Raw genomic sequence first — 55,094 nt, 5'->3', positions numbered from 1 at the left:
ATTTTCATAAGCAAAACTATGTGATTTCAAAATTTCGCCAACAATTTTTTTGAATTCTGTTTTGTTCATAATTTACCTCTTTATTAGTAAGTATCTAAGACACCCTTATCTTTCATAAATACAATTCACTCAACAAGACTTTAAAAATTGTGAGAAAGGCTCAGGAATTAAAATAGCTTCTGAAAACAAAACTGGAACATATTTTTCTGGATTTCTAAAAACCACTTCCTGATAAGTATTATCTTTTTTCCATTCAATACGGTCGTATTCAATTTGCTCATCGCTAGAATTAATAATAATAAGTATATTCTCTCTCAATCCAATTGAGATAATATCATTCAATAAAGCAATGTTATAATTTTTCTTTAGGCAAAAGTATGAAAATATTCTACTCACTATTGCATCTTCTTCTAAAAATGATTGTAGTAATTCAATTAAATCTATTTTATCCATCTTAATTTCCTTTATTTTTGTAATGGAATTCTAACAATTTCCCCATTATAGGTAGTCTTCAAATATGGCTTTCCATGTATATTATCTGTCGCATTCTCATATCCATAATTTAATTGCCATGAATTTCCTTTACCGTCATAATATCTCACTCCATCGCCCCTTTTCAAAGGCGCTTTCCTATAACCTTGAAGTTCATTGTCTAAAAAAGCTTCAACACTTTTAATATTCGCGTTATCAAAGCTATCTATATCATTCAAATTAAACTTCAAATTATTGGAAACTTCTACGCCTCCAGTGTTTATAGCAGGAGCATCAGTATTCCCTCCTGGATTAATCTCCGACACCATCGACTGACTTCCCATAATTGTCTTAGTTTCAACTTTCGGCAATTCTAGTGTCCAATTCTTTGATGGAAGTTGAGGACCAAAAACTGTCTGACTACTTACGATTGGATTCCTTAACTCACCTGCAAAATTTGTATCAATTCCATAAACAGGCTTCCCATTGTAGACTTGATGCCCCACATAAGATCCAACCATCATATCTGTCCAAGCAACCGTATCTGGAATAGCTTTGACCCATCCGTAGTTTTTTGCTGTGATGATTTCAGCTTCTGTAGCCGGTTCATTAGTACTTGGATTTTTTCCTGTTTCAAGAATATATTTATTCCGCTTTGCAGCGTAATCTGGATCACGCCAATCAATCGGTTCAGCGTTCATTAATTGGTTGAAGCGAACATAACTATAATCTTTCTTTGCTTTTTCCTCATCTGACATGAAGATATAGTCAAATTCGATACTTATTCTTCCACGTAAAAATTCTGGATACTTATCCGCTAGCTCAACTAACGACATACCATCTACTTCTTCTTTATCAGATGCTAGAAGATTTGCCTTCATTTTTTTTGAACTTTCACTTTCAATATATATCGCACCTCCCCCTTCTCTCAAATACTGATATCGAGAATAAATATAATTAATTTGTTCTGCAGTCAAATCGGCTCTTTGAGGAAAGTTATAACCAGTATTGAGATAGCTTTCGTACTCACTGATAAGTTTACCATATCGCTCTTCCATCTTGGAAAATGACAATTCGTCAATATATTTCACGAAAGACTGTTGACTCTTCGTCTCCTCTATTCTCTCCTGCCGCTTAGTCCATCCAGTATTGATGGTACCTTTCCAGCTGAGATCAGCATCTCGGCGAGGAGGAAGATAAGTCTGAGTAGATGCATCCCAGCTCTGTGCTGCCTGAGACAGGCCAGTAGATGCGGCTACTAAATAAGTCTCTGCTTCCGCGAAAATAGTTGGCGAACTCTCATTAAAAGTAAGCAAATTATCCAGAATTTCTTGGAAGACTTGCCTAGCACTTTCTGCAACAGCGATGGAAGCACTGAAATCCACAATAGACATACCCTTATTATTTGAATAGAGTTGCGATTTGCGTTCCAACTCTGCCAGTTGCTGTTCTGCAAAACGAATTTTCTCTTCCAGTTCTGATTGGCGCCAGCTCTTACCGTCTACTTCTGCCGTGTAGTTACTAACAAAATTTTGACAAGCTAAGGCTATCGCTTCCTGATAGAGAATGACTCCCTGAACAATCGGGATGACCGTTCCGACAACATGATTTTTGGCAGAATCATACGCTTTACCTTTTAGTTCATCCTCATTATGAAAAGCTGATAAAACGCTTATTAATTTAAGATTCTGCCCCAAACATTGTTCAACCGCTCTTCCAAGGCTTTCTGCCTGCGTTCGAGCAGCTTCTAAATACATATCAATACTCATCCTTACTCCTCGCCAGCTAAGGCACGCTTCTCTTTGTAGACTTCTTCTAGTTGATTTTCTGCGTTTTGATGAACTTTCCGCAGTTTTTGTATCTGATCCTCTATATCAAGCTTTAGCCGTCTACTTCGATGAGAAAAATCTAGCTGATAATCTGTTATCTTACTGTAATATCGACTTCCTTCGAAATCATAAGACAAATCATGAAACCACGTCCCCATAGAATCCAACTGACACAATACATCTTCTTCTTGAGTTTTTGCCTGTCCCAACTTTTGATAGAGTTCCCATTCATGATCAGCAAGCCTCCGCTCCTTGGCCAACAAGGCAGTCCATCGCTTATCTTCCTGCATTGATTATTCCTCCAAAGCAGTCAAGGTATTCAGACCTAAATCTTTTTTAGTGACTGTCGGTTCCTTTTTAGGCGGTAAATAGTTAGTAGTCAGACTTTGACGAATCATAGCATCCTTATCCTCAAACTCTGCTGCTACACTATGAACATTCTGAATAATACTTGTAATGTGTGCCCCGAGCTGCCCTTGTAGGTTCTCAACATTTGAAATCCCTGCATTTGCATTAGAATTTCCAGCAACGGTTGTCTGCGAATCTCGAGTAATAGCCATCATCTGCAGGAAATTTGCATCTCCGATTGCTGTTGCATGACGGGCTGCTGTTGATAGGTCGCTCTTAACTTGGTATTGATCCATCCGTCCTCTCCTCTACATTTTTTTCTTATTGTACCATAAAATAAAAAAAGAGCAAAAAATTTCCAAGAAATAATCTGCTCTTAAAGTATTTATTCTTTGTTTTCTTCTTTCTGCTCTAAGGTACGCTGATAGGCCTGAATCTGTCGTTCCAGTTCTTCTTTGATAGCTCCTTCGGGAGCGTATTTTTCTTCCCAATCATCTGGTTTGAGAATTTTATGGGTAACGGGGTCAAAGTGAGCTTTTCCATCTGGGAAAATTTTGCCCATATTAGCCCGATGGACAATATCGAACAGCTGCTCTGGATCCACTCCCATCAGGACAAAACTGCCATAAGTGAAGTATAGAGTATCAATCAAGGCATCCACCTGACCGACTAGAGAAACCTCAGCCTGACTCTTGGAGCGAACCTTGTCGGCAGCCTTGTCAAGGGCCTGATGGAGATAGGCTACAGAGCTATCAAAGTCTTCCTCTGAGTTACTAGCTGCTCGCAGAAACTCAACCAACTCTTCTAGCTTAAAACCTGCCCGATAGCGAGCGTCCTGAGGCGACCAAGCAATCGGCTCTTCCTGAGTGCTTTCATCCATGACACTATGGAACTCTTTAACCTTATTAAAGTGATGGTCACTGCTGGTAAAGACCTTTTCCCTCGCTAGGATACCAAAATGCTCCAAAGCCCTGTGAATCCCATCCTGACTATTGCTGCTAGTTGTATGCTTGGCCACTTCCTTGACCGAGCTGGTGCCATTTCCCATAGCAATGGAGAGACCAACTCCTGATAACATTTCCAAGTCATTGTCGGAGTCACCGAAGGCCATGACCTGATGAATGTCAAAGCCATATTCCTTGCCTACTCGGCGAATCCCCTCTAGCTTAGACGTGTCTTTATTGATAATATCGACCGCATAGGGGCTACTGCGGGTAAATTTCAAATCAGGAAAGTCTGCTTCAATCTTACGGCTTTCTTCCGGGCTGGCCAAAATCAATGCTTGGTAAATCGGCTCTTGTATCAGCTGTAGAAGATCCTTTTCATGCTGGGGCAAGGCCTTGCTGATGACCTTATTAAATCCATGACTGACTGTTCGCGCCATTCGCTTAGGGATGAAGCGGCTAGTCCACTGGGAGAAAGGGCTCATGCCGAAGGACATAATCTTGGAGCCCAGCATAGCCTCAGCCGTCCCCAAGGAAATTTCTTTCCGATGCTTCTTAGCATAGGCGATTAAATTCCGCAAACTCTGCTTGTCAATAGGACTGGCAGAAATTACCCTGTCTCTTGAAAAAATGTATTGGCCATTATAGGTCACAGCAAAGTCTAAGTCCAATTGCTCCATAAAAGGTTTGACAAAGAAAGGACCGCGGCCGGTTGCCAAACCGACTAATATTCCTTGCTCCTTTAAACTCTGAATAGCCTTTTCTGTAGATTTCAAAACCGTTCGACTGTCATTGACCAGTGTCCCATCAATATCAAAAAAGACGGCCTTTACTTCCATTGATTTTCTCATTCTTTCCTTTTATGATACAATAAATTATAACACAAAAATGACATACAATCACATGAATTGCAGAAAAGAAAAGCTGGAGTAATACCTATGCAACAGGATTGAAAACTCTATGAAAACAGAATGTAAGTTTTCGAATCTGCATCATGACTACAAGGAGAAAAAGGATTTATGACAAAGAAAATCTTGGTCCTGCACACAGGAGGAACCATTTCCATGCAGGCTGACGGCTCTGGGGCTGTCGTTACCAATGCTGATAACCCCATGAACCATGTGACAGTTCCGCTTGAAGGGATTGAGACAGAAGTCATTGACTTTTTTAACATTCCCAGTCCCCATATCACGCCCCAGCATATGCTCAAGCTCTACCAGAAAATCAAAGCCAGTGCTAACCAATTTGACGGAGTGGTCATTACTCATGGGACGGACACTTTAGAAGAGACGGCTTACTTTCTGGATACTATGCAGCTGCCGAAGATTCCGGTCGTTCTGACCGGGGCTATGCGCAGTTCCAATGAGCTGGGGAGCGACGGAGTCTATAACTACCTGACAGCCCTGCGGGTGGCTAGTGATGAAAAAGCCTGTGATAAAGGCGTGCTTGTCGTTATGAATGACGAGGCACATGCTGCCAAGTATGTAACCAAGACCCATACGACCAATGTCAGCACCTTCCAGACACCGACTCACGGACCGCTCGGCTTGATTATGAAGCAGGAGATTCTCTATTTTAAGACAGCGGAGCCTCGAGTCCGCTTTGACTTGAACAGCATTTCTGGTCTGGTGCCCATCATTCCAGCTTATGCAGGTATGAAGACAGAGTTGCTAGACATGCTGGATTTAGACAAAATAGACGGCCTCATCATAGAAGCATTCGGTGCTGGCAACCTCCCCAAGGAAGTAGCTGACAAGCTGGCTGATATGATAGCAGCCGGACTGCCAATCGCTCTGGTCTCTCGCTGCTTCAACGGAATCGCTGAGCCAGTCTATGCTTATGAAGGAGGCGGTGTCCAGCTGCACCAGGCTGGTATCTTCTTCGTCAAAGAGCTCAATGCCCAAAAAGCCAGAATCAAACTGCTCATCGCCCTGAACGCTGAACTCAAAGGCCAAGAACTCCGGGATTATATGGAAGGCTGAGAGAAAAAGTCCCTATTTATTTTCTTTAAATCAAAAATTGCTAAGGTTGCTTAGCACTTTTTTGATTCTTTCATATTCTAATACTGGGAAAACTTCATTGGATCGCTGGTCTTAGAAGATAACCTCAAACAGAGACTCTAGAATTTCAAAAATATAATCACTTACCATAAGTCACCTCCATTTTCTGAGCTTGCTTAAATGTCTTCGGATAGCGGACTTTGATTGTAACTTTCATAGCTTTTACCTCGCTTATCATTCATTCTTTAAGAGCAAAAACGAATCTCTTGGAGTGTTTGACCTCAAGTTTGGTCCCTAATCTTTTTGTTCTTACTTGGATATAAGGATACAGCCCTAAACTTAAGAATCTCTTATAGATTTCTTAGGGAAAGCTTATAGTCAAAGAAATCCGGCAGCAATCCCTATCTACTATTTGAAACGAACAAGTCTTTTCAACCACATACAAAAAAAACTTCACCGATTGGGTGAAGTTTGTGATTTGTTAGGAGATTTATGATGAAAAAATTCTAAATTATTCTTATTCTTTGAGTGGCTCATACCTCGCAAGTCTTCTTGTCTTCAAGCTTTGGTTATAGGATTTTAAGGGATGTTTACTTTGTCATTAGTCCTACCTCTTTCTTTGATTTGACAATAGTATAATCCCTCAAACTTAAAGCCTACTTATAAATATCTTGCAGGAAACTTAATTCAAAGAACCTTTAATCTAGGTAATCTCGCTTGTCCAAATGAAGAGCAATCAAGTGCCAATTAGAATCTGTCCGCCAGTTCGGATCAGCTGTAATCTGACTGGCAACCTTTCTGGCTTCTTCTAAAATCGGATAATCTTCCACGATGTCTGCCACTTGAAACTCAGGAATACCAGACTGCCGAGTGCCAAAGATTTCTCCAGAGCCTCGCATTTTCAGATCCTCCTCAGCCAGCAGGAAACCGTCGGTCGTCTCAGTCATGATTTTCATGCGGCGCTTGCCCGACTCCGTCTTTGGATTGGCAACAAGGACGGCATAAGACTGCTTGCTGCCTCGGCCGACACGGCCTCTCAGCTGATGAAGCTGGCTGAGTCCGAAGCGGTCCGCATCCATGATGACCATCACCGTAGCATTAGGGACGTTGACTCCGACCTCAATGACCGTGGTAGAGACCAGAATATCAGTCTGTCCTTCCTTGAAGTCCTGCATAATCGCCTCTTTTTCCTCACTCTTCATCTTGCCATGAAGCAGAGCCACTTTGGCCTGCTGTTCAAAATAGGCTGTCAGTTCTTCTTCTAAGGCAATGGCATTCTTAAGATCCAGCGCTTCTGATTCCTCAATCAAAGGAGAAATAAAGTAGACCTGAGCGCCCTTGTGGAGCTCTTTTTTCAGCCAGTCCAGGACGACTTCCAGCTGCTCATGCTTGACCCAGCGGGTGATAATAGGCTTGCGTCCCGCAGGCATCTGGTCAATAATAGATACATCCATATCACCAAATGCTGTAATTGCAAGGGTTCTGGGAATAGGCGTCGCCGTCATCATGAGGACATCAGGATTGTCTCCCTTTTCCCGTAAAATCCGACGTTGTTCCACCCCAAAGCGATGCTGCTCGTCAATAATGACCAAGCCCAATGCATGGTAACGGACTCCTTCCTGAATCAGGGCATGGGTTCCGACAATCATGTCCACCTGACCGTTTTCAATCGCTGCCAAGGTTTCTCTGCGTTCTGTTGCTTTCATCCCACCAGTTAGCAGGGCCAGATTCAATTCTGGAAATAGCTGAGCTAGGCTGTCAAAATGCTGCTCAGCCAAAATTTCTGTTGGAACCATCAGAGCTGACTGAAAGCCAGCTGTATAAACAGCATACATAGCCAGACCAGCGACTACTGTCTTTCCGCTTCCCACATCGCCCTGCAGCAGGCGATTCATGTGGCCAGGCGATCGCAAATCCTGCAAAATCTCTGTCAGACTGCGCTCCTGAGCTGAAGTCAGTTCAAAAGGTAAGCTCTTCTTTTTCTCGGCCACAGCATCCAACTGCCAATCAATCTTCAATCCATTGCTGACAGCCTTGGTTTCTCTCTTTAAGACCTGCAGCTGCATTTGGAAATAAAAGAGTTCTTCAAATTTGACCCGCCTCAAAGCCTGCTTGTAGTCCGCCAAATCCTTTGGAAAATGCATAGCCCGCACAGCCTCAACTCTGCTCACTAGCTGGTAGCGTTCCAACAGGGGCTGGGGCAGATTTTCCTCTAAGAGCAAGTCCAGTCCTTGGTCAAAGGCAGTCTTAATCAGCTTGACCAGACTGGCCTGACTAATTCCCTGAGCCAGCCGATAGACAGGCTGCAAGTCGTCCTCTACCTGAGCCAGCAGTTTCATGCCAGTCAGACTGGCCTTGGCTTTGTCCCACTTGCCAAAGACGGCTATATTCGCTCCTACTTCAATCTTGTCCGCCAGATAAGGCTGGTTAAAGAAATTAACTGCCAGAGCGACTTCTCCCTGCTTGATGGTAAAGCGCAGGCGGTTGCGTTTGTAGCCGTAATACTGGACATTGGCCGGGGTTACGACCTGACCAGAAACAACCGCCTTTTCTCCATCCTCCAAGTCTAGGACATTCTTACTCTTAAAATCCTCATAACGAAAAGGAAAATAAAGCAGTAAATCCTGCAAGGTCTCTAGACCCAGCTTAGCAAATTTTTCTGCTGATTTCGGTCCCACACCAGGCAGAACCGTCAAAGGTTGGTGTAAATTCATAATTCCTCTTTCAGTTCTGATACTGCTGCGATGCTGGCATCACAGACAGGGTGACCAAGCTAGAGCATTATCAAATACTTCAAGCGGTTCCCTGCATTAATCTTCTTAGTCTTTATATACCCTCGGTACACGGTCGCTAATCAAGCAAACTACCTCATAGTTAATGGTGCCACGCTTTTCTGCCACATCTGTCACCGTAATGGTCTCCGCTCCGCTATTTCCAATCAACACAACCGGCGTGCCAAGGGGATAAGCCTGAGGCAGGCGCACTGTAATTTGGTCCATGGAAACGCGGCCGACAATCGGACAACGCTGACCATCAATCAAGATATCAAAGCCCTGCATATCGCGCGTCCAGCCATCTGCATAACCCAAAGGAATAGTGCCAATCCACTCTTGAGACTTACTGGTGTAGGTGGCTCCATAGCCAACATCTGCTCCAGCCTCAACTTCCTTGACATGCACCAATTCTGAGACCAGCGACAGAGCTGGCTTGAATTCATAAGGAAGTTCTAAAACAGTTCCGCTAGGGTTGAGGCCATAAATGATGTCACCCAGCCGGACGGCATTTAGAACAGTCTCACTGTGCCAGAGAGAGGTAGCAGAATTACTAGCGTGAACGAGAGGAGGAACACTGTCCAGCTCAGATAAGATCTGATGAAAACGAGTCAGCTGGGCTTCAAACTTATGGTGCTCCGCTTCATCTGCCGTTGCAAAGTGGGTAAAAATTCCCTCCGCGACAGCCCCAGCAGCCTGCAAGCGATGGATTGCCTCCTGAGCTTCCTGACTATCTCGAAAACCAATCCGCCCCATACCAGAGTCAATCTTGATATGAAACTTCAATCCTGTTAAGTCTTTTTCCGCAGCTAAAGCTAAATCCAACCACTCCAGACTGGCTACAGTCAGAGAGACCTTTCCCTTTCTAGCCAGCGGGAGCGCAGACAGATTTGATACTCCTAGCACCAGAATTTTTTTGCCAATGCCAGCTGAGCGCAGCTCCAAAGCTTCATCGATATTAGACACACAAAAGCCATCTACAAGGGGCTCAATGTGCCTAGAAACCTCAATAGCTCCGTGGCCATAAGCATTTGCCTTGGCGACAGCCCACTTCTCTGTCGTCTGAGGCAGATGGGTACTCAATTGTCTAATATTAAAAGCAATAGCAGCTAAATCAATCACTGCCTTGCTGGGTCTATGCAGACTAGCTTTCATCATTTTCCTCCAAAATAACGCTGGCTGTAACTAGGCCAGCAGCATGGCTGATCGAAATCCAAACCTTGCCAGCAAAAGGTGAACGGCTGAAAAAAGGTGCTCCCTGACGGTCGTTTAAAATCTCCAAGTCCTGAAACCTGAGCTTACCGATACCAGTTCCCCAAGCTTTAGAAAAAGCCTCCTTGGCAGCCCAACGGCCAGCTAGAAATTCGATTTTCCGCTTGCCGGATAACTCCTCAAAACGAGAAAGCTCCGCCTCGGTCAGCACCTTCTTTGCAAAACGGGCATTTTTCAGATAGGCTCGCTCAATGGCAGCCAGTTCTTCTATGTCAATTCCGTGTCCTTTTATCATATCATTCTCTGGAAAGGCGACAAAACTCAGCTGGGCCGCCAGCTGAGTTCGTCTTCACCCGACAGTTAGTCCTCTTTACAGGTCAAGACTGTCCCTTTCAATTTTCCTTATTTATCTAAAGTGTTGTAAATTTCTTCAATAAGCTGAACAGTATTGTCCCAGCCCAGGCAAGGGTCAGTGATAGATTTACCAAAGACTTCAGGCTCATTTTGCCGACCGTCTTCCAGATAAGATTCAATCATAAAACCACGAACCGCTCTCTTAATCTTTTCGTTCCAATCCCGATTAAGCAAGGTCTGACGCACAATCCTAATCTGATCCAGATACTGCTTGCCAGAGTTATCGTGATTGGTGTCAATGACGATGAAAGGATTCTCCAAGCCCATCTTTTCATAGTAGGAAATGGCATCCAGCATATTTTCATAGTAGAAATTTGGAATGTTCTTACCGTATTCATTGGTTGCCCCACGCAGAATAACATGAGCCAAAGGATTTCCAGAGGTTTCTACTTCCTGGCCATGAAAAAGGAAAGTCTGCTTATTTTGTGCCGCATAGACAGCGTTAAACATAACTCCCAGATTACCAGAAGTTGGATTCTTCATGCCGACTGGAGCGTCAATACCTGACGCCACAAAGCGGTGCTCCTGGTCTTCAACTGAGCGAGCACCCACAGCATGATAGCTTACCAAGTCGTCCACCAGCACAAGATTGGACGGATAGAGCATCTCATCAGCCGTCGTCAGACCAGTCTCTGTAATGACGCGGTAGTGCAGCTGACGAACTGCCTGCAAACCATTGATAAGACTAGGAGCTTTAGAAGTATCCGGCTGGTGAACCAAGCCCTTATAACCATCCCCATTGGTCCGCGGCTTAGCAGTATAGACCCGCATGACGATAAAAATCTTATCTGCGACCTTCTTCTGCAGCTCTGACAAACGGCGGGCATACTCCAGCACAGCCTCTTCATTGTCTGATGAGCAAGGACCAATCACCAAGAGAATACGCTCGTCTTCCCCACTGAGAATCTCAGCTAGTTCTTGATCTCGCTTATTTTTATGAGCCAAGGCCTGATCAGTCAGCCTGGTTCTGGACTTAATCTGCTCAATGTCAATCTTCTGACCTTTTTCAATAAATGCCATACTATTTTCCTAATGTATCATAAATTTCACGAACTAGCTGTTCTGTATTAGCCCAGCCCAGACAAGGGTCAGTAATGGACTTGCCAAAGACTTCCGGCTCGTCCTGACGACCGTCTTCCAGATAAGACTCAATCATAAAGCCACGTACTGTAGCCTTAATCTTTTCATTCCAGTCACGGTTAATCAGAGTCTGGCGAACGATACGGACCTGCTCCAGATACTGCTTACCAGAGTTATCATGATTGGCGTCAATGATGATAAAGGGATTTTCTAAGCCCATTTTTTCGTACTGGGCAATGGTATCCAGCAGATTATCATAATAGTAGTTGGGAATATTCTTACCGTATTCATTCAAGGCACCACGCAAGATAGCATGCGCCAAAGGATTGCCAGATGTTTCTACTTCCTTACCTGAAAAGAGGAAACTCTGCTTGTTCTGAGCTGCATAGATGCCGTTAAACATGACATTGAGATTCCCAGAAGTCGGGTTTTTCAAGCCGGTTGGCAGATCTGCCCCACTAGCTACAAAGCGGTGCTGCTGGTCTTCGACCGAGCGAGCTCCGACAGCCATGTAAGAAATCAAATCATCTACCAGAGGCAGATTTTCTGGATAGAGCATCTCATCAGCTGTGGTCATGCCTGTCTCAGAAATAACCCGATAGTGCAGATTGCGGACTGCCTTGATGCCGTTAATCAGACTAGGAGCGGCAGTCGCATTGGGCTGATGAATAAGCCCTTTGTAACCATCTCCGTTCGTCCGAGGCTTGGCAGTATAAACCCGCATGACCATGAAAATGCGGTCTTTTACTTCTTCTTGGAGAGCAGATAGACGCTTGGCATACTCTAGCACCGCTTCTTCGTTATCTGAAGAGCAGGGACCGATAACCAAGAGAATGCGGTCATCTTGACCACGCAGAATTGCTTCTAACTCTCGGTCACGCTTTTCCTTGCGAGCGAGCATGTCGCCTTCTAGCTTAGCAAGTTGGCGAACTTCTGCCACATCAATGGGTTGACTAGTTGCTTTAAAGGTCATCTATTCTCCTTCTTTTATGCTTACTTTTTACGGCCGTGACAGTTCTTGAACTTCTTGCCAGAACCACATGGACAAGGGTCATTTCTCTTTACATTGGACAGGTCTACATTCTCGGGCATATTTGGCGCCTTAGCAGAGATATTGCGGGTAGCTGTTGTACTGATAGCCCGCTCTGTCCGAGGACGCTCTTGCTCATGAATCTGTGCTTTCATCATCAGACGAGTCACATCAAACTCAATAGAACCAATCATGTCGTTGAACATACGGAAGCTTTCTGCTTGATATTCGACAACTGGGTTATTTTGTGCATAACCGCGCAGTCCAACAGCATTGCGCAGCTGGTCAAGGGCGTCGATATGGTCAGTCCACTTGCTGTCCACCACGCGCAGAATCAAGACCTTCTGGAATTCACGCACAGCTTCTTCGTCTCGCAGCTTAGCAATCTGACTGTCGTAGACTTCCAATGCACGTTCAAACAGATAATCTTTGATTTCTTGGTCAGACTTGCCTTCCAAATCGCTGTCTGAAATAGAATCTTCTGAAACTAAGTTATACTTAGCAAAGTTTAAAATCGCTTCAATCTTATCATCCTGATCAGAGTGGCTGCTACCATCAACGATACGGTTGATCGTCCGTTTAATCATAGCATGGATTTCAGGACTGAGGTCACGGTCAGCAGTAATGACATCGTGGCGCTCAGCATAGATAATTTCCCGTTGCTCACGCATCACATCATCATATTGCAGGACTTGTTTCCGCGTATCGTAGTTATTTCCTTCGACACGCTTCTGAGCTGCCTCTACCTGACGGGTCAGCATGCCAGACTTGATAACAGAATCTTCGTCACTAAGATTCATTCGATCCAAGAGGGCTTTAATGCGCTCTGAGCCAAAGCGACGCATAAGCTCATCTTCCAGTGACAGGTAGAATTGTGACTCACCTGGATCACCCTGACGGCCTGAACGTCCGCGCAGCTGATTGTCAATCCGGCGGCTTTCATGGCGCTCTGTACCGATAACACAGAGACCGCCCAGTTCGCGAACACCTTCACCCAACTTGATGTCGGTTCCCCGTCCGGCCATATTGGTCGCAATAGTAACCGCACCACGTTGGCCGGCGTTCATGATAATTTGTGCTTCTTTATAGTGGTTTTTCGCATTAAGAACTTCGTGAGGCACCCCAGCTTCTACCAATTTCTTAGAAATATAGTCACTGGTTTCAACCGCAACAGTACCAACCAGAACTGGCTGGCCTTTTTCATGACGCTCTTTAACATCCTGAACAACTGCCTTAAACTTAGAATCAATACTTGGGTAGAGCAGGTCAGAATGGTCAATACGTGCTACCGGACGGTTGGTTGGAATTGGAATAACACGAATGTTGTATGTTTCACGGAACTCTTCTTCCTCTGTCTTGGCTGTACCTGTCATACCGGACAGCTTCTTATACATACGGAAGAGGTTCTGATAAGTAATGGAAGCAGAGGTCTTTGTTTCTTCCTGAATCGGCACACCTTCTTTGGCTTCAATCGCTTGGTGGAGACCATCAGAGTAACGGCGGCCTTCCATTGTCCGACCAGTAAACTGATCGACAATCAGAATTTCCTGATCTTCACTGACCACATAGTCAATATCAAGGAGCATGATGTAATTAGCTCGCAGGGCATTGTCGATAAAGTGAGTCAGGGCAACATTTTCAATATCATAGAGATTGTCCAGCTTGAAGTAACTTTCTGCCTTGTCAATACCTGAGTCAGACAAACCAATCGTCTTAGACTGAACATCAATGATGTAGTCGTCCTTATCCAGAGATTTGACATAGTGGTCAGCCATATGATAGAGCTGGTTGGTATCTGAAGAAACCGGTCCGGATACAATCAATGGTGTCCGAGCTTCGTCAATCAGGATTGAGTCCACCTCATCGACCAAGGCATAATTGAGCGGGCGCTGTACCATGTTTTCAGCTCGAACTACCATGTTATCACGCAGGTAGTCAAAGCCGATTTCAGCATTGGTTGAATAGGTAATGTCGCAAGCATATGCTTCTTTCTTCTCAGATGGAGACTTAGCTGCCAGATTAATACCGACAGAAAGCCCCAGCCAAGAGTAAAGTTCACCCATTTCGGTCGCGTCACGTTCAGTCAGGTATTCATTGACTGTTACAACGTGCACACCTTTTCCTGCAAGGGCATTTAGGTAAACTGGCATTGTCGCTGTCAAGGTTTTTCCTTCACCGGTACGCATCTCTGGAACGTCACCATGATGGAGAACAATCCCTCCCATAACCTGAACCTTATAAGGGAAAAGACCCAACACTCGCTTAGCTCCTTCACGGACAACCGCAAAAGCTTCAAATAAGAGCTGATCTAAAGTTTCACCATCAGCATAGCGTTTCTTGAATTCTTCTGTTTTTGCCTGAAGTTCTTCATCAGACAAGGCCGCCATTTCGTCTTCATAAGCCAAGACTTTGTCAGCCATTTTTTCTAATTTTCTTAATTCACCTTTATCATTTTCAATGATAGTCTTTAAAATATTCGCCATTTTTTTCCTTACTATATAATAATCTTTCTGATTTTTAGAATGTTCTTTTCATTATAGCATGTTTTCCTATATCTTTCAAGAATGAAAAAAGCAAAAAAGCTTCATTAGACTGTACTTACAGAACTGGGAGATGGCAAGATATCTAAGCTAAAAAAGAAAAGGCAGAGGTCTTGCTCTGTCTTTTCGAGTCCAAACAATACAAAGATAAAAAGTGTTCTTTTTGCTAAAGAGACCTTTTTCCGATAGTGTCTAACACTCCTTGGACATTCTACCCCTCTTTTGGCTACTTAAAATCCAGCAAGCGCATGGTGTCTTGGGCAATCATCAATTCTTCATTGGTTGGAAGAATGAGAATTTTAGCCTGCGACTGGGAATTTTGGATAAAGAGCTGTCCTTGCTCGTTAGCTGCCTGATTTAAAGAAAGTCCTAAGCAATTGAGCTTTTGAACGACCAAGCTGCGGATCAAGGCTGAATTCTCCCCGATTCCAGCGGTAAAGACCAAGGCATCCAGACCATCTAAATCTGTGATGTAGCTTGCAATAGTCTGAGCGATACGGTTGACAAACATATTAACTGCTAGACTAGCTTTTTCATCGCCTCTGTCACAAGCCTCCAAAACATCTCTTAAATCATTGCTAAGCTGGGAGATCGCTAGCAGACCGGATTCTTTATTGAGGACATCACTTAATTGCTGAGCTGATAATTTTTCCTGTTCTAGCAGGAAAGGGAGAATCATAGGGTCAATATCACCTGAGCGGGAGCCCATCATCAGGCCAGCCAAGGGGGTGAATCCCATCGAAGTATTGACAGACTGACTATTTTTAATGGCGCAAATACTAGCACCATTGCCCAAATGGCAGTTGATAATCTTCAAATGCTCAGCAGCTTCTCCTTGCCCTTCCCAAATCTCCTTTACCTTTTGAGCAATATACTTGTGACTCGTTCCATGGAAACCATACTTTCTCAAACCGTATTTATGATAGTAATCCCAGGAAAGAGGATAGAGATAATAAGATTCTGAAAGGCTTTGATGAAAGGCCGTATCAAACACAGCCACTTGTCCTGTCTCCGGCAGCGCCTTTTGAAAAGCTCGAATCCCTACCAAGTTGACAGGGTTATGGCTAGGAGCCAAGAAAGACAGCTTCTCAATGATGGATAGCACTTGCTTGTCTATCAAAGCTGAATCATCAAAGGATTCTCCACCATGGGCTACGCGATGACCAACCCCATCTATCTCGTCCAGAGAAGCAATCAGCTTCCGCTCCAAAAGAAAGTTCAGCAGGTAATCCACTGCAAATTGATGCGAAGGAATAGCCAGCAGTTCCTTTTCTTTTTGACCTTCAAATTCAATCTTAAAAATGCCTTCCTTTAAGCCAATCTTTTCAAAAATTCCTTTCACCAAAAGGCTTTCATCAGGCATACTGAGCAGTTGAAATTTTAATGACGAACTGCCCGCATTAATCGCAAAAATTTTTTTAGACATATTTTTCTCCTGAGCAATGAAAACAGTGATTTTTTCAAATAACGTTTTTTGAAAACTGAAATTTTCCATTGCTACTTGTTAGATAAATAAGCTAGCTTCAACTGGTCGGCTAGCTTATTTACTATTTTATATATTACATAGCATTGACTGCCAAGACAGCCAAGACAGCGCCGATAGTCGGTCCTACAATTGGCACCCAAGCATAAGCCCAGTTTGCATCTCCTTTATTCGGAACTGGCAAGAGGGCATAAGCAAGGCGCGGACCGAAGTCCCGGGCTGGGTTGAGGGCAAAACCTGTCGTCGAACCCAAAGACAAGCCGACCGCCATAATGAGGAAGCCAACTAAGAGTGGAGTGAGTCCAGGCGTGATTTCGCCGTGCGTTATCATCAAAAGTGCAAAGATGAAGAAGAAAGTCGCAACGATTTCGCTAAGCAGATTAAATGCTGGATTCTGGATGGCTGGTCCAGTAGCAAATACGCCAACTGAGTTGCCTTCTTCTGCCTTGGTTTCTTTGAAATGGGGATAATAGAAGAGCACCACAATAGCCGCTCCGACAAAGGCCCCTAGAATCTGAGCGATGATATAGCCCACCACTTTCTCCCATGGGAAGATGCCACCCACCGCAAAAGCAATGGTGACAGCTGGGTTAAGGTGACCGCCAGTATTATAAAATCCTGCCGTATAGACACCCAAGGTCACTGCTAAGCCCCAACCAAATACAACGGTAAACCAATTGGGAGAGAAACCTTTTGCGATGCTTTTATTAAGACTGATAGACGCTCCGATTCCATTCCCAAAAACCATCAGAACCATGGTGCCTAAAAATTCACCTAGATATTTTTCCATACTCCATACTCCTTCATTTCGAAATACTTTATACTCTCTCCTCTATATTGCTTCTACAGCGCAATATAGATTCTAAGAAAGCATAAGAGAAATATGCTCGTAAAATAGGAGAAAATCCCTAGCTCCAAGCATGGATTGCAAGCGGTATTCTCTCCTCTGATATTATTTAATTAGCTAGCTTGCTTCTCTACAGTCCCACAGCATATTCAGCAATGGACTGGTCTTCTTCAGAACTTCCTCCACTGACGCCGATACCGCCAATCATTTCTGACTGGCAATAAATAGGAATGCCACCAGCTAAACTAACAACCTTATTGTCAGTCATCGTTTCCAGCTGATAGAGCCACTGACCAGGCTGAGTTAAAGGTGCTAAATCCTTGGACTGCATCCTCATGCCAACAGCTGTGTAAGCTTTCTTATAAGCCATATCGTTACTCACTAACAAGGCATTTTCCATACGATAGGTCATCACGACTTGTGCTGCTGAATCAACCACCGTTATCACGACAGCTAGTCCTAGCTCTTCAGCCTTGCATCTGGCCCTTGTTACCAATTCCCAGGCATCCTGATAGATATTTGTGAAAAGAACAGGCTCTTTATCCAGTAAGGTTTGGCATCTAGCAAGGACTTTTTGAATGATGATGTCTTGCAATTCTGGGTTTCCTTCCCAGCTTGATAGTTCTGGACTGCTGAGCTCGTCTTTCTCTCTATCTCTAGCCATCCATTTCACCTCTTTTCAGTAGTTGATACGGACATCTTTTTGAATCGATCGGAACAAGTCAAAAAGATGCTTCTAACAGGTCAGATTTTTTAAACGGGACTCCCTTGACCAAACGCGCTGCATTTGAACCAAATAGGCGCAAGACGTGGTCCGGTATAGCGGAATAATCTTTGATACGATAGATAAATTTTTCAAGCGGCAAGTTACGATAATGGAGGACTGCATCTCGCCCGTCACAGGCAATCCCTACTAACAGCTGGGATTGAGTTGCAGCCACATGCGCTAGTGATACAGGATCGCTAAGTTCATCTGGGCTGACCAGACTAAAAGGAATACCTTCCTCTTCGATACCGTAGCCGATTTGTGCCACCTTATCCGCAGGAGCATTGTCCGTAGCAATAAACCTAATGGTGGGCTTTCTAGTATAAGCTAATTCCATAGCCGGCCCCCCATTTCTCTCTGACATAGGTCAAAATCAGTCCGGTCGCTACTGCATTTCGAGGTCCCACCAAGCCACGCACATTGCCTCGACCAGCTACAATGGCATGCTGAGAGAGGGCTTCGGTCACTAGCTGAGGTATTTCAAAGTCCAAAGCTGAGCCACCTACGATGACAACGAAAGGAATGTCTCGAATATTCTGAGTGGGACTGACGCGCTTGAGAGCTCGAACCGCATTGGTAACAAAGACCCTTTCCTTGGCTGACTGCCGAACGAGTTTGATTTTTTCGATAGAGTAGTCTCCATCATCAATAGGAACAAATTCATCATTTTCCTTGACGATGACGACTCTGGCAAACAAATCTCCAGACAACGGCTTGTCAAAAAATTGAACAGTGCCGTCTTCATGCCGGATATGGAAAAGACTTTCTACCTTGGCCAGAGGATATCGTTTGATGTCCTCTGCCAGATGATGATTTTCCAGTCCCAACTCCGAATTGATCAGCATGGTTACCATATCACCGGCACCGGCTAGATGGACAGCCAAGATTTGACCCATGCTATCAATAATGGAAGCATCTGTCGAGCCTGCTCCTAAGTCCAAAATAGCCAAGGGGCGATCCGTCCCTGGTGTAGTCAGAGCCCCGAGGATAGCTGATTCAGCTTCTGCTCCACCGATTTCTACGGTAATACCCAGCTCTCGTTCGACTTCTTGGGCAATGATGGACATTTGCAGCTTGTCAGAATTTACCATAGAGGCAATGCCGACAGCCTGCTCCATAGAAAATTCTCCAGCCACACCACCGCGCACAGAAATCGGAGCAAAAGTATTGACTGCTAGTAAGTCACGGATATAAATGTCGGAAGGCTCTTTCTCGGTCAAGTCAGCCATGGTTTGGCGCACCTTCTCCAGCATGCCTCCAACATTGGTACCTGCCTCTCCGACAACATTGCTAATCTCGCCAGCATAGACGATTTTCTCCATAATCTCATCGGCACCCTTGGAAATATCCACCTTTAAGGTATGCTCCTTGCCGATAATTTGGATACTGCCTGCTGGAATTGTCCGAGCCTGAACGTCACCTGCCGGTGTCTTAATCACGACAGCCGAGCGGTTGCCAATGAGGGCACGGGCAATGGGAACAATGCTTTTCGTCTCTTCTGCACTCAAGCCGAAGACTGTCGCAATGCCATAGGGATTGGATAATTGAGAAATCACCTTCCCTTGCTCTACCACTTCAACAGCAGCTTGCATTCCCAAAGGAACCTTGTCAATAAAGAGAATCTCATCCACGATTGGAATCTTCTGGCTAATGCGGTTGTTGACTAGAACTCCATCATCCGCCTGAAGAATGGCAGCGGTAATCTGATAGCCCTTGGCTAGATAGGCATTGATCAGCTGGGCAACCAAGTCAAAATCAATGACTTTCGGCACTACCACGATGTATTTCCCATCAATCGGATGATGAACCAAGTCAAGAATATCTACCGTGAGTCCAATCCCCAGACCCAGACCGCCTGGAGTACGGGGATTATGACCAATCATGGTAGACTCAGTAATGACTGTCTCTGTGATGGTTTCCATGGCAACATCGCCGATGACAGGCGTCGCTTCATTGATCCGAATCAAATCAACCTGTCCTAGCTCAAAGGATGTTTGCTCCATCAATTTTCTCAGAGATTGATAAATCCCGTGGACATTTTCCTTGGTCCCTTTGATACCTGTTGTATCCGCAATGGCTGAGGCAAGAAAGTGAATGCTTCCATCATCTTGCACTTCAGCTAAGGCAGACTCGGTCGAAGAATTTCCTATGTCTACTCCAATGATTCGTTTCACATTTTCACCTCCACCAAGAGTAGGCTATTTTGAATAGTATTTATAAAAGTAGTGATAATAATCTTCTTCCAACCCAAAATAGCCTTGGTAAAACCGAATTAGTTGTCGCCTTTCAACTTCTTGCGGCGCTCATAATTTTCAGCGGCTTCTCTGACAAATCCCGCACAAATAACAGCTCGATATTGGTTTTCCAATTCATTGGCAATGTCCAATAATTCCTGCTTGGAAGACCGGTAAGGGCGCAGGGCATTGTAGATTTCCAGCACACGCGCATCTGGAACCTTGGTCAGTTCCGCAGCCCGAGAAAAGTTATACTGGATTGCTTCGCGGCCGGCATTCTTAGCAATTTCACCTTGCTTGATCAAAATCTCCGGCTTAATCCGCAAATCCTCTGCTTTTACATAGCCAGACAAGATATTTTCCAGAGTAATATCTTCGAATTTCTTATCCTGACCAACCTTTATCCAGTCTGGGTGTTTTTTAGAAATAGGATAATCAGCCGCTGTCGCTTCATCAGAACTGACAGGACGATTGGCTGCTCCTTGACTAGCTGAGCTGCTATCGCTTAGCTCGGCTAATATTTGTTTTACTAATGTTTCTACTGATTCACTCATTCTGATTTCTCCTTGTAGACATCATATGCATCAAATCACCTGACATTCATCAGCTGGTTTTCCTCTTTTAACCAGTTTCGTTTCCTTGATATGGAGCAAAGCTGAGTATGCTTGGTACTTAGGACGAGCCATTTGGTCGTTAAGGGTTGGCACCGGATTTGGTGTTTCACCCTTAGCATACTTAGCAGCATTTTTACCAATCAAACGATAGGTTTCAGGAGTTAACAAAGGTGCCTGCGGGAAGAGTTCCAGATTACTGAGCGGTGGCAAATCACGTTGGTGAATAACCGTTGTTCCCTTAGACTGAACACCGATAGAAATGCCTGAGCCAGACAAATGGTCTCCTTCTACCGCTACAAAGGCAACATCAGAAGAACGATAGACCTTGACAATGCGAGCCTTGAGCCCTTCTTCTTCGATACCAGCCACCAGCTGACGCAGTACTTCCGTATGAGGAATGTCCACCATCGTCTTCACCTGCTGTTCCCCAAAGGCAGGTCCAACTGCAATAACGACTTCATCCGTTGATTGGCTAGGCTTAGCTACACCAACTGTGCGGATGACCGCTTTTTCATTGGACACAGGCTTTGTAACAGGCTTTTCGCTTGTTTCAGCAACTGTTTCGTTGGTATTGGCGCTCATCTCTTTCATCACTTCTGCAATAATGGAGCGCAGTAAAGTTTCATTTATCTCTGTCATCTTAGCTCCTCCTATACATCACGCGGGTCAATCGCTTTAGGAATGTCTTTGACTTTTTCCCATTCTTCGCCGACCAGACGATGGCCTGTACCGACACCAACATAGTCATTCGGTGAATTCACCGCTGAAATAACATTCCAATCCCGATCAAAGATAGCAGATGTTTGCAGGAAATCTCCTGCTACACGTTGCTTGAACAAATTGAGCAGCTCATTGGCAACTTCAGGGAAGCCATTATTAGCCAAGGCTTTGATCAAATCAGCCCCTTGAACGCCGCGTTCCAGAATACCCTGAGCAGCCTTGATATCTTCAACCTTATCCCGCTCTGGCATATCTTTAGAGCCATGAGCATATGTCGCTGCTTCGACTTCTTCGTCGGTAATCGGCGGCAGGCCCAAGCCTTTGAAAAGAGCTTGCATAACGCGTGCTGCCTTGTTCCGAACCTTTACAACTTCCTCTTCACGTACAGGACGAAGACCACCGTCTACCCGCAGGTCACGCTGCAGGACATTGTAGTCGTCAAAGTCTTCCGCATCCCAGTTAGATCCGGCAAACATATTGTCATAGTTTGGCGTAGCAGAGTAGCCAGAGTTGATAAAGTCTGTACCTGGCGCAAACTGCATTAAAGTCCGAACGGAGCGACGTAAGTCTGAGTGAGTAAAGGTTTGGTCATTTGATGAAGCACATTCCAAGTCCAGCATGCTGGCAATTAAGTTTTCAGCAACGACCGCCCGAATACCACTCGGAACAGCTGCTGGAATACCGATACAGCTAACTGATCCATTCTGAGTTCCTTGAACCCCAGCCGCTTTCGTGACATAGAGACAGCGAGCTTCCAGATAGAGCATGGACTTGCCTTCGGCTTGTCCCATCTGTACTTCAGACCCTGTACCAGAAGTGAAGCGCATCTTGAGTCCCCGAGAAGCATAGGCTGAAGCCAGAAATGCTTTAGACCAAGGTGTATCATCTCCATCGGTGAAGACATCTTCTGTACCATAAACAGAGATGGTCTCAGCATAAGCTGTAAAGCCACGCATACCAAATTCTAGTTCTGTCGCTTCTTCCAAGGAGCACTGAGTCAATACTCCAGGACGGCCCACTTGTGAGCCAATCATCAGAGACAGGGCATTAAAAGGAGCGTAACGCACTACGGCAACCGTTGTTTCCTGCTCTGCAAAACCACGCAGAGCTCCTTCAGCTGCATCTGCTGCAATCTGCACTGGATTATCATTGACATTAGTGACATGGGCTTGAGTAGCTGTTTGCTTACGGGTCCGCATCTTTTGCAGACACATCATGATTTCCACGACATTCATCTGATTGACTACTTCAATGATTTTAGCCGGAGTCATGGCCTTGGTCAGCTTGATGATTTCTGTCCGAGGCACATTCGGTGTCAATATTTTATTGGCAATCTCTCGTGAGTCCATCTGAATAACTTCTTCAGCTCGGCTCAGGTCAATCCCATAATTGGCAATGAACTGGTCAATCAGGTCAAATTCTTCTTTTGGTTTGCCGTCTAACTCAACCACTTTTCCATTTTGAATCTTGATACTGGGTTTAGGGTCATTTGGGCTTTCCATAGCCACTAAACCTTCTTCAACCCATTCTTTTACAAACCCATCTTGGTTGATAGGGCGTTTGCTTAATACTTCAAAACGTTTGGATCTCATACCGTTTCCTCCCTCTCACTCTTAAATGTAAGATGGCTGTGAGTTGGTTGGCTCGTCACCCATACTGCCTAAAAGTGCCAGTCCAACTTCACGCGCTGAGATAACTGATTGTCTAACTGCTCCAGAATCTCCACTGATAAAGAGAATGGCTTCGTTTGAGTGGCTAGTGCCACCATTTCCTGGAGAAGCATAGCCGACAACAGTAACATTGGCAGCCTTGACAGCTGTATCCGCCATAACAACACCAATAGCTGCAGGTGCTCCGACAATCAAGCCAAAAGCACGGCCGTATTCAGCACCAAAGGCAGTCTGGCAAGCATAGCTAGCACGCGCAGTATATTGGAGTTCAATATGCCCTGCATCATTAGCATAAACATCGCCAAAGGTTCGATCCACTTCCTTCAAGGTTACTTCCACAGCTCGTCTGACATCTGATACATCTTCACCACCGAAGATAATCAAGCTTCCGTGTCCAGCACCGCCCTTAGTATCACGAGGCAGTTCGATTTTAACAATTTCTGTATTGGTTGCTTTGACTGCTTCATCTGCGGCCATGATATGAGGACCTGCACCAGTACGAGCACCGACTACACCAATTGAGCGATAGCTCTTTTCTAGCTTCATAGCATCCAGCACCTGCTGGTCCACATTGGCAATGACAAGTCCAATTGTATCGCCTATCGGATTAACACCGACAAATTCTGTAATATTGCATTTGTTTTCCATAAGACAGCTCCTTTCGCTGACATATATTTTGAAGCGCTTACAATTTTAGGAAATAAGGAAATCAGATAAGGGGAGCACCATAACTATACGCCTCTTTCTGATTCCATTTTTTTACTTTTTTCGGGTCAAAAGAATAGATTATTCTAAGGTTTTCTGTTAGAATGAGTATGGTTGTTTTTTAAAAAGGAAGATTTTTCCGCGTTCTCCAAAAAAGCCTAACCAACTTTTTTAAGAATGCCAAGCTAAGCCTACAAGAAATATACTTGACAGGCCTTTCCCTTCAGAAATAACAATCGCAGAGACAGATAACAGATGATAAACTTTTCGCAGGGTTGCTCATCTTTTATCTGTTTTTTTATTTTCTATCATTACAAAATAGCAGGACAGCAGGCCGCTGTCCTGCCATTCTATTAAATCTGATAGTTCAAATCTCCAACAAACTAGCCTTGCCAGTCAGCCGGATAGGTCACATAGATAAAGCGGGCCTTATCTCTGACAGAGAACTGAATGTCGCTGCCTTTAGGGATAAAGAGTACTTCGCCAGGGCCAGCTGTCATGACTTCGTCACCAACGATAATATCAAGACGCCCTTCAATAACATAGTCCACTTCATCATAGTCCAGATGCCAAGGGAAAGTTGTCTTTTCCATGGTCATCAGACCCAAGCCCAATCTTGGGCTTTCGTCTAAGGTCAGCAAGTCTCGTGTATAAACTTGATGGCTCGAATCACCTGTATCCAAGCGATCTTCTGGACGAACATCCAGACCAGGCAGGGCGATAGAAGCCACTCCTGCCTTGCTAACCTTCTTCCCACCATCTTTAGTGGCTAATTCTTCCAATAAAATCTTACGAACCAATGTTTCTAGGTCAGAACGATTAATATCTGCCATACTTCATACCTCCAAGTCTAAGCTTCCTTCTTCGTTAAGAAGAAAGCCAGTAATACCGCTGTGATACCGCCGACAAATTTACCAATCATCATCGGCACAATCATTTCCGGTTTTTGACCGGCTGTGAAGCCTAGGTGATCTCCGATAACAAAGGAAGCAGATACAGCAAAGGCTACGTTGATAATCTTACCGCGTTTGTCCATATCCTTCATCATCTGGAACATGGCAATGTTATTAGCCAGAGAAGCTACCAAACCAGCTGCACCAACTTCGTTCATTCCTAGGGATTTTCCGATAGCAGAAAGCGGTTTGTTGGCTACCTTGGTAAAGACAGCTACCAAACCAAAGGCTCCAGCCAAGGTTACGGCAATCGTTCCGACAACTTCAAAGGCTTCTTTCAGTGTCTCAGCACCTTTTGGATAGATGCTGATGAGCCATTCATTTCCAGTCAGAAGCTGCGCTGCACCAAAAGCCAAACCAAGCGTTGCCAAGATAACAATAATCTGACCAAACACTTCAAAACCTTTAATCATGGCATTAGGTGCCAAAAGCAATCCTATGAAAATCAGAGCAGATACAATGATAATCGGAATAAGATTGACAACCAAGGTTCCAAAAGGCAGACCTGGCACGAAAATTCCTCCGAGGAGACAGCCAATCGGAACAGTTACCAAACCGTATAGGATTCCGCGAGCCAAAAGCGGACGGTCATCTTTTTCAATAATACCCAAGGCAACTGGAATCGTAAAGACGATGGTTGGCCCCATCATAGAGCCCAGTACAAAGGCAGCGAAATTTCCTACTGCTGGATCCTGAGCCAGACTGAGAGCCAGAGGAGCTCCTCCCATATCATTGGCAATGAAGGTTGTCGCAAAGATAGACGGGTCAGCGCCCACCAAGCCATACAAAGGCACGACAATCGGTTTCAAGACATCCGCCAAGAGGGGAGCGATTACCATAATCCCAGCCATAGACAGAGCCAAAGCTCCCATAGCCATGATTCCTTCTTCAAATTTTTCACTTAGTCCTAGTTTGCCACCGATACATTTATCCACTGCACCGATCAGCATGAATAGCACCATGATATAAATGATAATTTCATTGATACTCATAACATTACCTTAGTTTCTAATATTCTTCATCACTGTGATAGTCAACCTTGTCAATGATAGCCACAACGACCATATCCACAGGGATATTCGTCTTATTTAGGCTCATCCGGGCAGAACTGCCAGTGGTTACCATTACTTGGTCTCCTTCGCCTGCACCGATGCAGTCGGCCACAATAAGCAGAGCTGGGTCACTTTGATGTTCATTTAGCTGCCGTTCGACCACTAAAAATTTCAAACCATTTAAATTTTCGTCTTTTCTAGTCGCCCAAAGGCTACCTTTTACTTTACCAACAAACATCTCTACCCACTCCTTTATTCTATGATTTCTATTTTTTGACGTTTTAGATAATCTCTCGCCAAGGCTGTCACAATCATTCCTTTTTCTATTTTAAAACTTCCATTTTCAGGTAAGCCCATCTCTCTCAGCCTCTTCTCTGTCAGCAAAACCGGCTTGCCCGGAGCCTTAGTCTTCGAGCTGACTTCTTCTGCCACCGCCCGTTTCACTTCCGGACGAGGCTCTTCAGCTTGATCACTTTCTAGGAGTGCTAAGAGTTGGCCTTCTTTATAAAATTGCAGACCGTAGCGAATCAGCTTTTCTCGCTGTCCCTGCAGTTCCTGATACAAGTACACTTTAGAAGATTGCTTGTACTGTTGAATAGCAAAGGCGTTGTCTGATACGAGGACTTTTTTGCCTTTCAAAAGACTCTTTAAAATGACTGCTTCCTCCACCGCTAAAGGGCAAAGGGATGAGAGTCTCAGAAAAGCATCAAAACCAAGTGTCTCAACAACAACAATCTCTGCTGTGCAAGAATCTTTTACGACTTGAAAGCCTTCCCCTTCTAATAAGTCAGGAATCTTATCGCCTCCAATGACGTATACTGAGGGTTTCTGAGGCTTTTGCTTCAACTTTTCCATCAGGCGGTCTGTAATCAAATCTACTAAATGATCTAGATTTTCCATTCTTTACCTACCTTTTATTTGCTCATACGACTTATTTCTTGATAATCCGTCCGCGTGTTCCTTTTTTGAAACCACAAGCATTGGCTTCATCGTAGTCGATATGCATATAGGTCGCAAACTTGGGACTAACACGGATAACCACATCATCAAAAATCAGCGGACGAGCACCTTCTACTCTGACTTGTACAATCTCGTGATTTTTTACATTCAGACGTTCAGCATCTTCCGGTGTCATATGAACATGACGCTTAGCTACTATCAGGCCCTTATCCAGACAAACTGCCTTGTCTCCATGAGCCAAGATGACACCTGGTGTTCCTTCGATATCGCCACTTTCGCGAATGGGTGCCTTGGTGCCCAGCTGCAAACAGTCTGTCAGGGAAACTTCTACCTGAGAATGTTTGCGAACAGGTCCTAGAATAACCACATTGTGAAAAGCGCCTTTTGGACCGACAACTGTCAGCCTTTCTTGACTAGCGAACTGGCCTGGCTGTGATAGGTCTTTTGCTTTTGTTAATTGATAGTTGGGACCAAACAAGGCTTCCAAATCTTCCTGACTCAAATGGACATGACGTCCGCTCGCTTCTACCTCAAATGACCCCTGCAATTCTTCCTGAACTTTATCAATTACTTTATTTACCAAATTTTCTAAAGTCATTGCTGTTCTTCTTTCTCTTGTTATTAGCTTGCTATCAACCAGAGCAAGACTTCAATTGATTTTAATAATTGAGAAACCTTACAAGCAAATTGATCTCTGTCACCATCAGCAGCCTGCTCCAATTCTTTGCGCAGGAGGGTCGTTTCGATATATGTTTCATAGCAATTCAGCTGCCAAGTCGGTTCTTGGTAACTCATCATGACCGTTTCTTGATCGAGCTGGCGACTGACCCGAATGGCCTGCAATTCTGCATTGCTAGGCAGGTCTGTCTGGTAATCAGAAATATCATCCAGAATATGATGGCCGACGATTTGTTCTACTATGTTCAATAGTTGGCCAACTTGCTCACACTTTTCATCCTGAAAAGCCTGATGCAATTCTCTCTGGTTCTTCAAAAAGCAAGTATAAAGTTTAGTCAGTCTAAATAGTCGTGGATACACAGCAGAGTCCTCAAGGTTTGTAATCGGCACCCTGATAGCATCAGCAGCTGAGGCTGTTTTCCCTTTGGTCTGACCTGAACAGATAATTCGAATATGGTGATCATTGAGAAAACCTCTGGCTGCTGGCGTCAGTTTTTCATCTTTGTTTAATTCAAAGACACCGTTATCAGCGAGAACGGATTCTCTATAAAGCTTTCTAATCTTAGCTTCTGTAAAAACTGACATGTATTCACATCCTTCTACTCCGTTGATACTCTGTGAAAATCAATCTGATACTCTCTGAAAATCAACATTTCTGTCTAGTATCGGGCTGCTGCCCATAAGCTTCATTTTCACTGAGTATTCTATTTGCCTCTGGGGCCTATATCAGTTCTAAACACTAGAATACAGGCCCTTTCAGCAAATATTTATCTGTCCCAGATTATTTGGGCAGAATGACTTCCACTTCAGCATGTGGACGTGGAATTACGTGAACTGAAATCAATTCACCAACATTTTCAGCTGCAGCTGCTCCAGCATCTGTCGCTGCTTTGACTGCGCCGACATCACCACGAACCATTACAGTTACCAAACCAGCACCGACTTGTTCTTTACCAATCAAAGTTACGTTAGCGGCTTTGACCATTGCATCAGCTGCTTCAATTGCGCCGACGAGTCCTTTTGTTTCTACCATTCCTAATGCATTTGCGTTTGCCATGTTTATTTCCTCCAATTATTTTCTTGTTTTTAATTTTATCCGAAAGTCTGTAATCTTATTCTTGATGAGGCAAGATTACTTCTACTTCAGCATGTGGACGTGGAATTACGTGAACTGAAATCAATTCACCAACGTTTTCAGCTGCAGCTGCTCCAGCATCTGTCGCTGCTTTGACTGCACCGACATCACCACGAACCAAGACTGTTACCAATCCAGCGCCGACTTGTTCTTTACCAACTAAAGTTACGTTAGCGGCTTTGACCATTGCATCAGCTGCTTCGATTGCGCCGACAAGTCCTCTTGTTTCTACCATTCCTAATGCATTTGCGTTTGCCATGATTGTATCCTCCAATTATAATGTTTAATATTGACTATTTTAGTTTTTCCAATACGCGTTGAACCAATAAGGTTACCAGTTCTTCTTCGTTTGATCCGTCAACTGCTACTGCTTTTGGTTCTTCCACTGCCATATTTTCTGCTTGTCGCAGGTCTGACAGTTCTGATGTACCGTAAGCTACACGACGGATATTGAAGAGATTGAGCGGGCTGACATTATCAGATGTCGCGCTGCCTCCCACAGCTCCACAACCCAAAGTAAAGGCTGGGAAGAGACCAGTCGTTGCACCGACACCACCTAGAGCTGCTGGCGTATTAATCAGCAGACGAGATACTGGTTTTTTCAGTGCAAATTCACGAATAATTTCTTCATTTTGACTGTGAATAGCAAGAGTGTGGCCTGCACCTTCGTGATGCAAAATCTTAATACTCAGCTCACAAGCTTCCAACCAGTCCTTGACAGTATAGAAGCCCAAGACTGGAGCCAGTTTTTCCATAGAATATGGATACTGCTTGCCGACGCCTGTTTCTTCTGCAATCAAGACCCGAGCATCTGCTGGAACTGAAATACCAGCTAACTCAGCAATCACTTGCGGTGTTTTACCAACCATTTTCGGATTCATCGCACCACTCGGCTGGATAATGAAGGAGCCTAGTTTCTTAGCATCTTCTGCTGGAACAAAGTAAGCACCTTGTTTCTTGAACTCTGCTACAACCTTTTCCTTCATATCTTCTTCGACGATGATAGACTGCTCAGATGCACAAATTACACCATTGTCAAAAGTTTTAGAATCCAAAATCTGACGAACTGCTTTTGGCACATCTGCTGTTCTTTCGATGAAGGCTGGACCATTACCAGGACCTACACCGATTGCTGGTGTGCCAGATGAGTATGCTGCTTTGACCATAGCATTTCCACCAGTCGCCAAAATCAGATTTGTATCCTTGTGTCGCATCAACTCATTTGTAGCTGCGATGGATACCCGATGAATCGCACTGATAGCTCCATCCGGACATCCAGCTGATTTAGCAGCTTTCTTGATGATTTCCACCGTTTCCTCAATACACTTAAGAGCATTTGGGTGAGGAGAGAAGACGATACTGTTTCCTGCCTTCAAGGCGATCAAAGCCTTATACATAACCGTTGATGTCGGGTTGGTTGATGGAATCAAGCCAGCAATGACACCGACTGGAACCCCAACTTCCAAGACTTTCTTTTCCTTGTCTTCGCTGAGAACCCCAACCGTTTTCATATCCTTGATTTCTTCAAGAATACCTTTGGAAGCAAGAGCATTTTTCAACACCTTGTCTTCCCAGCGGCCAAAGCCAGTTTCCTGAGCCGCCATTTTAGCTAGGCGTTCACGCTCATCATAACAAGCTTTCGCTACTACTTTTACAATGGTATCAATTTGTTCTTGACTCATTTTAGCAAGTTCTTGTTGGGCTTTCTTTGCATCCCGAATCAAATTCCTTACTTCCTGAATCGATACCAAATCTTTATCTTCTAAAAACATCCGCAATTACTCCTCTCCTATTGTTTCCATCAAAGTCTCAACGAGAAGTTTCTTATTAGCAAATTTGATTTCTTTCTTGCTGAGACGGATACCTTCTTGATGATAGGCAAGGCTGCGTAGTTCGACGACTTTTAGTTTTTCCAGTTCTTCTCTGGTGTAGGTCCTTGTCTCTCCTTCAAGCTTCTCTGCTGGTTCAGCCTTAGTTTCCTTTACAGGCTGAGGCTTTTCTTCGATTTTTTCTGAAGGGATTGTTTCCGCCGTAGAAGCAATCTCTTTTTTAACTGTTTTACTGTTTCTCTTTGGTACAAAGAGAAGGTCTGTCTGATTATCCAGCCTAGAAATTACATGGCTGGCCAGATAGTAAGGTTTATCTTGTACCAACTCAACTGCTGCATCAACCGCTGAGCGGACTGCACTGACATCGCCTATCAATTGAACCGTATTCAAACCAGCTTTGACCGTTTCAATATTAAGCAATGATACATTGGCAGCCTTCAAAGCCGCATCTGCCGCAACTACAGCACCTAGATAACCTTTTACTTCAATTAAACCTAGTGCTCTATCTGCCATTTAATCAACTCCTAATCAATAACTTTTAGGATCATTTGCTACTGCGATAACTGCATTCGCAAATGCGTCGCAGGCAGCTCGGCATGCTGACTGTGATCCGACCAGAAGTCCGCCGGCAAAGTTGGTTTCACTTGGTGGTCCGTAGAAGGCTCCAACCTGCACATCAGCCGCTTTCAAAGCCGCATCCAGTGCCACCATAGCTTCACCCGGTGGAGCAATCAAGTAAGCAATCGCTGTTCCTTCTTCTGCATTAGCCCCCTCTGACAGGTAAGAACCTGCACGAGAGATACAATGAGCAAAATAAGGAATACTGTCATCATCATTGGCACTGTAGAAGCTAGCCCCATTTTCGATTTCATAGACTGCTACATCCAGACCGCTGCGAACTTCTTCTGGGTTTGGACCAGCCAAGATACCGATGACTTCACCAGCCAGCTTAGTTGAAGCGTTGCCTGCACCAGCATACATACTGCGAGCATAGACCACTTCGACATCTGCTGCCTTGGTTGCTTCATCCAAGGCTACATAAGTGACATCATCACAGTCAGAAGTGATAATTCCCAGGCTTCTGTGATGTGGTTTAAGCTCCAAAGAAGCTGCCAAACCTGCATCCACGTTTGAAATCAGAAGGGCACTTAATACATTTGCACCTAATCGATCATTTTTCAAAGCCACTACCTCCTATTATTTCAAATCAATTCCTGATTTCTTATTATCAAGAATCTTCTTAATGATTTCTGCTACATAGGCTCCAGCTTCAACGGCTGGTGTTCCGCCTTTATGAATATTGGAAACAACAGTCCGTTTCGCTTCCGGCATACCAACTGTTGGCTTGTAAGCCAGATAAGCACTCATAGACTCAGCTGTTACCAGACCTGGACGCTCACCGACCAGCATACAGATAACTTCTGCACCAGTCAGCTCTGCGATTTGGTCCATAGCTGCAACCCGAGCATGCTTGATAAAGAGTACTTCACCAAAGTCCAGTCCGAACATTTTCAGACCTTGCTTCAGAGCTGGCAGGAAGTCTTTGACGTTAGCCTCGATAGCTGATGAACTAAGACCATCACCAACGACAATCTGAACTTTAGCATTAGGTTTGCATTTTTCCTTGATAATAGCCTGCTGATCTTCAGGGAAGACCCGGCCAAAATCTGGACGTGTCAAGTATTCATCTTTAGTAGTCGCCTTAGTCTGTACAGGAATGAAGCCCATTTCCTTGATAAAGTCATCTGATACATAGGAGAAGACCGCATCCTGAGCTGCCGCATGGTCTGCACGGAAACGCAAAACACTCTGTGTCTTGTAGCGATCGCCTGCTCGCCATAAGCCCAAACGTGCAGGAGTAAATTTCTTAATCTTCCGGTAGGCTTCTTCATTGATGGCATTAGGCACCAAGAACTGCTCCTGAATATCTACTTCCGTTATATCTGGAATGATGCCATCTTCAATCACTGAAGTGTCTTGTTTGACTTCTTCCTGCAGAGAAACTGTAGGTTCAGCTTCTTCCGAAACAGGAGGATTTTCAGCTTTATTTTGTTCAGTTGCTACCGTTTCTTTAGCAGCTGAGTCGCCGCCCATCTCATTTAACAATGAGCGAATCATTTCTTTTAATTGCAATTCATCCACAATGATTTCCTCCTTGCTAATTTGATTTCATAAAGATGGAGCCGTCTCCGCCGATTTCTGTCAGGTGACCATCTTCCATCAAGCCCATTTTTTCCATCCACTCTTCAAATTCCTTGATCGGACGTTTATTGAGAAGTGAACGCATGGTTGCTGTTTCATGGTAACCAGTTGTTTGATAGTTAAGCATGATATCGTCACCATGAGGAATCGCCATGATGTAGTTAACATTAGCTGCTCCGAGAAGAACCAAGAGATTTTCAGCGTCGTTTTGGTCAGCTTTCATGTGGTTAGTGTAACAGATATCACAACCCATTGAGATACCGGTCAGTTTGCCCATGAAGTGGTCTTCCAAACCAGCACGGATAACCTGCTTAGAATCGTAGAGATACTCAGGTCCAATGAATCCAACAACGGTATTTACCAAGAATGGATCGAAGCGTTTAGCGAAACCATAACAACGAGCTTCCATAGTCACTTGGTCTGCTCCATGGTGAGCATCAGATGAAAGTTCAGAACCTTGACCTGTTTCAAAGTACATGACATTCGGTCCAGCAGCTGTTCCCACTTTCAGAGCTGTATCCCAAGCTTCTTGAATGATTTTAGCATCAAAACCAAAGGCTTCATTTCCTTTTTCAGATCCAGCGATAGACTGGAAGACCAATCCTGTCGGAGCACCTTGATTCATGGCTTCTATCTGAGTAGTAACGTGAGCTAGCACACAGTGCTGAGTTGGAATCTTGTACTCTTCGATGAAGTCGTTAAACTTATGCAAGACGCGTTTGGTACTTTCTACTGAGTCATCTACTGGGTTCAATCCTAAGAGAGCATCCCCACATCCATAAGCAAAACCTTCCATAGTAGAAGCCATGATACCGTCTGGATCATCTGTGGTATGGTTAGGCTGAAGACGGGAGGAGAATGTTCCTGGCATACCAATCGTTGTATTAGCATGTTTGGTAATGATAATCTTATTGGCAGCGACAATCAAGTCCAAGTTGGTCATCAACTTAGCGACTGCTGCTACCATTTCAGAAGTCAACCCACGAGACAGCCACTGAATGTCTACGTTCTTAGTCTTGTTATCCAAGATCCATTCACGCAGCTCTTCTACTGTCCAATTCTTAATCTTTTCGTAAGTACGAAGATTGACATCATCAATGATAATCCGTGTTACCTCATCTTCTTCATAAGGAACTACTGGATTATTGAACAAATCAGATAATTTCAGCTGAGCTAGTACAACCTTAGCAGCAACGCGCTCTTCGGCAGATTCTGCTGCTACTCCCGCTAGCTGATCCCCTGATTTGTACTCATTGGCTTTGGCCAGCACTTCTTTTACGGATTTAAATTCGTAAAGCCGACCAAACAATTTTGTTTTCAAAATCATGGATTACTTCCTCCTTAGTGTAAATAAAAGTTTAATTAAACACCAATGTTTTCACGACAATTGGTAGGACCGATCCCTCAATGACTGGATTACCAATATCGATATAGTCGCCATTTTGAACATCCACTGAGTCAATGCAGACAAATGGATAATCCTTAGGCAACTGAGCAAAGAGACATTGACCTAGAACCTTGGCCATATCTTCTCTGACCACTACTAGCAGCGGAATTTTCTTTTCAATGCTTTCGCTCATTCCACTGACAATAGCCTCTGCGTATTCCAAAACCCGGGCGAAGCTTGGGCTTTTTTCTCCATTGATTGCCAAAGCCACCTGCTGGACTTCATTTTCCAGTGTGAACCAGGCTACCTTGTCCTTGATAATCTGCTGCAGCCCCTCCTTATCCTCATGCTCATCAGAAGCTGCCAGTTTGAGAACTGGAATGTTCTTAATAGGAAGGATATCGGAGATGTAGGTAATGGTACTGCCGCTGACATCGGTCGTATGGCTGCCGGCTCCAACAACGGTTGCCCGAATGGTCTCAGCTGACTGGATGACTTTCTTTTGATCAAAAATCTTGGATTTTCTCAGCGCCCTGCCAAGCAGGATACCGATATCCCCATAGCGGAAATCATCCGCCGAGGTCGTTTCCAAGTATACTCCATCAGCTACACCACCTGAGAAAGATACACAGTGGAGATCATAGTTCAACTTGAGACCGTGGTTGGTCTGTAGAAGCTCATAGTAAGGACTGTGATTGTCAATTCCTACAGACTGTTCTAACACGGAGACCATTTCTTGAATCAGCCGATCCAAATCAGCCCGATGGACCGTTTCACCAACTGCCAACTGAAGTCCCTGCTCTGCAATGATCGTTTGCAGTTTTGGAGCGATATAGCTAATCCGCTGGGTCTGCGGATCGATTTTTATCAGCCGACCTCCGATATCAAAACATCCTGTATCAATCACATCTCCTTCTCGGAAGGCTGCCAGATTGGAAGTCCCCCCACCAATATCAATATTGACTACTGATGTATGATGCTCTTGAGAATATTGATGACTGCAGGCCCCTTTACCGGCGATGATACTCTCAAGGTCTGGGCCAGCCGTCGCAACGACAAAGTCACCAGCATAACCACTCAGTGCTTGGAGCACCTGGCTGGCATTTTCCTTGCGAGCCGTCTCACCAGTAATGATGACTGCTCCCATCTGAATGTCTTTTTTCTGAATGCCTGCTTTCGCATACTCATTCAGGACAAAGTTTTTGATCTTATCCACCTCGATCAAAAGTTGATCTGAAATTGGTGTGAAGATAATTTCACTTTTATAAAGAACTTTTTTATCTGTAATATAGACACGAGGAATAGTAAACACAGAAGCAATATTCTCGATGGTAAGCTCTGACAAGATCAGCTGTGTAGTGGCTGTCCCGATATCGAGCCCCACACTCAAAATTTTATCTGACATACTAAAAACCTCCAAAAAAAGACGCTCAAAGCAATGCAAACAAACAGAGTTCATTTACATTCTTCAAGCGTCATTGCTTTTTTCGACTGACATCATTGTTAGTCTGGTAATATTTATTTTTTAAAACGAATGGTCGTTGCCGTTCCCTCATGGTCTGAGTGGATAGACAAGGTTCCAAACAATTTTCCTTGGACAAAGCGCTCCACCAAGAGTAGACCCAGATGATTTTCAAAGGAATGCTCTTGATTGTAACCGCTACCATTATCCAGTACTTTTAAAGTTATTATATCATTTTTAAGTCCAACCTGCAAACGGATTTGCGGTTTTTCTGGATTTTTTTTGTCCTTAAAAGCATGTTCATAGCTGTTCTGCAGTAATTCATTGACGATTAGCGCCAGTGAAGTGGCCCGGCTGCTGTCGAGACAGAGTTCCGGTTCTAGGCTGTAGGTCAGGACTATTTCCCTATGCCCGGAAAAACAACGCTGAACATTTTCGATAACTCTCTTCAGCAGATGCTCAATCTGAATGCTGTCATCCTGCTGAGAAGACAGGAGCTCGTGAGTCGCCGCTATGGAGAGCACACGATTCATACTATCGTTAAGAGCTTTTTTGGTGTCTGCTCCTGGACTTTGCTGAGCCTGTAGTCGCAGCAAGGAAACAACGGTTTGCAAGTTATTCTTTACCCGATGGTTCATTTCACGAATGGTAGTTGTATGGGTTAAGAGCTGCACTTCCTTTTCCTTGATATCTGTAATATCCTTACAGATCATGACCACATTTTCACTCTCAGCCAGCAAATAGCGTTTGACCAAAAAGCAATAAGTGCCATAATGTACCTCAACTTGGTGAGGTTTTTCTTGAGGGGCCTGTGGTCCCAGTTGCTGGATTTCTTCAAAAGTCAGACTGTCTAAGACTAGATTGCTGTAGTGCATTCCCTCAATCGAGTCCATATAGCCCAGCTTATGGCGATAAGAATCGGCAGCTGCTTGATTGAAATACTTGAGATAGCCCTGCTGGTCAAAGACCAGACAAGCTTCGTCAATATGATCAAATAAAACAAACTGCTCTTGGGCTGAAATCTCAGGAGTGCTCCGCAACTCAAAACCGTCATCCTCTTTATCTAAAGAAAAGTGGTCTGGTAAAGTCTGGGGAGCATTTCTTTCGATAATCAGCGTTCCAATGACGCGCTCTTCTCTCAAAATCGGAAAGACCGTCTGATGGATGGCTAAGCCCTCCTGCGATCTGGCCGAAAGCCCTATCGAAGGAGCGCCCGTCTCCAAGGTCCGGATAACACCTGGCTCATTTTCCAGATAGGCCATAGCACCTACGACCGAGTTTTCGTACAAGCTGAGCTTGCTTTCCGGCTTTTTGTGAAAGATGACAATGGCATGTTCCGAAAAGATATTCTTTACATCAATGAAGACATCTTCATTGGCATAAGCTGAGTTTTTCAATAATTCGTCAGCCTGTTGGACAAGATGCTCGATATCAGCCTCATCCAAATTTGTCTGTTCCTGACAAAGCTGCTTTATCTTATCTTTATACATCATTACACATCATCTTGGAGCACCAGCAATTTGGCAATCTCAATCATCGGCACTCTCTTTTGCATACTAATTGTCCGAATGCGCTTGAAAGCTTCTGGCTCTGATAAATGATCACGAGCCATCAGCAAGCCTTTGGCCTTTTCAATCACAATCCGATCGTCTATCTTTTTCGACAGCTTGACCATTTCATTGGACATCTGCTGAAGCTGGCGACCCTTCTCTATGCAGACCTCTACCATTGGAATCAAGGACTTGGCATCCAAAGGTTTAACCAAGTAAGCACTAATCCCATTGGTTTTAGCTTTTTGAACATAGTGTTCATCGCTGTAGGCTGACAGTAGAATCACACTGTAGGCTAAAGCATCTTCGAGTATTTTCTTACCCGCTGTCAGGCCATCCAAAAGCGGAAGCTTGATGTCCATCATGACCAAGTCACAACGATATTTCTGACACAAATCAATAGCCTCAAAGCCATCTGATGCCTCAGCCACAACTTCATAATCAGCTGCCTCTAATATATTTCGGATATCTAATCTTACAATTGGATCATCATCAACAATTAGTATTCTGCCTTTCATACTTCCCCTCGACAGTTTGATTTTTTATGTCCGCGTTACGACAGTGCTGGAGAAGCCCAAAATCTCTTCCAGACCTTGTAAAACGGCAATGAGAGCTGCCTCAACAGAAGAAACGTCACCTGTCATCACGACAGAGCCGCTGAAACGATCCACAAAACCAACTTGAACATCCGCAGCCTTGGTCGCAATATCAACCGCAATGATAGCTGCTTCACTCGGAGTGATCGTCAAGATTCCAATCGCATCCTTGATTTCTGCCTGCAATCCCAATTTTTCAAAAATGACTTCATCAGGATTAGCGATAAGGTGCGCCAAGGTCACTTGTTTCCCAGGAACGTATTCCTGTATCATTCTTTGTTTTTCTTCCAATTTAGTAAACCTTCTTCATGATTTTAAACCTTCAGAAGTGTACTGCACGCTCTTAATCATTATACAATAATTTTGGCATAACAGCAATTCAGAGGATTAAAACGCTTTCTCTAATACTTTAAGCAGTTCTTCTGCCGTAGGGACGCGAGGGTTAGTCGGAGTACAGCCATCATGCAGAGCAGCTTCTGAAATTTCTACCTTGTACTGAGCAAAAGCATCTGCTTTCACACCATATTCTCTGAGAGAAGTTGGCATCTCCAACTTTCTCTGCAGCTTCTTGATAGCTTCAACCAGCTGTCTCACTCCTGACACAGGGCTTGAAGCACTGCATCCCAGTAGTTTGGCAATATCCTGATAGCGACTTGCTACAGTCTTGTCTGTCGCCTGCCGGTTCCGATTGTTGAATTCGATACCAGCATTATACTGAATGACATGGGGCATTAAAATACTGTTTAAACGACCATGAGGTACATGGAACTTAGCTCCTGCCGCATGTGCCAGACTGTGATTGATACCCAAAGAAGCTGTGTTAAAGGCCATACCAGCCAGAGTGGATGCTGCATGCATCTTTTCACGCGCTTCTACATCCTGACCATTTTTGTAGGCTTTAGGTAGGTATTCAAAGACCAGCTTGATTGCCTTTTCAGCCAAGGCATCAGAGAAGTCCGTAGCCTTGGTCGATACATAAGCTTCAATGGCATGGGTCAGTACATCCATTCCAGTGTCAGCCGTGATGTTACCAGGAAGTGACAGAACCAAATCCGCATCTAAGATCGCAACATCCGGAAGGATTTCTTTGGTCACTAAAGGATATTTGGTACCTCTCTCTGCATCCGTGATGACAGAAAAAGACGTTACTTCAGATCCAGTTCCGCTTGTCGTCGGAATGGCGATGAGAATAGCCTCTGAGAAAGCACCCTGCTTCTTGGCAAAATAATACATAGCCTTGGAAGCATCAATGGCAGAGCCTCCGCCAATAGAAAGCACAATACTGATTGGCTTGTCTCCTGCACTCTTGATACCAGCCACAACCGTTTCGATTGGCGGATCAGGCACAATATCCGTGAAAACAACAATATCATTGTTGTCATCAAAGTTGGCTAAAATAGCATCCAGCGTGCCAGATGTCTTCAAAAAAGGATCGGCAACGACTAAAATATGCTCGTTTTTATAATGGCTTAATTGCTGCAGAGCGCCCTTGCCCACATGCAATTCAGTCTTATAGGAAATCTTATACATCTTTTCTCCTTTCTGTTGTATCTATTTTTAAACAAAAAGAAACTATATGAAAATAAGACTGCTCCCCTACACACGTCACAGCATTTTCATATAGCTTCATTGCTTATTTATCTTCAGTACCCCTTTGTACTATATTGAATTATAACACAAAAGCGCTTTCAAGGCAATGAAAAAGTCATTAATATAAGAAATTTTTAGTGCCGCATCTCACAGCAAAGGCAAGTTTATTTGAAGAATTAAATTTTTATTAAAATTTAGTTCATTTTCCTTGTAATTCCCTGTGAAAGGTGTTACAATCTAGTTACTAGGAAATTGATTTTAGTACTTTTAAGGGTATGGAAGTCTGGTGCAAATCCAGCGCGGTCCCGCCACTGTGATAAGCTTTTCAGCTTTAAGTCAGGTCTTTATTCTTAAATTTTAGTAGATTTCATGCCTCGATGTAAGGTAGTGATGTCAGTTTGGAACAAACATTTTAGCTTAGTTTCCATTATTGACTCTACGTTTAAGTACGTTAATTTTCTAAAGATGAGGTTTCACTTGTCTTTCTGCAAAGGAGCAGAGTCAATAATTGGAAAGCTAGTGCTAATCAACGAAGCTTAGCATAAAGATACGAAGATGTATAGGCGGCTTTCTTTTTTAGAACATCAAAATAAGTTCTGTCCTTCCAAGACTTGGTAAAGTCAATTTGGAAAGACAGAACTTTTTCTGTTTCTTTTTGTCACTGGCGTTTGCTTGCCCAACGCTCAACATCTGCCTTGGTGATATTGTGGAAGACCTTAGCACCTCTTTCATAGGCGATGTCTTCTTGATTTTTAGTAAAGTTGATTACTCGAGCCAAGGCAAAGAAGTAATCTGATAGACGGTTGACAAAAATCAGGACATTATTGTTAATTTCTGTAGTCCACATAGCCCCTACGATATGACGCTCTGCCCGTCTTGCAATGGTCCGAGCCACATGAATCATGGAAGCAATCTCGTCACCGCCTGGCAGGATAAATCTTTCCAGAGCCGGTGGAATTTCTGCGTAGGTATCAATCCTCTCCTCAATCCAGTCAATCAGTTGCTGATCGACCTTATAAGGGTAAACTCCCTTTGGTGTAGAGAGGTCTGAACCACAGTCAAAGAGATAATGCTGCAGCTGGAGCAGCTCATCTCTCAGCTTATCATCCTTGTCCAGCTTGGTAATGGTATAACCAATCCAAGAGTTAAGCTCATCAATGGTCCCGTAAGCATTAACCCGTTCTGCATCCTTGGCGACACTTTGACCGCCAACTAGCTTGGTCAAGCCCTTATCACCTGTTTTTGTATAGAGTTGCATATTTTTCCTCCTTTAAGTCACATTTTTGCGAATATCAACATAATCTTCTTCTTTCAAACTGCCTTCTGCAAAGGTTGGCATGTGCTCCATGGTATAAACAGCATTTTCCAGCAGAAAGAAAGCCAAAGGACAGCCCGAGCCTTCACCTAGCCGCATATCCAGCAAAAGCATAGGCTCCAGTCCTAGAAAGTCACTGACCAGTCTGTAAGCAGGCTCCGTCGAAGCATGGGAAGCAAAGGTATAGTCCAAGACATGAGGAGTCAGCTGATGGGCAATCAGAAGCCCCGTCAGAGAGATAAGGCCATCCACTACACATGGCAGCTGATAGCGGGCACAGGCAAGATGAGTGCCAGCCATAGCCAGCATATCCAGCCCGCCAAGCTTAGCGGTCAGATCCAGAATATCTCCATAAGGAGCGTGACGATCCAAACACTGCTGGATAACGGCAGTTTTATGAGCCTTCATATCCTGAGTCAGACCAGCTCCATAGCCTGTGACGTCTTCTGCTTTAAGACCGAGAACTGCAGCAATAACAGCAGCTGAGGTGGTGGTGTTGCCAATCCCCATTTCTCCTGTTCCAAAGAGACGATAGCCGTCTTTAATCAAGGCCTCTGTCTTCTTGTAGCCGACTAGAATTGCCGCTATAGCCTGCTCGCGGGCCAAGGCCGGCTCCTTGAGCATGTTACGCGTCCCATGACAGACCTTGTCCTTATTTTCCTCAAAAATATCCTTCTTGCAGCCAATGTCTACTAGGCAGATGTCTGAACCTGCATGTTTGGAAATAGCGCACAGGCCTGATTTCCCTGCTAGAATATTACGAGCAACAGTATAGGTCGTTTCCTGAGGATTGGCTGAAACGCCTTCAGCCACGATGCCATTATCCGCTACGTAGACGAGGACAATCTTCTTCTCCAAATCAATGGGACCAGAAAACATGGCATGCAAGCGAGCATAGATAGTCTCGAGCTTTCCTAAGGAGCCTGGCGGCTTTCCTAGCTGATCACAGTAGCTCTGGCCTTCTTGAAGTTTGTCTCTGTCTATCGGAAGAATCTGCTCAATAATTTTTTCTAAGTCTTTCAAACTAGTCTATCTCCTCCCTGACCGGCTGCACCCCTTCAAAAATAATCCTGCTCAAGGTCCGAGTCTGATAATAAGCCCCGCTGGCTGAGCGAGCTAGTTCAGCCTCTAGCTTGGGCAAGACTTCTAGCTGTTCCCTGCTCAGCAGCAGACCAACTAATGTGCCACTATGGGCAACATTGAGCCCTAAGCATTGGTATTTTTTTACCAAATTCAGTAATTCTTCCAGATAGGGCTTGGGCAGCCGTTGGTTATTCAACAAAGCACTATAGCTCGCCAAATGGCCAATCTTTTCCAAACTCTTCTCCTGACAAGCCACCTGAAAGAGAGGAAGCAAGCGCTTGGACTCCTCAAGCGGATATCTAGGACTGTCCTTCATCCGAACCAAGTCAAGAGTTGTCACCATCTCCACAGGCTCCAAGATATAGACATAAAGCTCCGGTCGCCAGTCTGTTTGCCAGACCACTTGACCAGTCAGGGGATTAATGACCGTCCAGTCCGCAAAAGCCACCGAGTCAGTAGGCTCAATCTTGGCACAGAGACGAGTCAAATCTGCCGCTCTTAGAGGCTGCTTCTGCCCCAGAGCAGCTGCCTGCAGGCAGCTAACCATATCTGCTGTGCTGCTAGAATAGCCCTTGCTGATAGGCAGGTCTGACTCCTGAACAAAAGAGAAAACATTGGACTCAGGCAGGAGCTCCAAAGCTCGCCTTACCTTTTCACCTTGGGCTTGCCTTGCGAGAGACGAAGCCCCGTCCAATCTCACTCGACTGCGCTTCTCAATCCCATAAGAGAGCAGAACCTCCTGCTCTCCTACTAAACCTTGAAATAATTCACCGCAGGAACCTGGGCAGGAAACGATTCCCTTAGTCATAAGCTGCCTCTTTCGCCAAGACCTTTGTCAGACAAGCCAGAAGCTGTTCATTCTCCTGATGGCTGCGAATGGCTAGGCGGTAATGTCGGTCTGTCAGATCATGATAATTTTGACAGGAACGGATGAAAATCTTTCTCTGCCGAAGCTCCTGACGCAGATCCTGCTGACCTAAATATTCAAAGAAGATATAGTTGACACTAGGCTTGACCGGCCGAATCTGTGAAAATGCAGTCAGTCCTTGAAAAAGGAAGTCCCTTTCTACTCGAAGCCACTGCTTGGTAGCTTGCTGATAGACCTCGTCCTCCAAAAGGACAGGCAGGGCGCGATCCGCCATAGCATTAACCGACCAAGGAGCGCGGCTCCCCTCTATCTCATCAAAGCAAGTTGGATGACAGCTGAGAGCATAGCCCAATCTCAGACCAGGAATAGCATAAAACTTGGTCAGAGACCGCACCACTACTGCATTTGGATAGGCAGCCAGACATGAGACGAAGCTATAGTCCTCCTCATCGTCCAGAAAGTCCATAAAAGCCTCATCCAGTATCAAAAAGATTTGCCGCTCCTGCAGCTTCTCAGCTAGCTTTTCTAGATCAGTACGCCGAATCAAGGTACCCGTCGGATTATTAGGATTGCAGATGAGCACAGCGTCTCCTACAGTCAGTGAATCTAAGGCTGGCAACATGTCAGCTAGATTCCACTCATAGGATGGAGAAGGAAGGCTAAAGCGCTCCACCTTGGCCTGCACTTGCGAGAAGGCTTTTTCATATTCCATGAAAGTAGGACTCAAAGTCAGGACAGTTTTTGGACGCAGGAAGCGGGCCAGCTCATAAAAGACTTCTACCGCACCATTTGCCAGCAGGACATTGTCCTTTTCTAGGTCATGATGATGTGCCAAAAGCTCTCTGGAGCGGCTGTAGCTGATGTCTGGATAATGAACCAGCCAATCAATGGACTCGGTCAGACAAGCCCTAAGCTTTTGAGAAATCCCCAAAGGGTTGATATTGGCACTGAAATCCAGACAGTCTTCTAGAGAAAAACCAAATTCCTCAGCCAAAGCTGCCGCATTTCCACCGTGCTCTACTTTCATAAATAGACATTCCTTCCTCGTTTCCTTGTTAGAATCTAGTATACCATATTCGGCTTTTTCGTCCCTAGTCTGCCTCCAGATAAGCCTGAAGACGGTCAATTCCTTCGTTTTCCGTCGCTGATATTTCAAAAATTTCCTTGGCTCCAGCCGCTTTCAGCTGCCGCCGTGCTTTTTCGATTTGCTCCGGCTGTTCAGCCATATCAATCTTGGTGACAATGCCAATGACTTCTTTATTGAAGAGGGAAGAAAAGCCTTGAGGAAAGGTCTGCATCTGATTGGAAGCCGCCACCAAGAGACCAATCACATCAGCCTCCGTTGCAGTCACGTTCAGAGCATTATAATACTTACGATGCTGGAGAAATTCTCCGGGCGTATCAATGATGGCATCATAGAACTCAATAGCCTGAGTCTTAAAGTAGCTTAGCTCCAAGCCTTTCAGTCGCTGGGTCAGAGTAGTCTTACCCACTCCGACTGGACCGACAAACATGATTTTTTTCATATTTTGCATCCATTCCTCTCTATGACAGGGAACTGCCTGCTATCTGCTTAGCTGGGCTTCCTTACTATCTAGTTTGATAGTTTCCCTGCCATTGAGCAGTACACCTTTATTTTCATCGCGGCCTTGCAGGTAGTAAAGTGCATCTTCCTGACCGTAAGTTTCAATTGCCTTAGTTTGCAAAAGACCGATTCCCTTGCTAGGATCTCTCAAAAGATTGAAGATAATACCCATTTGCAGTTTAGGGAAGTCCTTGAGCATAGCATAGTCGCCATTACTGTCACCGGCAATCAGGATTGGTTCTTGATTGTCATGATTGACAGCAATCAGCTTTTTGATGGTCTCTGTCTTGCCCTCACCTTGAGTCTGAGCATAGTTGGTATCATATTCTGGCTGAATTACTCCCTTGTCATCCTTTTTCAAACGCATAGCAGTAACATTTTCTTTAGGAATATTGTAGCCATACTTAGAATTGCTAGCATAAGGGATAATCACATCGATATAAGACGCTGAGCAGATATAGACATCAATGCCGTTAGCCATCAGAGTCTTGTAGAGATTTTGCATTTCCTTGACCGAGCGAACACCGCGCTTGAAGGTCACAGTGATTTGGCCTGACTCACCTTTCAAGCCTTCTGGACTTTCCCAAGTTTCAGAAGTCAGCTTGTCCTCAAGAGCTTGGTCAATAGACTTTTCAGATAGAGCTTGAACTTCTTCAGAAGTCATACCTGCATAGAGGTAGGTCACCCATGGATAACTGATGTCAGAGCTGAAGGTATCACCAATCGCTTCGTAAAGATAGCGGAGTTTAGCAGCAAAGTCTTGGTATTCATCGGTCTTTTTGACTTCTTCCAGAGACTTGTCTCCTTGCATTCCCTTATAGCTATTGTAAATAACCGTGTAGTCAGAAAGCAGGTCAGCCGCAATCTTGTCAATGTTCACTGGTTCACCATCTTTGTTATGGAAATCTTCAACAAAATCGTCGCTCGGTATATTGGTCCGCACTGCTTGGTCAAATTCTTCCGGCGTCATCTTAAAGGCCAGATTTTCAATTTGATAGGTAAAGGTTGCTTCGCCAATGTCGTTGATGACTGTCGTATTGTCCCAGTCAAAGACGGCATAAGGTTTTTTATTTTTATCATAGCTAGAGCTGGTGTTCCCATTCTCCTTGATGAGCTTAGTCAGGCGGGCATAAAGCTTGTCTTCCCAAACGCCCTTATCCAAAGTCTTAGCCTTGTCCTTATCCGTTGTCTCTGTCTTAGCCGAGGATGACTCAGTCGTCGTCTTATTATTCCCCGCTTGACAAGCTCCCAGAAGCAAAGCCAAACTACAAAGCAGCACAATTCCTTTTGTCCGCATAGAAACAATCCTCCATAAAAAATAATAGTGCGCAAAAAAATGGCAGAAAAACCCCTTTGATTCTGAAACACTCGCTTCATTGCGATCAAATCAGGCTTCCTTGCCATTTTCTATACTGTTATTATATTATAAACTATCTGGCAGACTTTGTCAATGAAGCGCTTTCAGATTTGTAAAAAAATAAAGGCAGAGAAAAATTATTTCTCTACCTTACTGATTAAAATGCATATACTCTAATCTTCTCAATCAATGTGTTAGAGGAAACCTAACGTATTCAAGACTAGACAGACAATCCCCCTTCAATTCTACAATTTTTCAGGCACTTGATTTCTCCAGCCTGTGAAAACTTGCGCATAGCCCAATAGATACAAGGGCGTCAATGCGATGCTCAAGCCTACCAAGGCAATAATCATATAAAGTCCTGACAGCATAAACAAGCGAGTGATGACTGCTACTGCAGCTGACAAGCAGCACAGGACGATGGCATGAATCTGCAAAATATTGATCTTTTGTTTCTGTTCAAAATATCTTAATTTTGAAACGATCACCATCTGATAGAGCAAATTGATCAACTGATAAGACAAGCTGAGTATGATAAAAATCATAAAAAATGCTAAGTGGTTCTCACCAAAAAAGATGGAGCCCCAAAAAAGTAATTCAAAATGCAGAAATAGGTAAGAGCTGGTCGGAATGAGCTGCAAGGCTTTGGTATCAAAAAACTTTTGGAAGAGTAAAAAGGCCAGAAACAAAATAAGCGCGTGAATAATAGTAAAATTCATGACTATCATGCTCAGGTGATGCATCTCACCCCGTAAGAAAATAGAAACGATAAATACCAGTGAGATAAAAATTAACTCAATTAAACCAGCCTTATAAAAATCTAAGTTTCTGATTGGATTACAATCCGTAACAAGAACATTCAAAAATTCATAATATCTCTTTTTCATTTTGTAAACTCCCATTGTTTAACTTTATAAAATTTCCCCTAAACTTTGCGAAATTTTCTATAAAAAAATTCCACATTTCATTATATCATACAGTATATAGGCTAAGGAAGTCTTATAAAACTATAGGTATATCTCTATAGGATAGTTCCCTTTCTCAATCATTCGCCAAGTTGGCATTTTTCCGTTATAATAGTAGGGATGAACATCAAAGAAGAAATTATTAACTTAGCAAAAGAAATTGGGATTTCTAAGATTGGCTTTACGACAGCGGATGATTTCGACTATCTGGAGAAGTCGCTGCGCTTGGCTGTAGAAGAAGGACGAAATTCTGGATTTGAGCATAAAAACATCGAGGAGCGGATCAAGCCCAAGCTCAGTCTAGCCTCGGCCAAGACCATTATCTCTATCGCAGTCGCCTACCCCCACAAGCTCAAGCAGCAACCTCAGAAAACGGCCTACAAGCGAGGGAAATTCACCCCTAATAGCTGGGGGCTGGACTACCACTATGTCCTGCAGGACAAGCTGGACCGGCTTGCCAAGGGAATCGAAGAGCTGACCGCTGATTTTGAATACAAGGGCATGGTTGACACGGGCGCCTTGGTCGATACCGCCGTAGCCCAAAGAGCAGGAATCGGCTTCATCGGCAAGAACGGCTTGGTCATCTCCAAGGAATTTGGCTCCTATATGTTTTTGGGAGAGCTCATCACCAATCTGGACATTGAGCCTGATCAGCCTGTCAACTACGGCTGCGGAGACTGCAACCGCTGCGTGACAGCCTGCCCTACTTCTTGCTTAATTGGTGACGGCAGCATGAATGCCAAGCGCTGTCTATCCTTTCAGACTCAGGACAAGGGCGTCATGGAACTGGAATTTCGCAAGAAGATTAAGACTGTCATCTATGGCTGTGATATCTGCCAAATTTGCTGTCCTTATAATAAAGGCTTGGACAATCCTCTGGCGACAGAGATTGATCCCGACCTTTCTCATCCGGAGCTCCTGCCTTTCTTGGAGCTTTCCAACGGTCAGTTTAAGGAGAAATTCGGTCATGTGGCCGGCAGCTGGCGGGGGAAAAATATCCTGCAGCGCAATGCCATTATCGCTCTGGCAAATGCCAATGATCGCTCTGCCATTCCCAAAATGCTGGAAATTATTGACAAGGGGCAAAATCCGATTCATGTCGCTACAGCTATCTGGGCTCTGAGTCAGCTGGTGCGTGAGGTCCATCCGGAAATGATAGAACTGGTCATGAACGCCAAAAATCCAACTCCGCAAATCCAAGAAGAGCAAGGCCGTTTCCTAGAGAAATTTGGCCTAGAAGAAAAACTTTTGATAGAAAACTAAACCGCTGAGACCTAAATATCCCAGCGGTTTCTTTATTTTTCTTCTTCCTTACGGATTTCTTTGATGATAGAGCCCATCTTGACTGAATCGTCGCTGAAATAGCGGTAAAGCCGGCCATCTCCGTCTCCCATGTAGCTGATAGGAGAAAAGCGGTCGCTGCGGAAAGCGTCATTCTCATCAATCAAGTCCTCATCAACCACGCGCCGAGTGACACGGGCGATGACATTGGTCAAGGCACCGCATTCGACCATATCCAGCACCTGACACTCAATGGATACAGGGCATTGGTCTACCAGCGGAGCATCCACAGTCTCGCCGATTGTGTAGCTAAGACCGGTCAGGGCAAACTTGTCCTTGCGGCTGTTGAAACCAGCAATTTCAGACTCTTTGGTCAAATCCTTCTCTGGGACATTGACTGTGAATTGCTGGTGCTTGGTAATCTCTGTAATGGCATTTCCCTTGGTACGCATGGCAATAACCATCATGCTGCCCAAGGAATAAACCGAGCTTGAGGTTGAAATATTATAGCCGTGCACATCGTCCTTATAGCCTAAAAAGAAGACTGGAAAGCCGAAGTAAAGTTTTCTCGTTTCAAATGTACGTTTCATATATGTTCCTTTATGTTTAATTTTAAAATAGATCAGCTGGCTGGGGTATGCATCAGCTGAAATGTCCCATGTCGCCTATCAACTTCTCTGTCACGGGGTGATGAGCTTGGATAGGAAGCTCAAAGTCCTTTATCTCATCAACGATTTCCCCGTCTGCCATGACCAAAATCCGATGGCAGAGAGCATAGCTCAGCTTGAAATCATGCGAGATGAAAAGATAGGTCAGCTGGTATTTCTCCCACAAATCATATAGGAGGCGTAACAACCTGCCTTGAACAATGGGATCCAGACCGCTTAGAGCCTCATCAAAGATAAGAATATCTGGCTTTAAGAGCAGGCCTCGGGCGATGCAAATCCTCTGGAGCTGGCCGCCACTGAGCTGGCGCGCTGGCTGATTCAGATAGCTTTTATCCAGACCGACGTCTTCTAGAATGGCTTCTATCTCGTCTCTAGCCACATCTTTTGACAGGGCCTCTGTCAAGACCTGCTCGACTGTAAAGTGCGGATTGACCGAATGGAGTGAGTCCTGAAAGACCAGCAGAATTCTCACGCCAGACTTTTTGACTGAATAGGGCTGGCCATCTAGTAAGACCTGACCTTGACTGGGCTTTTCTAGACCAATCAGCAATTTAGCCAGCGTGCTCTTACCACTGCCGCTCTCGCCCATCAGACCAATCATTTCACCTTTCTGGACGGAGAAGTTACAGTCTTTGACAACCATTTTACCATCGAATTTTTTAAAAACATGTCTACATTCCAGCATCTTGTCTCACCAACCGTTCGTATGGATTTCCTAAGATAAGGTCTTGGCTATAGGTCTGCGAAGGACTTTCGAGGATCTTGTCCACTGGACCTTCCTCCATGATAGCCCCCTGATATATGACAAGCATCTTGCCTCCTAGCTCCTGCGCCAAATGATAATCATGGGTCACTGTGATGAGGGTCTTTCCTTTAGCTAACTGCTCCTTTAAGATGAGAATAATCTGCTCGCGATTGTGGATATCTAGCGCCGAAGTAGGCTCATCCAAAATAATAGTCTCTGGCTCTAGGCAAAGCAAGATAGCCAGCATGACACGCTGCAGCATACCGCCGCTGAGCTCAAAAGGATATTTCTTCAAAAGCTCTTCCGGCTCTCCCAGTCTGACTTCTTTCATAGAAGCTATGGCCTTAGCCAGACAAGCGCTTTTTGAAATCTTGCAATGGCTGCGCAGGGTTTCCCAAAAATGGCTTTGAATGGTCTGAAAGGGATTGAACATAGCCATCGGATTTTGTGACATATAGGCCACTTTCCTCCCCCGCAGCTGCTGCCAGTCCTTGAGAGAGTTGCGCTCTAGAGACATAGTGCCATAGAGAACTTCTCCTTGCATGCTCAAGGATGAAGGCAGTTGGCCAATCAATATCTTGGTTAAGAGGGTTTTACCAGAACCACTCTCCCCAATGATGACCAGAGACTGACCCGCCTCCACTTCAAAGCTGATGTCCTGCAGAATGATCTTTCCCTCAATCTGGGCTGTCAGTTGCTTTACTGCTATTTTTTCCATATCTGTTTCCAGCCTTTCTCTTCAAAGCATTCGGCAAATAGATTAAAGGCGACCACAGTCAGAAAGATAGCCAGTCCGGGCGCCAGCATCATCCAAGTTGCCGTTTGAAAATGGCTTCTAGCATCATGCAGCATCATGCCCCACTCGGTAATGTTGGGCTGGACACCAATTCCCAGAAAGGAAAAGCCAGAAATCATGAGAATGATATTCCCGATATTCATCAGCACAATAATCAAAATAGGCTTGTATATAAAGGGCAGGATATGAGTTTTGAGAATATGAACCTGAGAGAGTCCCATGGTCTGGGCAGAAATAACATAGGCTTCCTCTTTGGCACTCTTGACCAGATTGGCCGTCACCCGAGCATAGTAGACCCACTCTATGATGACAATGGCTAGAATCATATTGGTCATTCCCTGTCCCAATATCCCAACAGTAGCTAGCGATAGCAGGAAGCTAGGAAAGGCGGAAATAACATTTGCAAACCATAAGAAGGTGGCTTCAGCCTTTCCCTGGTACCATCCGATCAGCAAGCCAACTGCCACACCGATAACCACTTCCAGCAGACTGATAGTCAAGGAGAAAAAGAGGGAATAACGAGCCCCGTGCAGCAGACGAGACAAGACATCTCTGCCCAGCTGATCGGTCCCCAGCAGATGAACAGCGTCAGGTGCCATTAGTTTATTTGAAATCTCCACATGCTGGGGATCAAAAGAGGATAGATAGGGAGCAAAGAGAGCGCAGATGAAGAGGACCAGCAAAATGACACTTGAAAAAATAAATCGTTTAGACATTGCTCCTCCTTTTTCTGACTCTAGGATCTATCCAGAGCGGCAGCTGCTGGGTTAGAATGTTATTTCCCAAGAATAATAGGCCAAATAAAAGCATACAGCACTGGATAATGGGCAGATCCACAGACTGCAGCGCATCTACAAAGAGGGAACCGACACCATTCCAAGAGAAGACTTCTTCGACAATTAAGGATCCTGTCAGAAGATAGACCAAGGTCAGGCTCAGGCCTGTCGCAATAGCTGGCAGTGAATTTCTCAAGAGATGATTCTTGACCAGGAAGAATTTACTGACTCCGCGCAGGAGGGCATTTTCGACATGAACACTGTTCATCTGCTCCAGCACGGCCTTGCGGATCAAAGCAGTATATTGGCCAATCAATGACATACTGAGGGTCAGACTAGGAAGAATCAAGCTGCTAAGGTCCTGCTTGCCCGAAACTGGCAGCCATCTGAGCTGAACAGCAAAAACTACAATCAGCATGTAACCTAGCCAAAAGCTGGGCATGGAAACACTGGAAAAGGATAGAAAGCGAGTGACCTTATCAAAGAGAGAACCCTTGTAGACTGCACTAAAAATCCCCAAAGGAATGGACGTAAGCAAAATGAGAGCAAAGGATGTCAAGCCCAGAGAAAGGGTCGACTGGAAACGCTCCAGCACCAAGGGCAGGACAGGAACCTTTAAGAGATAAGATGTTCCAAAATCCCCACGAAGGGCCTTAGTCAGCCAACCTAGATACTGCTGGGGCCAAGGCTGATTGAGTCCCAGATAATCTCTGGCTTTTTCCAAGGATTGAGGAGTCACTTGAATCTTAGATACCCTTAGATAATTTTCTGCTTGATCTGCCGAGGATAGCTTGGCCAAGAGAAAGGTCAATACCGATATCATCAATAGGGCAGCTAGGAAAGAAACTATTTTTTTAAATAAATCTTTTATCATAGTCCTTAAAAGAAAAGGGGCGGCTGCTAAGCTTTTCAACTCAGCAGCACTACTCCCTTTATATTAAAATCTGTAGTTATGAAGCCAGTTTTTATTTTTTCTCAATATAGCGCAGTGGGAATGCATTTTCTTCTGGGGCAAAGCGCATACCTTTGATTTCTCCCTTGCGATAGACAGAGACAACAGATTGGTAAGTAATAGGGATATAGATGGCTTCATCATGGAGCATAGTGAGAACTTTCTTGTAGCCTTCATCAACTTTTGCTTCATCTGGTTCGACCAGTGTCGCCTTGATAATGCTGTCCATTTCTGACTTAGATGGCAGAGCTTCCAGGGAAACATTTTCTGGGTGACCATGGTCTGCTGGTGAAGTCAGGGCAGTCATCCAAGCATGCGGATCCCAAGGTGCTCCCCAAGAGAAGGTCAGCATCAAATCAAAGTCGCCAGTCTTAATATTTTCCCAGTAGTCATCTTCTTCCATAGCTTTAAGCTGAACATCGATTCCGATTTTCTTCCATTCGCCCTGGAAGTACTCAACCAAGTCCTTGTCTGTCGCCTTAGACGAGATATAAGGAACATTCAGGCTTAATTTCTTGCCGTCTTTTTCGCGGATACCGTCAGAGCCTTTCTTCCAGCCTGCTTGATCCAGCATCTTTTCAGCCAGCTCGATATCGTATTCATAGGGAGTCAGATTGGCGTCAGAGTGAGGGGTAGATTTAGAGAAGATGGTATCAGCTGGTGTTTCTGTTCCGCGGAAAATGTCTTTCGCGATAGACTTCTTATCAACCGCATGGTTCATCGCCTGACGGACAGTCTTGTCTTTGAAGATTTCCTGCTTGGCATTTAAGAGCATGAGGCGGCTGGACATTGGCTGAGATACGTCTGTCGTGTACTTATCATCCTTGGCATACTTAGCAAAGTTATCCAAACCGATAACGCCATTTCCATAGATCAAGTCAACATTGCCAGACTCAAACTCAAGAGCACGGGTTTGTGGGTCTGGGATAATCTTGACAGTTACTTCTTTCAGTTTAGGCTTTTCACCCCAGTACTTTTCGTTACGGGTAAAGGTGATGTACTCGTTTGGCTTCTTGTCTTTGACAACCCATTGACCGGTTCCGATTGGCTTCTTGAGGTTGTCCTTGGTCGTATCATCTCCATCAGGGAAGGCAGCATCAGCTATGAAGCGGATTGGACGAATCATTGATAAATCATAGAGAGTCGCACTGTAGGCTTGTTTGAGCTTAATTTCAAAGGTATGCTCATCTACAACTCGATAGCTTTCCAGCTGGTTGGTAAAGTCAAACCAAGTGTGGTTTTTCTTATTTTCCTCTGAAAAGACGGTATCGAAATTCCGTTTGACATTCTCAGCATTAAAGTCAGAGTCGTCTGAGAATTTTGCCTTTCTCAACTTGAAGGTATAGGTTTTACCATCTTCGCTGATATCCCAGCTTTCAGCCAAGGCTGGCTCGATCTTACCATTGTCACCGTAGCGGACTAGGCCTTCATAGACCATATCTTGAATGACAAATTGGTCTGGATTGTAGCGGTGAGGATTGACATCCCCAAAGTCCTCTCCCCAGACCATGGTGAGTTTGTCTTTCTCACCGACCTGTTTGGATGAGTTTGAGTTTTGCTGGCAGGCTACCAAGAATAAGGGCAGCAAGAGGACAACTAATAAAAATAGTTTTTTTCTCATTTTTATTGAATCACTTTCTTGTATTCATATTTTTATGATCGCAGTCCCAAGAGATAGGGGGCTATAGTTTATGTTTTTTTTATGATCAATTCATGCGGTTGTACTTGCTGTTGAGAGCATCTCCGAACTTGGTAAAGAGGAGAATGGTCAGAATCAGTAAGATACAAGGGAAGACCACAATCCAGGGAGCTTCCTGGATGTAAATCCGGCCGTCATTGATCATGGCTCCCCACTCAGGCGACGGTGCCTGAGCTCCCAATCCGACAAAGCTGAGACCAGCGATTTCCATGATAATGGTGCTGATGTCAAAGCTCATGGTCGTCAGAATCTGAGGAAAAAGACTGGGGAAATAATAGTTTTTCAAGATTGTCCAAAAACTATTGCCATACATTTTAGAGGACTGGATATAGGGTTCATTTTTCAGCTGCATGGTCATAGAGCGCATCAGGTAGGCATACTTGGTCCAGGCCGTCAAGCAGATAGCGATGAGGGTTTGCTGGAGACCGATGCCCAAGATACTGACGATGGCAATAACCAAAATGATAGAGGGGAAAGACTGAAATGCCGTGATAACTAACAAGATAAACTGGTCGAATTTCCCGCCGATGAAGGCGCTGGTCACCCCGATAAAGGAGCCCACCGCCGCAATCAGCATTAGAATCATCAGGGCTGGCAGGACTGTTTCCGCACCTCCGCTCACTGCACGCGCAAAGACAGACCGGCCTAGAGCGTCCGTTCCGAACCACTCACTGCTGCTCGGTCCTTGCAGGGCTTGTCCCAGATTGACCTTGGTCAAACTGTCACCCAAAAGACGAGGAGCCAAGGAGGATAGGATCAGGGCTAGGATGATAAGGCCGCCCAAGACCAAGAGTTTTCGATTGATTTTCTTATCCATACGAACCCTCCTTGCTTGCTTTTAATTTCTTCGTGCGTGGCAGCAGTTTGGGATTTTCCTGAGCCAGTCGGACGCGAGGATTGAGCCAAACCGTGAGCAGTTGAAAGACTAGATTTACAGTCAAGACCCCAGCTGTGATAAAGAGGACCGCCCCCTGAATGAGAGGATAATCCCGCTTGGCAACGACTCCTATCAGCATCTTACCGATGCCCGGCCAGGAAAAGAGGTGCTCGATAATAGCCACGCCACCCAAGAGCGAGCCCAGAGAAAGACTGACCAAGGTCAGGAGAAAGGGCAAGACATTGTAAATCACATCATGCAGCAGGATATGCCCCTCTCGAATCCCCCGACCACGCGCACCTTCGACTTCTGGCGAATGCAACACTTCTATCAAAGCGGTTCGCAGCTGCGGAATATAGCGAGTGGACATGATCATGGCCAGTGTTATGACTGGCAAGACCAAGCCCAGCTCATTGGCCGTTGCCTGAATGGGAAACCAGTGCAGCTGAACAGAAAAGATCAGAATCAGGATAATCCCCATAACAAAGCTAGGAATGGCATTCAGAAAAGCCAGACCCGCCATTAGGAAGCGATCAACTGGCTTTCCAGCATGGTAGGATGTGTAGAGAGCTGTCGGCAAGGAAATTCCCAGAGTTGCTAGCAGGGTATAAAAAGCTAGGTAGACTGTATTTGGAAAATAGAAAACAAGCTGCTCCCAGACCGAAGCTCCGGAATTATAGGTCACACCAAAGTCGCCATGGACAATCCTGCCCAGCCAGGCCAGATATTGCTCCATAAAGCTGCCATTCAGCCCCATCTCTGCCCGCTTAATTTCCAGCAATTCCTTGGTAAAAGGAATGCCCTGAGCATTGAGGATGCTCTCAGCCGGATCTCCCGGTGCTAGATAAACCAGTAAAAAGGAGATGAAGCTGACGCAGAGCAGGATGAGGACGAATTGCAGAATTGTTTTGATAATAAATTTAATCATGCGCCTCCCTTTCAGATGTCTGGTAGCTTTCAGGCTTCTTGCTGGCTACGGCCAGCAGCACTTCGCCTTGGTGGACGACCAAGGTCGCTTTCTGGTAGAGGACCAGACCGTCTTCCTTAGCAGTCAC

The 55,094-nt window shown here is 44.7% G+C and carries 56 protein-coding genes and 1 riboswitch (1 of these 57 only partly in view); of the genes, 2 read left to right on the top strand and 54 right to left on the bottom strand.

Features of this window, described 5'->3' with window-relative positions:
* Window positions 1–129: 129 nt before the first annotated feature.
* The 5 genes from HMPREF1150_RS05200 to HMPREF1150_RS05220 all read right to left on the bottom strand — a co-directional run bounded on the left by HMPREF1150_RS05200 (window position 130) and on the right by HMPREF1150_RS05220 (window position 4,431).
* Entirely contained in the window at window positions 130–453 is a 324-nt protein-coding gene (locus HMPREF1150_RS05200; RefSeq protein WP_002898147.1) for a hypothetical protein, read from the bottom strand.
* A gap of 11 nt (window positions 454–464) precedes the next feature.
* Entirely contained in the window at window positions 465–2,240 is a 1,776-nt protein-coding gene (locus tag HMPREF1150_RS05205) for a hypothetical protein (RefSeq protein ID WP_002910451.1), read from the bottom strand.
* A 2-nt stretch (window positions 2,241–2,242) separates the two neighbouring features.
* A complete protein-coding gene (locus HMPREF1150_RS05210; protein ID WP_002910452.1) occupies window positions 2,243–2,590 on the bottom strand; it encodes a DUF3958 family protein in 348 nt (115 codons plus the stop codon).
* Window positions 2,591–2,593: 3 nt separating this feature from the next.
* The gene (locus tag HMPREF1150_RS05215) at window positions 2,594–2,944 is read right to left on the bottom strand and encodes a TIGR04197 family type VII secretion effector (RefSeq protein ID WP_002910455.1); all 351 of its coding nucleotides are present in this window, start codon (window positions 2,942–2,944) and stop codon (window positions 2,594–2,596) included.
* An 89-nt stretch (window positions 2,945–3,033) separates the two neighbouring features.
* Window positions 3,034–4,431: a Cof-type HAD-IIB family hydrolase gene (locus HMPREF1150_RS05220; protein WP_032905444.1), complete on the bottom strand. Its 1,398-nt coding sequence runs from the start codon at window positions 4,429–4,431 to the stop codon at window positions 3,034–3,036.
* 180 nt (window positions 4,432–4,611) lie between these two features.
* On the opposite strand from HMPREF1150_RS05220, the gene HMPREF1150_RS05225 reads away from it, so the two are divergent.
* The gene (locus HMPREF1150_RS05225) at window positions 4,612–5,574 is read left to right on the top strand and encodes an asparaginase (protein ID WP_002919527.1); all 963 of its coding nucleotides are present in this window, start codon (window positions 4,612–4,614) and stop codon (window positions 5,572–5,574) included.
* A gap of 716 nt (window positions 5,575–6,290) precedes the next feature.
* On the opposite strand, the gene recG is transcribed toward HMPREF1150_RS05225, so the two are convergent.
* From recG to HMPREF1150_RS05425, 40 genes are all read right to left on the bottom strand, one after another.
* Window positions 6,291–8,306, bottom strand: a complete 2,016-nt coding sequence (gene recG, locus HMPREF1150_RS05230; RefSeq protein ID WP_009659624.1) for an ATP-dependent DNA helicase RecG — start codon at window positions 8,304–8,306, stop codon at window positions 6,291–6,293.
* 105 nt (window positions 8,307–8,411) lie between these two features.
* Entirely contained in the window at window positions 8,412–9,518 is a 1,107-nt protein-coding gene (alr, locus tag HMPREF1150_RS05235) for an alanine racemase (RefSeq protein WP_009659698.1), read from the bottom strand.
* Window positions 9,508–9,870, bottom strand: a complete 363-nt coding sequence (gene acpS / locus HMPREF1150_RS05240) for a holo-ACP synthase (RefSeq protein WP_002903921.1) — start codon at window positions 9,868–9,870, stop codon at window positions 9,508–9,510. The genes alr and acpS overlap by 11 nt, the downstream gene beginning before the upstream one ends.
* Window positions 9,871–9,977: 107 nt before the next feature.
* Entirely contained in the window at window positions 9,978–11,009 is a 1,032-nt protein-coding gene (locus HMPREF1150_RS05245; RefSeq protein WP_009659751.1) for a 3-deoxy-7-phosphoheptulonate synthase, read from the bottom strand.
* A 1-nt stretch (window position 11,010) separates the two neighbouring features.
* Window positions 11,011–12,042 (bottom strand): 3-deoxy-7-phosphoheptulonate synthase, encoded by a 1,032-nt coding sequence (locus tag HMPREF1150_RS05250; protein ID WP_009659775.1) that lies wholly within the window; start codon window positions 12,040–12,042, stop codon window positions 11,011–11,013.
* A gap of 20 nt (window positions 12,043–12,062) precedes the next feature.
* Window positions 12,063–14,582: a preprotein translocase subunit SecA gene (secA, locus tag HMPREF1150_RS05255; protein WP_009659592.1), complete on the bottom strand. Its 2,520-nt coding sequence runs from the start codon at window positions 14,580–14,582 to the stop codon at window positions 12,063–12,065.
* A 283-nt stretch (window positions 14,583–14,865) separates the two neighbouring features.
* Entirely contained in the window at window positions 14,866–16,065 is a 1,200-nt protein-coding gene (locus HMPREF1150_RS05260) for an acetate/propionate family kinase (protein WP_075202734.1), read from the bottom strand.
* A gap of 133 nt (window positions 16,066–16,198) precedes the next feature.
* Window positions 16,199–16,912 carry an MIP/aquaporin family protein gene (locus tag HMPREF1150_RS05265; protein WP_009659635.1) on the bottom strand — a complete coding sequence of 238 codons (714 nt, stop codon included), beginning with the start codon at window positions 16,910–16,912 and terminating at the stop codon, window positions 16,199–16,201.
* 187 nt (window positions 16,913–17,099) lie between these two features.
* A complete protein-coding gene (locus tag HMPREF1150_RS05270; RefSeq protein WP_009659791.1) occupies window positions 17,100–17,633 on the bottom strand; it encodes a heme-binding protein in 534 nt (177 codons plus the stop codon).
* Window positions 17,634–17,691: 58 nt separating this feature from the next.
* Entirely contained in the window at window positions 17,692–18,072 is a 381-nt protein-coding gene (locus HMPREF1150_RS05275) for a glycerol dehydratase reactivase beta/small subunit family protein (protein ID WP_009659783.1), read from the bottom strand.
* Complete coding sequence (locus HMPREF1150_RS05280) at window positions 18,053–19,909, bottom strand: diol dehydratase reactivase subunit alpha (RefSeq protein ID WP_009659621.1); 1,857 nt, start codon at window positions 19,907–19,909, stop codon at window positions 18,053–18,055. Before HMPREF1150_RS05280 ends, HMPREF1150_RS05275 begins: the two co-directional genes overlap by 20 nt.
* Window positions 19,910–20,007: 98 nt before the next feature.
* Window positions 20,008–20,523, bottom strand: coding sequence for a diol dehydratase small subunit (locus tag HMPREF1150_RS05285; protein ID WP_009659825.1), 516 nt, complete (start codon window positions 20,521–20,523; stop codon window positions 20,008–20,010).
* Window positions 20,524–20,553: 30 nt separating this feature from the next.
* On the bottom strand, window positions 20,554–21,222 hold the full coding sequence (locus tag HMPREF1150_RS05290; protein WP_004188079.1) for a propanediol/glycerol family dehydratase medium subunit: 669 nt from the start codon (window positions 21,220–21,222) through the stop codon (window positions 20,554–20,556).
* An 11-nt stretch (window positions 21,223–21,233) separates the two neighbouring features.
* Window positions 21,234–22,895 (bottom strand): propanediol/glycerol family dehydratase large subunit, encoded by a 1,662-nt coding sequence (locus HMPREF1150_RS05295; protein WP_002910470.1) that lies wholly within the window; start codon window positions 22,893–22,895, stop codon window positions 21,234–21,236.
* Window positions 22,896–22,916: 21 nt separating this feature from the next.
* A complete protein-coding gene (gene pduB / locus HMPREF1150_RS05300) occupies window positions 22,917–23,648 on the bottom strand; it encodes a propanediol utilization microcompartment protein PduB (RefSeq protein ID WP_260425614.1) in 732 nt (243 codons plus the stop codon).
* Window positions 23,649–24,061: 413 nt separating this feature from the next.
* Complete coding sequence (locus HMPREF1150_RS05305) at window positions 24,062–24,511, bottom strand: cupin domain-containing protein (protein WP_002898196.1); 450 nt, start codon at window positions 24,509–24,511, stop codon at window positions 24,062–24,064.
* Between the two features lie 17 nt (window positions 24,512–24,528).
* The gene (locus HMPREF1150_RS05310) at window positions 24,529–25,623 is read right to left on the bottom strand and encodes an ethanolamine utilization protein EutH (protein WP_002910474.1); all 1,095 of its coding nucleotides are present in this window, start codon (window positions 25,621–25,623) and stop codon (window positions 24,529–24,531) included.
* 16 nt (window positions 25,624–25,639) lie between these two features.
* Window positions 25,640–25,921: a EutN/CcmL family microcompartment protein gene (locus HMPREF1150_RS05315; RefSeq protein ID WP_002896356.1), complete on the bottom strand. Its 282-nt coding sequence runs from the start codon at window positions 25,919–25,921 to the stop codon at window positions 25,640–25,642.
* 14 nt (window positions 25,922–25,935) lie between these two features.
* Window positions 25,936–26,583 (bottom strand): ethanolamine utilization protein, encoded by a 648-nt coding sequence (locus HMPREF1150_RS05320; protein ID WP_002901057.1) that lies wholly within the window; start codon window positions 26,581–26,583, stop codon window positions 25,936–25,938.
* Between the two features lie 31 nt (window positions 26,584–26,614).
* Window positions 26,615–27,241 (bottom strand): ethanolamine utilization phosphate acetyltransferase EutD, encoded by a 627-nt coding sequence (eutD, locus tag HMPREF1150_RS05325; protein ID WP_002896361.1) that lies wholly within the window; start codon window positions 27,239–27,241, stop codon window positions 26,615–26,617.
* Window positions 27,242–27,264: 23 nt separating this feature from the next.
* The gene (locus tag HMPREF1150_RS05330) at window positions 27,265–27,906 is read right to left on the bottom strand and encodes a hypothetical protein (protein ID WP_002901058.1); all 642 of its coding nucleotides are present in this window, start codon (window positions 27,904–27,906) and stop codon (window positions 27,265–27,267) included.
* 196 nt (window positions 27,907–28,102) lie between these two features.
* The gene (gene pduA, locus HMPREF1150_RS05335; protein WP_002896373.1) at window positions 28,103–28,378 is read right to left on the bottom strand and encodes a propanediol utilization microcompartment protein PduA; all 276 of its coding nucleotides are present in this window, start codon (window positions 28,376–28,378) and stop codon (window positions 28,103–28,105) included.
* Between the two features lie 55 nt (window positions 28,379–28,433).
* The gene (gene pduA / locus HMPREF1150_RS05340; protein ID WP_002898203.1) at window positions 28,434–28,715 is read right to left on the bottom strand and encodes a propanediol utilization microcompartment protein PduA; all 282 of its coding nucleotides are present in this window, start codon (window positions 28,713–28,715) and stop codon (window positions 28,434–28,436) included.
* Window positions 28,716–28,749: 34 nt separating this feature from the next.
* Window positions 28,750–30,228, bottom strand: a complete 1,479-nt coding sequence (locus HMPREF1150_RS05345) for an acetaldehyde dehydrogenase (acetylating) (RefSeq protein WP_050547167.1) — start codon at window positions 30,226–30,228, stop codon at window positions 28,750–28,752.
* Window positions 30,229–30,234: 6 nt separating this feature from the next.
* A complete protein-coding gene (locus tag HMPREF1150_RS05350; RefSeq protein WP_002901060.1) occupies window positions 30,235–30,798 on the bottom strand; it encodes a BMC domain-containing protein in 564 nt (187 codons plus the stop codon).
* 15 nt (window positions 30,799–30,813) lie between these two features.
* Window positions 30,814–31,467, bottom strand: a complete 654-nt coding sequence (gene eutL / locus HMPREF1150_RS05355) for an ethanolamine utilization microcompartment protein EutL (RefSeq protein WP_009659835.1) — start codon at window positions 31,465–31,467, stop codon at window positions 30,814–30,816.
* A 15-nt stretch (window positions 31,468–31,482) separates the two neighbouring features.
* Window positions 31,483–32,427 carry an ethanolamine ammonia-lyase subunit EutC gene (gene eutC / locus HMPREF1150_RS05360; protein WP_002901062.1) on the bottom strand — a complete coding sequence of 315 codons (945 nt, stop codon included), beginning with the start codon at window positions 32,425–32,427 and terminating at the stop codon, window positions 31,483–31,485.
* A gap of 16 nt (window positions 32,428–32,443) precedes the next feature.
* On the bottom strand, window positions 32,444–33,814 hold the full coding sequence (locus tag HMPREF1150_RS05365; RefSeq protein WP_002901063.1) for an ethanolamine ammonia-lyase subunit EutB: 1,371 nt from the start codon (window positions 33,812–33,814) through the stop codon (window positions 32,444–32,446).
* Window positions 33,815–33,845: 31 nt separating this feature from the next.
* Window positions 33,846–35,279, bottom strand: coding sequence for an ethanolamine ammonia-lyase reactivating factor EutA (gene eutA, locus HMPREF1150_RS05370; RefSeq protein WP_002901064.1), 1,434 nt, complete (start codon window positions 35,277–35,279; stop codon window positions 33,846–33,848).
* Window positions 35,280–35,392: 113 nt separating this feature from the next.
* The gene (locus HMPREF1150_RS05375; RefSeq protein WP_032905443.1) at window positions 35,393–36,829 is read right to left on the bottom strand and encodes a sensor histidine kinase; all 1,437 of its coding nucleotides are present in this window, start codon (window positions 36,827–36,829) and stop codon (window positions 35,393–35,395) included.
* Window positions 36,829–37,404, bottom strand: coding sequence for an ANTAR domain-containing response regulator (locus HMPREF1150_RS05380; protein WP_002902510.1), 576 nt, complete (start codon window positions 37,402–37,404; stop codon window positions 36,829–36,831). Before HMPREF1150_RS05380 ends, HMPREF1150_RS05375 begins: the two co-directional genes overlap by 1 nt.
* A 24-nt stretch (window positions 37,405–37,428) precedes the next feature.
* Window positions 37,429–37,773, bottom strand: a complete 345-nt coding sequence (locus HMPREF1150_RS05385; protein WP_002898216.1) for a BMC domain-containing protein — start codon at window positions 37,771–37,773, stop codon at window positions 37,429–37,431.
* 96 nt (window positions 37,774–37,869) lie between these two features.
* On the bottom strand, window positions 37,870–39,012 hold the full coding sequence (locus tag HMPREF1150_RS05390) for a 1-propanol dehydrogenase PduQ (protein WP_002901066.1): 1,143 nt from the start codon (window positions 39,010–39,012) through the stop codon (window positions 37,870–37,872).
* 310 nt (window positions 39,013–39,322) lie between these two features.
* Window positions 39,323–39,471, top strand: a riboswitch (adenosylcobalamin (AdoCbl) riboswitch).
* A 259-nt stretch (window positions 39,472–39,730) separates the two neighbouring features.
* On the bottom strand, window positions 39,731–40,330 hold the full coding sequence (locus tag HMPREF1150_RS05395) for a cob(I)yrinic acid a,c-diamide adenosyltransferase (RefSeq protein WP_002896396.1): 600 nt from the start codon (window positions 40,328–40,330) through the stop codon (window positions 39,731–39,733).
* 12 nt (window positions 40,331–40,342) lie between these two features.
* The gene (gene cobT / locus HMPREF1150_RS05400; RefSeq protein ID WP_004188113.1) at window positions 40,343–41,410 is read right to left on the bottom strand and encodes a nicotinate-nucleotide--dimethylbenzimidazole phosphoribosyltransferase; all 1,068 of its coding nucleotides are present in this window, start codon (window positions 41,408–41,410) and stop codon (window positions 40,343–40,345) included.
* Between the two features lies 1 nt (window position 41,411).
* The gene (locus HMPREF1150_RS05405; protein ID WP_002911849.1) at window positions 41,412–42,278 is read right to left on the bottom strand and encodes a hypothetical protein; all 867 of its coding nucleotides are present in this window, start codon (window positions 42,276–42,278) and stop codon (window positions 41,412–41,414) included.
* Window positions 42,271–43,365, bottom strand: a complete 1,095-nt coding sequence (cobD, locus tag HMPREF1150_RS05410) for a threonine-phosphate decarboxylase CobD (protein WP_002911848.1) — start codon at window positions 43,363–43,365, stop codon at window positions 42,271–42,273. Before cobD ends, HMPREF1150_RS05405 begins: the two co-directional genes overlap by 8 nt.
* A 64-nt stretch (window positions 43,366–43,429) precedes the next feature.
* The gene (locus tag HMPREF1150_RS05415; protein WP_080555648.1) at window positions 43,430–43,864 is read right to left on the bottom strand and encodes a EutP/PduV family microcompartment system protein; all 435 of its coding nucleotides are present in this window, start codon (window positions 43,862–43,864) and stop codon (window positions 43,430–43,432) included.
* A 39-nt stretch (window positions 43,865–43,903) separates the two neighbouring features.
* Window positions 43,904–45,220, bottom strand: coding sequence for a phosphoserine phosphatase (locus HMPREF1150_RS05420; RefSeq protein WP_002911847.1), 1,317 nt, complete (start codon window positions 45,218–45,220; stop codon window positions 43,904–43,906).
* A gap of 305 nt (window positions 45,221–45,525) precedes the next feature.
* Entirely contained in the window at window positions 45,526–46,182 is a 657-nt protein-coding gene (locus HMPREF1150_RS05425; RefSeq protein WP_002911846.1) for a hypothetical protein, read from the bottom strand.
* A 183-nt stretch (window positions 46,183–46,365) separates the two neighbouring features.
* On the opposite strand from HMPREF1150_RS05425, the gene queG reads away from it, so the two are divergent.
* A complete protein-coding gene (gene queG, locus HMPREF1150_RS05430; protein ID WP_002911845.1) occupies window positions 46,366–47,508 on the top strand; it encodes a tRNA epoxyqueuosine(34) reductase QueG in 1,143 nt (380 codons plus the stop codon).
* A gap of 32 nt (window positions 47,509–47,540) precedes the next feature.
* On the opposite strand, the gene HMPREF1150_RS05435 is transcribed toward queG, so the two are convergent.
* The 9 genes from HMPREF1150_RS05435 to HMPREF1150_RS05475 all read right to left on the bottom strand — a co-directional run.
* Complete coding sequence (locus tag HMPREF1150_RS05435) at window positions 47,541–48,116, bottom strand: flavin reductase family protein (RefSeq protein ID WP_002911844.1); 576 nt, start codon at window positions 48,114–48,116, stop codon at window positions 47,541–47,543.
* A gap of 52 nt (window positions 48,117–48,168) precedes the next feature.
* Entirely contained in the window at window positions 48,169–48,879 is a 711-nt protein-coding gene (locus HMPREF1150_RS05440) for an ABC transporter ATP-binding protein (protein ID WP_002907155.1), read from the bottom strand.
* A complete protein-coding gene (locus HMPREF1150_RS05445; protein WP_002907156.1) occupies window positions 48,866–49,657 on the bottom strand; it encodes an ABC transporter ATP-binding protein in 792 nt (263 codons plus the stop codon). Before HMPREF1150_RS05445 ends, HMPREF1150_RS05440 begins: the two co-directional genes overlap by 14 nt.
* Complete coding sequence (locus HMPREF1150_RS05450) at window positions 49,645–50,451, bottom strand: ABC transporter permease (protein WP_002907157.1); 807 nt, start codon at window positions 50,449–50,451, stop codon at window positions 49,645–49,647. Before HMPREF1150_RS05450 ends, HMPREF1150_RS05445 begins: the two co-directional genes overlap by 13 nt.
* Window positions 50,444–51,385: an ABC transporter permease gene (locus HMPREF1150_RS05455; protein ID WP_002907158.1), complete on the bottom strand. Its 942-nt coding sequence runs from the start codon at window positions 51,383–51,385 to the stop codon at window positions 50,444–50,446. Before HMPREF1150_RS05455 ends, HMPREF1150_RS05450 begins: the two co-directional genes overlap by 8 nt.
* 91 nt (window positions 51,386–51,476) lie before the next feature.
* Entirely contained in the window at window positions 51,477–53,084 is a 1,608-nt protein-coding gene (nikA, locus tag HMPREF1150_RS05460; RefSeq protein WP_002907159.1) for a nickel ABC transporter substrate-binding protein, read from the bottom strand.
* Window positions 53,085–53,169: 85 nt separating this feature from the next.
* Entirely contained in the window at window positions 53,170–53,979 is an 810-nt protein-coding gene (locus HMPREF1150_RS05465; RefSeq protein WP_009659665.1) for an ABC transporter permease, read from the bottom strand.
* Window positions 53,972–54,967, bottom strand: a complete 996-nt coding sequence (locus HMPREF1150_RS05470; protein ID WP_002902484.1) for an ABC transporter permease — start codon at window positions 54,965–54,967, stop codon at window positions 53,972–53,974. Before HMPREF1150_RS05470 ends, HMPREF1150_RS05465 begins: the two co-directional genes overlap by 8 nt.
* On the bottom strand, window positions 54,960–55,094 hold the 3' portion of the coding sequence (locus HMPREF1150_RS05475) for a M14 family metallopeptidase (RefSeq protein WP_009659688.1). Its footprint extends 849 nt past the window's final position; the window shows 135 of its 984 coding nt (coding positions 850–984); its start codon lies beyond the right edge, outside the window; it ends in the stop codon at window positions 54,960–54,962. The genes HMPREF1150_RS05470 and HMPREF1150_RS05475 overlap by 8 nt, the downstream gene beginning before the upstream one ends.

This window comes from Streptococcus sp. AS14 (assembly GCF_000286495.1).
GTDB lineage: Bacteria > Bacillota > Bacilli > Lactobacillales > Streptococcaceae > Streptococcus > Streptococcus sanguinis_P.
Note: the sequence above shows the minus strand (reverse complement) of the source record. Positions and strands in the feature narration are given on the sequence as shown.

Excerpts from the sequence above, each read along its gene's own strand:
- HMPREF1150_RS05200 (WP_002898147.1), bottom strand. The coding sequence starts at position 453 with ATGGATAAAATAGATTTAATTGAATTACTACAATCATTTTTAGAAGAA.
- HMPREF1150_RS05205 (WP_002910451.1), bottom strand. The coding sequence starts at position 2,240 with ATGAGTATTGATATGTATTTAGAAGCTGCTCGAACGCAGGCAGAAAGC.
- HMPREF1150_RS05210 (WP_002910452.1), bottom strand. The coding sequence starts at position 2,590 with ATGCAGGAAGATAAGCGATGGACTGCCTTGTTGGCCAAGGAGCGGAGG.
- HMPREF1150_RS05215 (WP_002910455.1), bottom strand. The coding sequence starts at position 2,944 with ATGGATCAATACCAAGTTAAGAGCGACCTATCAACAGCAGCCCGTCAT.
- HMPREF1150_RS05220 (WP_032905444.1), bottom strand. The coding sequence starts at position 4,431 with ATGGAAGTAAAGGCCGTCTTTTTTGATATTGATGGGACACTGGTCAAT.
- HMPREF1150_RS05225 (WP_002919527.1), top strand. The coding sequence starts at position 4,612 with ATGACAAAGAAAATCTTGGTCCTGCACACAGGAGGAACCATTTCCATG.
- recG (WP_009659624.1), bottom strand. The coding sequence starts at position 8,306 with ATGAATTTACACCAACCTTTGACGGTTCTGCCTGGTGTGGGACCGAAA.
- alr (WP_009659698.1), bottom strand. The coding sequence starts at position 9,518 with ATGAAAGCTAGTCTGCATAGACCCAGCAAGGCAGTGATTGATTTAGCT.
- acpS (WP_002903921.1), bottom strand. The coding sequence starts at position 9,870 with ATGATAAAAGGACACGGAATTGACATAGAAGAACTGGCTGCCATTGAG.
- HMPREF1150_RS05245 (WP_009659751.1), bottom strand. The coding sequence starts at position 11,009 with ATGGCATTTATTGAAAAAGGTCAGAAGATTGACATTGAGCAGATTAAG.
- HMPREF1150_RS05250 (WP_009659775.1), bottom strand. The coding sequence starts at position 12,042 with ATGACCTTTAAAGCAACTAGTCAACCCATTGATGTGGCAGAAGTTCGC.
- secA (WP_009659592.1), bottom strand. The coding sequence starts at position 14,582 with ATGGCGAATATTTTAAAGACTATCATTGAAAATGATAAAGGTGAATTA.
- HMPREF1150_RS05260 (WP_075202734.1), bottom strand. The coding sequence starts at position 16,065 with ATGTCTAAAAAAATTTTTGCGATTAATGCGGGCAGTTCGTCATTAAAA.
- HMPREF1150_RS05265 (WP_009659635.1), bottom strand. The coding sequence starts at position 16,912 with ATGGAAAAATATCTAGGTGAATTTTTAGGCACCATGGTTCTGATGGTT.
- HMPREF1150_RS05270 (WP_009659791.1), bottom strand. The coding sequence starts at position 17,633 with ATGGCTAGAGATAGAGAGAAAGACGAGCTCAGCAGTCCAGAACTATCA.
- HMPREF1150_RS05275 (WP_009659783.1), bottom strand. The coding sequence starts at position 18,072 with ATGGAATTAGCTTATACTAGAAAGCCCACCATTAGGTTTATTGCTACG.
- HMPREF1150_RS05285 (WP_009659825.1), bottom strand. The coding sequence starts at position 20,523 with ATGAGTGAATCAGTAGAAACATTAGTAAAACAAATATTAGCCGAGCTA.
- HMPREF1150_RS05290 (WP_004188079.1), bottom strand. The coding sequence starts at position 21,222 with ATGACAGAGATAAATGAAACTTTACTGCGCTCCATTATTGCAGAAGTG.
- HMPREF1150_RS05295 (WP_002910470.1), bottom strand. The coding sequence starts at position 22,895 with ATGAGATCCAAACGTTTTGAAGTATTAAGCAAACGCCCTATCAACCAA.
- HMPREF1150_RS05305 (WP_002898196.1), bottom strand. The coding sequence starts at position 24,511 with ATGGCAGATATTAATCGTTCTGACCTAGAAACATTGGTTCGTAAGATT.
- HMPREF1150_RS05310 (WP_002910474.1), bottom strand. The coding sequence starts at position 25,623 with ATGAGTATCAATGAAATTATCATTTATATCATGGTGCTATTCATGCTG.
- HMPREF1150_RS05315 (WP_002896356.1), bottom strand. The coding sequence starts at position 25,921 with ATGTTTGTTGGTAAAGTAAAAGGTAGCCTTTGGGCGACTAGAAAAGAC.
- HMPREF1150_RS05320 (WP_002901057.1), bottom strand. The coding sequence starts at position 26,583 with ATGGAAAATCTAGATCATTTAGTAGATTTGATTACAGACCGCCTGATG.
- eutD (WP_002896361.1), bottom strand. The coding sequence starts at position 27,241 with ATGACTTTAGAAAATTTGGTAAATAAAGTAATTGATAAAGTTCAGGAA.
- HMPREF1150_RS05330 (WP_002901058.1), bottom strand. The coding sequence starts at position 27,906 with ATGTCAGTTTTTACAGAAGCTAAGATTAGAAAGCTTTATAGAGAATCC.
- pduA (WP_002896373.1), bottom strand. The coding sequence starts at position 28,378 with ATGGCAAACGCAAATGCATTAGGAATGGTAGAAACAAAAGGACTCGTC.
- pduA (WP_002898203.1), bottom strand. The coding sequence starts at position 28,715 with ATGGCAAACGCAAATGCATTAGGAATGGTAGAAACAAGAGGACTTGTC.
- HMPREF1150_RS05345 (WP_050547167.1), bottom strand. The coding sequence starts at position 30,228 with ATGTTTTTAGAAGATAAAGATTTGGTATCGATTCAGGAAGTAAGGAAT.
- HMPREF1150_RS05350 (WP_002901060.1), bottom strand. The coding sequence starts at position 30,798 with ATGGCAGATAGAGCACTAGGTTTAATTGAAGTAAAAGGTTATCTAGGT.
- HMPREF1150_RS05365 (WP_002901063.1), bottom strand. The coding sequence starts at position 33,814 with ATGATTTTGAAAACAAAATTGTTTGGTCGGCTTTACGAATTTAAATCC.
- eutA (WP_002901064.1), bottom strand. The coding sequence starts at position 35,279 with ATGTCAGATAAAATTTTGAGTGTGGGGCTCGATATCGGGACAGCCACT.
- HMPREF1150_RS05375 (WP_032905443.1), bottom strand. The coding sequence starts at position 36,829 with ATGATGTATAAAGATAAGATAAAGCAGCTTTGTCAGGAACAGACAAAT.
- HMPREF1150_RS05380 (WP_002902510.1), bottom strand. The coding sequence starts at position 37,404 with ATGAAAGGCAGAATACTAATTGTTGATGATGATCCAATTGTAAGATTA.
- HMPREF1150_RS05390 (WP_002901066.1), bottom strand. The coding sequence starts at position 39,012 with ATGTATAAGATTTCCTATAAGACTGAATTGCATGTGGGCAAGGGCGCT.
- HMPREF1150_RS05395 (WP_002896396.1), bottom strand. The coding sequence starts at position 40,330 with ATGCAACTCTATACAAAAACAGGTGATAAGGGCTTGACCAAGCTAGTT.
- HMPREF1150_RS05405 (WP_002911849.1), bottom strand. The coding sequence starts at position 42,278 with ATGACTAAGGGAATCGTTTCCTGCCCAGGTTCCTGCGGTGAATTATTT.
- cobD (WP_002911848.1), bottom strand. The coding sequence starts at position 43,365 with ATGAAAGTAGAGCACGGTGGAAATGCGGCAGCTTTGGCTGAGGAATTT.
- HMPREF1150_RS05415 (WP_080555648.1), bottom strand. The coding sequence starts at position 43,864 with ATGAAAAAAATCATGTTTGTCGGTCCAGTCGGAGTGGGTAAGACTACT.
- HMPREF1150_RS05420 (WP_002911847.1), bottom strand. The coding sequence starts at position 45,220 with ATGCGGACAAAAGGAATTGTGCTGCTTTGTAGTTTGGCTTTGCTTCTG.
- HMPREF1150_RS05425 (WP_002911846.1), bottom strand. The coding sequence starts at position 46,182 with ATGGGAGTTTACAAAATGAAAAAGAGATATTATGAATTTTTGAATGTT.
- queG (WP_002911845.1), top strand. The coding sequence starts at position 46,366 with ATGAACATCAAAGAAGAAATTATTAACTTAGCAAAAGAAATTGGGATT.
- HMPREF1150_RS05435 (WP_002911844.1), bottom strand. The coding sequence starts at position 48,116 with ATGAAACGTACATTTGAAACGAGAAAACTTTACTTCGGCTTTCCAGTC.
- HMPREF1150_RS05440 (WP_002907155.1), bottom strand. The coding sequence starts at position 48,879 with ATGCTGGAATGTAGACATGTTTTTAAAAAATTCGATGGTAAAATGGTT.
- HMPREF1150_RS05445 (WP_002907156.1), bottom strand. The coding sequence starts at position 49,657 with ATGGAAAAAATAGCAGTAAAGCAACTGACAGCCCAGATTGAGGGAAAG.
- HMPREF1150_RS05450 (WP_002907157.1), bottom strand. The coding sequence starts at position 50,451 with ATGTCTAAACGATTTATTTTTTCAAGTGTCATTTTGCTGGTCCTCTTC.
- HMPREF1150_RS05455 (WP_002907158.1), bottom strand. The coding sequence starts at position 51,385 with ATGATAAAAGATTTATTTAAAAAAATAGTTTCTTTCCTAGCTGCCCTA.
- nikA (WP_002907159.1), bottom strand. The coding sequence starts at position 53,084 with ATGAGAAAAAAACTATTTTTATTAGTTGTCCTCTTGCTGCCCTTATTC.
- HMPREF1150_RS05465 (WP_009659665.1), bottom strand. The coding sequence starts at position 53,979 with ATGGATAAGAAAATCAATCGAAAACTCTTGGTCTTGGGCGGCCTTATC.
- HMPREF1150_RS05470 (WP_002902484.1), bottom strand. The coding sequence starts at position 54,967 with ATGATTAAATTTATTATCAAAACAATTCTGCAATTCGTCCTCATCCTG.